Genomic DNA, 55155 nt, shown 5'->3' on the forward strand with positions numbered 1-55155 from the left:
CTGTAGGCCACCGCGAGGCCCACGCCGCTGTCGCTCTGGCTGCCCGGCGAGGCGTCCGGCGCGGCCTGGGTGGCGGCCGGACCGCCACCGAAGCGACTGCGGGCGGCGCTGCCGACACTGCCGGCAGTCAGGCTGACCGGGGTCACCCGCACGGCCAGGCGCACGTCGCCCAAGGGGAAGTCGATCTCCAGCGGCGCTTCCACGTCGGTGAGCTTGCCCAGGCCGCGCTCGTTGTCGTTGCTGCGCACGGTGAGTCCCTGGGTGATGCGCGCACTGCGGGTCTGCAGCAGGTCGACGAGGGCGCGCTCGGCGGCGCTGTCCGGCGGGGCGGCGGGTGCGTCCGCCAGGGGCGCGGCCTTGGCCGCCGCCAGCAACTGGTCGGCGGTCGGCGGAATGGCCTGGCTGGCCAGGGTGGCGCTGCCGCGGCGCGGGCCGAAGGGATTGGCCGGCGCGCTGGCCAGGGGGCGCACTGTCTCGGCGTCGCGGCGCTCCACGGCGACCACCTGGCGCAGCAGCTCGGTGGCCCGGCCGTCACGGCCCAGGGCGCGATAGAGGCGCGCAGCCTCGGTCAGTACCCCGACGTCGTCGGCGGCCAGGGTGACGGCGCGTGCGAGGGCGCGCTCGGCATAGGCATTGTCCCGGGCGCGCACGGCGGCATCGGCCGCACCCAGTTGCAAGCGGGGATTGTCGGGGGCGCGGCGCAGCAGGGGTTCATAGAGGCGCAGCGCCTTGTCGGCGTCGCCATTGGCCAGGTACAGCCGCGCCAGGGCGGCATTGGCCAGGTCATCGTCCGGGCGCTGGGCCAGGGCCGGCGCCAGGGTGTCGTAGGCGGTGACCAGATCGCCGCGCTCGCGCAGCTGGTCGGCCTGGCGCACCCGGTAGCGATAGAGCAGGTCCTCATAGCCCTGGCGCTGCGTGGCGCTCAGGCGCTGACCCTGGAGGTCGTGCAGCAGGGCGTTGACCTCGTCGTCGGCGCCACTGCGCAGCAGCACCTCGCCGTATTGCAGGCGCAGCGCGGGATCGGGCGTGCGTTCGCGGGCCAGGACATCGCGCAGCAGGCGCAGCCCGTGTTCCGGGTCACCGGCCTCGGCATAGGCCGCCGCCAGGCCACCCAGGGCGGCGGCGCGCTCGCCGGCTTGCGGCTCCAGGACCGCCAACTGGCGCCGTGCGGCCTGCTGCTGGCCGCGGCGGGCCAGGTCGCGGGCGGCGCCTACCCTGGCATCGAAGTCGAGATCGGCGGCCAGGCCGTTCATGGCCGGAGTGCGCTGGGCCGGCGGGATGCGCCCGAGCAACTCGCGCGCCGCCGCGGAATCCTGCTGCTCCAGGGCGAATAGGGCGCGGACATAGAGCGCCTCGGGGCGCTGGGGGTCCTTGGCCAGGCCGCTGTCCAGGGTCTGGCGGGCGGCCTGGGCCTGGCCCTGACGCAGCTGCAGGCGCGCCAGGGCGAGCAGCGTCCAGACATCGTCCGGATCGGCGCGCCGGGCGTCTTCCAGGGCGCGACGGGCGCCCTGGAGATCGCCACGGCCTTCGGCCAGCTTGGCTTCCTGCAGGGCCTGGGTGGCCTTGAGCCGATCCAGGTTGCCGAGCTTGGCGCGTTCGACAGGCGTCAGGGTGTCGAGCAGACGCAGGGCCTCGGCCGGACGCTCGCTCTCGGCCAGCAGGTCGATCAGGCCCCGGCGGGCTTCCAGATTGCGCGGATCCTGCTGCAGGATCCGCCGATAACCGGCCTCGGCGGCGTCCAGCTGCCCGGTCTGGGCCTGCAGTCCGGCCAGCGCCAGCGGTGCCTCCGGACGCTTGGCGTCCAGCCGCAGCGCCTGCTCCACCCGGGCGCGAGCGGTAGTGAAGTCGTTGCCCTGCTGGGCCTGGCGGGCCTGGGCGAGCAGCGCCCAGTAGCGCACCTCGGCCAGCGGCGCCTGCCAGCGCGTACCGCCCGGTTGGCGGCTGGCGCGGCTCAAGAGGTCTTCGGCGTCGTTGAAGCGCTCCTGGCGCTGGCGGACGATACCCAGTCCGCCCAGGGCGTTGGCATCGTTGGGGGCCGTCTTGAGGCGGGCCTGGAAGGCGCTTTCGGCCGCGCCCAGTTCATTGCGCCGCAAGGCCTCGATGCCGCGCGCCAGTTGCGGATCAAGGCCGCCGCTGCGACTCAGGGCACGGCCCTTTTCCAGCTGGGCGCGCAACTCGGCGTCATCCGGATGCTGGCGCAGGTAGGCCTCGAACAGCGGTGCCTCGGCCGGATCGGGCGGACCGCTCCAGACCAGCGCCTGGCGCCAGTATTCGGCGGCTTCGCCACCGATGTCCTTGCGTGTGCTCAGCTCCGCCAGAGCCTGGATGCCACGGCTGCGACTGGCCGGAAAGCGCGCCAGGTGCTTGGCCTGGATCAGCATCAGCGCCGGATCGCTGGGTTGCAGCTTGCGCAGGCGCTCGATGCCCGGACCGGCTTCCTGCCAGCCATTGGGGGTGTAGGCGAGGATGTCGTAGTACTCCCGCGCCATATCGCCCTGGGGCAGCCGACCGCCGAACAGCTGGCGATAGAGCGCCAGCGCCTGCACCGGCTTTTCTTCGCTGACCAACTGGCGGGCATCCACCAGGCGCTGTGGGTTGTCGCCACTGGCCAGGGCGATGTCCTGCTCCAGTTGCAGCGCCTGCTGGGGTAGGGGCTTGAGCGCCTGCAGACGGCGCAGATAGGCCTGGGCCGCGGGCAGCCGGTCGGCCTGCACCTCGATCAGCCCCAGGCCGTACAGCGCCTCGGGCTGCTGCGCATCCAGTTCGAGCAGCTTGTTCCAGGTCTCCTGGGCGCGGGGCGCATTCTTGCGCGCCTGCCAGAAGTGACCCTGCTCGATGAGCAGCGCTTCGGGGGTGCCGGCCGCCAGGGCCAGCGGTGGCAGCAGCAGACCGGTCAGCAGGGTAGCCAGCAGCGGTGCACGGGTCATGGTCTAGCGCTCCAGCCGCTGACGGGCACGGGCGCGCAGCGCCGCATGGAGCAGGCCGGCCAGCAGGGCCACGCCCAGGGCGCTCAGGCCCAGCATCAACAGGGGATGACGCGCCAGCTGCCAGCGGACATAGAGCAGCGGCCCCAGGCTGCCGACGTGATAGGTCTCGTCGGCCACCAGGCTTTCCACCTGCCGGCCACGCACCATGGCCAGGCTGCCCTGCAACCCCTGGGCATAGTCTTCCCGGGTGGTGAGGGCGCGGCTGATGTCGGCCAGGCCCTCCGGGCGGGCGGCGACCAGGGCCACCACGCTGCGACCGCTCTTCAGCGGTGACTCGAAGCCGGCCACGAAGGCGCCACCGGCACCACCACTGGCGCTCAGCGCCGCGCGGCTGCGCTCCAGACTGATCTCGTTGTCACTGCTGAACCACTGGCGCACCTTGAACGCCAGGTCGGAAACCTCGAAGCGCTGGCTGTTGCCGGCGAAGCCGGCCGGCAACTGGGCGGCCCAGCGTTGCAGCAGCGGCTGGTCGGCGCCACTGGCGATCAGCAGCAGGTCTTTGTCGGCCAGGCCCTCCACCTCGCCAGCGCGGGCCACCGTCACCGCGGCGGCGGGATAGCCGGTGGAACTGCCGAAGCGGCCGAGCACGTTCAGGTAGCTGTCGATTTCCGCCGCGCTGGGCGCATCGGGCAGGATCACCGCGGTTTCGCTCAGATCCGCCAGGCGGGTGAAGGGAAAGCCGCTGTCCTTGAACACGCCCAGGTTGGGCAGGGCGATGAAGTGCCGATAGCCGGACAGGTCCAGGGTCGAGTCCGGTTCCAGGGTGCCGCGCATGTTGTCGATGATGACGTCGCGGCATTCACCCTGCTTGAGGTAGTCGTACATGAAGCGGAATTGCAGGCGGGCCTGCAGCGCCTCGCCCTCCAGCGGCAACCGCACCTCGGCCTCGCGGGGCAATTCCTCGTCCTTGATCAGACCCAGCAGCCCCTGGTCCAGGTGCTCCTGGGACGGCAGGGGGATGGACTGCACGAAGCGGTCGTTGAAGCTCACCAGCAGCGAGGAATTGGTCGCCACCGGCTGCGGGGTATAGCGGTATCTGAGGTGCAGCGGCAGCCCCTGGTTGCGCCAGAGGAACAGGTCCGGAGGCAGTCGCAGCGGCACGGTCACCGTCCCCGGAGCGTAACCGGAGACGCCGAGTTCCTTGGGCGTCGCCAGCTCGCCCAGACGCACCGGCCGGTCGCTGGGCAGCCAGTTGGGCGCATCGTAGGGCTTGCGCGGTTGCAGCGCCTGCAGGGTGTCGATGGTCATGCCCCTGCCGGACAGGGTTTGGTGACCCAGCGCCACGGCGCTCGCGGCACGCTTGAGTTCGTTGGCATCACGCCCGGAGATCACCAGCAGCTGGCCCTGGGGATCGAAGGGGTTGACCAGGATGTCGACCCGGGCCGCCGCCGGTGCCGGCAGGCTCAGGCCCAGGGTCTTGGCGCGCTCCTCGCTGGTGACCAGCACCACCGCATTGCCCTTGGCCGGCAGGGCGCTCTGGCTGCTGGGGAAGCGGGCGCCGCGATAGCTCGCGAGGGCGCCGAACCAGGAGGTCAGGGTGCCGGCGGCCTCCAGGGTGCCGTTGTCCGCCGCACCGGCGATGACGAAGGGCAGCTCCAGCTGCCGGGCATCGCGGCGATCGAAGAAGGGCTGCGGCAGGCGCGCCAGGTCCGGTGCCAGGTCCAGGCGGCTGACCTGGATGTCCAGGCGGCTGCCATTGCTCACCTTGGCCCAGAGGCTGGAGTGCAGCGGGTCTTCGCACTGCATGGTGTAGTGGCCGATCAGCTGGATGCTCAGCCGGTTGAATTCGGTGATCAGTCGCGGCGGGATGTCCACCACCCGGGTCTGGGGCGTGCCGGCGCCTTCCTTGGGCAGCGGAATGCTGGCAGCGACCTCGTCGTTGACCAGCACATTGAGCTGGGACAGCTCCGGCAGCAGCGCCGGGGAATAGGTGTAGTTCAGCGTCACCTTGGCGGCGCTGACGATCTCGTCGGCGCGGATGTCGAAGCCGACCCCGTCACGGCTGTCGATGCCGCGGAGGTTGAAGGGATAGACCGCGCCGAGTTGCTTGAAGCTGTTGTCGTAGCCGCTGCCGGCCACGGCCACCGGGGGGGCGCTCTGGGCCAGGGCGATGGCGGGCGCGGTAGCCAGGGTGGCGAGCAGGAGCGGAGCGAGACGAAGCGACACGGTCATGGGCGGTCCAGGGAGGCGGAAGAGGAGGGCGCCGTGCGCCGGGAGGGTCGGCTCAGGCGCCAGACATTGCGATTGAGATCGGCGATGCCGCGCAGGCCGATCAGACTGACCTCGCGCAGCGAGCCCAGCAGGGAATCCGGACGGTGATTGCCCCAGGCCTCGGCCCAGAGATCGGCGCGGGAAAAGGTCATGCGCACCAGCTCGCGCTGTTCGGTGACGCTGAGTTCGGCGAAGCGGGTGCCCACCGCGCCGGCGCGGCTGAAGGCCACGGTGGCCGGGAAGCGGCGGCTGCGACCGTTGCGGCTGAGTTCCACCTCCACCGCGCTGCCCTCGGGCAGGTGCAGGCCCGCGGGCAGCTTCAGGCCGATGCCGCTCTGGGAGAAGTCCAGGGTGCTGCACTCCAGGCGACTGCCATCGGCGAGGACCAGTCCGGCCGGCAGCGTGGCGGCCACCCGGGGTTCGGCGCGCACCTGGCGCGTCTCGCTCGCCACGGCCACCGCGGCACTGGCGATCACCAGGTTGTAGAGGGTCCAGACCAGGTTGATGGCGACCGTGGTCACCGCCTCGGGATCGCCGAAGAACAGCCGGCCGATGCCCACGCCCAGGCCGAGCAGATTGAGCGCCAGCAGCACGATGTAGGGGCGCGCCAGCTCCCAGTCGAAGTAGTCGCTGGCGATGATGCCGCCCTTGTCGGTGACGTTGAACTTGCCCAGCCGCGGGTTGATCAGCGCCAGCAGCGTAGGCCTGAGGATGTACCAGGCCAGCACCGTCTCGTAGACCTCGTTCCAGAAGGAGTGGCGGAATTCGCCCTGGATACGCGAGTTGGTCAGGTTCGAGTGCAGCACATGGGGCAGCACGTAGCAGGTGATCAGCAGCGCCGAGGCGTGAAAGATCTGCGCGCTGAACAGCAGATAGGCCAGCGGTGCGGTAAGGAACACCAGTCGCGGCAGGCCATAGAAGAAGTGCAGCATGGCGTTGAGGTAGCAGAGCCGCTGGCCGAGGGCGAGACCCTTGCCCAGCAGCGGGTTGTCCATGCGAAAGATCTGCGCCATGCCGCGGGCCCAGCGGATGCGCTGGGCGATATGGCGCGACAGGCTTTCGGTGGCCAGACCGGCGGCCTGGGGAATGCCCAGGTAGGCGGTGTTGTAGCCGAGCCGGTTGAGCTTGAGCGCGGTGTGGGCGTCTTCGGTCACCGTCTCGGTGGCTACGCCGCCGACCTCTTCCAGCATGGTGCGGCGGATCACCGCGCAGGAGCCGCAGAAGAAGGTGGCGTTCCACAGGTCGTTGCCATCCTGCACCAGGCCGTAGAACAGCTCGCCCTCGTTGGGCACGGTGCGAAAGGTCTTGAGATTCTTCTCGAAGGGATCGGGGGAAAAGAAGAAGTGCGGCGTCTGCAGCATGGCCAGCTGCGGGTCCTTGAGGAACCAGCCCAGGCAGACCTGCAGGAAGGAACGCGTCGGCACGTGGTCGGCATCGAAGATGGCGATGTATTCGCCGTCGGTGACCTTCAGCGCCGCATTGAGATTGCCGGCCTTGGCATGCTCGTTGTTCTCGCGCACCAGGTAGGAGACGCCGGCGGTCGCGCAGAAGTGGCGGAAGTCCTCGCGCCGGCCATCGTCGAGTACGTGCACCCGCAGCTTGTCGCGCGGCCAGTCGATGGCCTGGGCCGCCAGGATCGACAGCTTCACGATGCTCAGGGCTTCGTTGTAGGTGGGGATGAAGACGTCCACCGTAGGCCAGGCGGCCGGGTCGGCGGGCAGCGGGACCGGCGTGCGGCGCAGCGGCCAGATGGTCTGCAGATAGCCGAACACCAGCACCGCCAGGGCATAGAGTTCGGCGGCCACCAGCCCGTAGCCGAGCACCATCTCCAGCGGCGTCTCGAAGCCCAGGGTGCTGGTCAGGCGCCAGTAGAGATAGCGCAGCGACGCCAGCAGCGACAGCAGGATCAGCGCGATCACCGGCAGCCGTCCGGGCAGCCGGCGCAGCAGCAGGGCCGCGCCGAAGCAGCCGATGGCGAACAGTGCCTGCTCTTCCAGTGCCAGGGGCACGCTCACCAGCAGGACGCCCAGCAGCGCGGCTGCTGTCCAGGCCAGCAGCTGCAGCCAGAGCGGCGCCACTGGCGGGGTGGGCGTTGCCGCGGCAGCGCGCGCTGCGCGGCGCTGGCGAACCTGTTCCAGGCGGTCGAGAACGCTCATGGCTAGGCGCGCGCGGCGTGCAGCGCCGGCGAGCGGCGATCGCCCAGCAATTCCTCGCCCAGCTCGGCCAGGCCGCGCGCCCAGGCGTCCTGGACGCTGGCCAGACCCTGGCCCAGCGCCAGGGCCTGTTCCAGGTCGGGGCTTTCCGGCAGAACACCCAGCAGGCGTTCGCCCCAGGAATGCGCGACGATGGCGGCGATGTCCTGGCTCAGGGGCCGGGCGGGATCGACCCGGTTGAGCAGGTGCAGCGGAGTGACCTGACCGCTGCAGCGCTGCCACTGGCGTTCGAGGCGCGGCAGACTGGCGTAGCCGGTCGCATCCGCGGTCGTTACCCCCAGGATCCGGGTGGCCAGAGCCATGGCCTGCCGACTCAGGGGCGTCGAGCCCGTGGGGCAATCGAGGATCACCAGGGTATCGGCCGGGACGTCCAGCGCCTGCAGGCGTCGGGTCAGCCACTGGGCGTCGGTGGCCAGGGCCTGCTCCAGGGCCTGCAGATCCAGCTCGTCGGCAGCGCCGAAGGGCACCAGGCGCAGGCGGTCGTCCACCGCCAGGCAGACGGAGAGCGGCGCCCTGATCGAGCCGGTGGTGGACGAAGCTTCCTGCAGCAACAGCGAAGACAGCACGTTCTGGCTATCCAGTTCCACCAGCAGCACTGGTTGACCGCTGCGGCTCAGCGTCTGGGCCAGCCCCGCAGCGATGACCGTCTTGCCCGTGCCGCCGCGCGCCGACATCAACGCCAGGACCGGATTGGCCAGCGGCGGCAGCGCGCGACTCAGCGCCTGATCCAGGGCGACGACCGCCTGGCTGGCCTGGCGGCTGCTATGCAGCTGCGCCAGCTCCCGCGACAGCGAAGGCAGAGCGCCCGGTTCCGCCTGACTGGCCACCTCGGCCACCGTGACGACCGCTTCGCCCTGGGCGCTCGGCACAATCTGTGGCTGTGGCTGTGGCTGTGGCTGTGGCTGTGGCTGTGGCTGCGACGCGGCCGGCGGGGGCGCTTCGTGCAGCGCCGGCTCGGCTGCTTCGAACTCATGGTAACGCTGGGGATCACCGCCGAAGGAGCGGAACAGATTGGCAATATCCAGCGAACGGACCATGGCGGATTCCGAAAAGGGGAAGGATCTGGGCAGGTGCTTGACGTCAAAATTATGGCTTAAAGCCATCAGGTGTCATTTTTTGCGGATACTGTCACGCGGGGTTCGTGACGCACCAATTGAAAGTGCATATGCGGGCATCGAAGCGGAGCGAACGGATAGTCTCGCTTTTAGGCACAGGCTCGCTGCGATGTTTAGGTCACCTCGGGTAACCGTCAACGTCATGCCTGGTGCAGTGCGGACGAAAGGCGCGGCCCGGGGACGGGGCGGTCACGGGGGCGACGAACGCGGGGATGAGCGGTCGTTCCGGCGGTGACGGGCAGGGTGACGGCGGCAAGAAAAAGGCCCGCGGGTGCGGGCCTTTTTCCTTATTCCTCGTTGCGCGAGCGGTAGGGCTGCGGCCGCGAGAGTTGCGGTCGGCCTTCCTGCTCTTCGAAGAAGTAGCGCAGATAGAGGTTGCCGTTGACGTCGCGCTCGTCCTGGGAATTGTCCATGCCCAGACGACCGCCCAGGGCGAACTGCCCGTTGAGGCGGTATTCGCCATTGGCGGAGAGGCTGTAGGCCACGCCGGTCTTGCTCTTGCTGCCGTATTGGCCTTCGCCGGCGGCTTCCGCGGCGGCCTGCAGGGCAGCGTCGTCCGGATAGCGATCCGCGGCGTCCTGGCGAATGGTCTGCACGCCCAGCATGCCCTGCACCTGGTAGGCCCAGAGATCGCCCCGCTGCGCCCACACCAGCGGTACGCCGATGGCGAAGTAGCGCTGCGGGCTGAAGTAGCCACCATGACCGTAGGTCAGGTGGTTCTGGTTGTTGTCGTAGCCGATCGCGGTGGCCGAGAGGCCCACGGTGAACAGGCTGTCCGGGCCATTGCGCAGGTAGTAGAAGACGCCGGTGCCGATCTCGAAGCGGTCGTTGTCCTTGACGTCGTGGCCGGTCAGGCGATGGGCCGCGCCGTAGATGTAGGAGCCGTAACGACCATCGTCGTATCTCAGCCGCGCCAGACCGCCGTTGGCGGTGACGCCGCCCCACTCCTGGCCGGTACGCGGATCGCGGATGCCGCCGTAGGACGCCAGGGAATCGGTCACCGAGCGCCGCGACATGCTCAGGGCATAGAGCAGGTTCTCGCTGAGGCTGCTCAGCGGGCGTTCCAGGGTCGCGCCGCCGACCACGGTGCTGTATCTCAGGCCCACCGGCGAGACGCCGATGTCGCCCTTGAGCCCGCGCCCGGCGTCTTCCACGGCGATGGACGCCGCCACGCCGTTTTCCTTCTGGCTGCCGTCGCTGCTGCTGTCGTTGATGCGGGTCGGGGTGACGCGCACGGCCAGGCGCTGGTCGCCGGCGGGGAAGGAGATTTCCAGCGGTGCGCTGACGGTGGTCTGGCGCGAACTGCCGCTGGGGTCGTAGCTGCGTACGCTCAGACCCTGGGTGATGCGGATGCTGCGCTCGCGCTGCAGCTGGCCGAGGATCTGCTCGGTGGCCAGGCTGCTCGACAGGCTGCTGGTAGGTACCACGGACAGGTCGTTGAAGGGATTGTTGGCAGCCTTCTGCGCCTGCAGCGGATCGCTCCAGGCGTAGTCGGCGCCGCCGGCGTTGCCACCCGCGGCGGCCGGAACGGCGGCCAGGGCGTCATCGCTGCGGGTCTGCCCGGGCAAGGTGGCGAAGGGATTGTCGCTGGCGCCGGCGGCGCGGGCCGCGGATTCGCGGTCCTTGCGTTCCACCTGCACCACCTGCTCCAGCAGGCCAGTCGCGGTGCCGGCCATGCCGATGTCGCGGTAGAGCAGGGCGGCGCGGCGCAGCACCAGGGGATCGCTCTGGCCGAGCTTGACCGCCTGGTCCAGGTACTGGCGGGCGGTGACGCTGTCCTGGGACTTGGCGGCGATTTCGGCGGCGCCCAGATAGAGCTCGGCGTCCTTCGGCTGGTCGCTGAGCACGTCGCGATAGAGCTGGCGGGCCTTCTGGGTGTCGCCGCTGGCTAGGTACATGCGCGCCAGGGCGGCCTGGGCGGACTTGTCGTCGGGACGGGCCTTGAGCGCCGGGGCCAGGGTGTCGTAGGCGGCAGCCAGCTTGCCCTGGTCGGTGAGGCGATCGGCCTGACGAATGCGGTAGCGGGCGAGGAGGTCGTCGTACTGCTGCTTCTCGCCGCTGTCGAGTACCACGCCCTGCAGGTCGCGCAGGACGTTGCCCACGGTCTGGTCCTGGTTCAGCTGCAGCTGGATGCTGGCGTAGTGCAGCTGCATGGCGGGTGCCGGGCGGGTATCGCCGGTGATCATCGGCTTGAGCAGGGCCAGGCCGTGCTCGGGATCGCCGGCGGTGGCGAAGGCTTCGGCCAGATCGCCGATCAGATCCGGATTGCGGCCGGCGCGGGTTTCCAGGCGCTGCATCAGGCTGCGCGCTTCCTCGCGGCGACCCTGCTTGGCCAGGGTCACGGTCTCGGCCAGTTGTTCGTTGAAGGTGATGCGCGCGGCCAGGGCGTTCATGTCCGGTGAACGCTGCGCCTGGGGAATGCGCATCAGGGTCTGCATGGCGCGCTGGTATTCACCCAGCTCGTTGGACAGCAGGGCACTGGCATAGAGCACCTCGGGGCGCTGGGCGCCATCCTTGACCAGGCTGTCCACCAGATCGCGGGCGGCGCGCGGCCGGCCCTGGCGGACCTCCAGGCGGGCCTGGGCCAGGCGCAGCCAGGGATCCTCCGGGGACTCCTTGCGCGCCTGTTCCAGCAGGCGCGAGGCGCCCTTCAGATCGCCCCGCGCCTCGGCGGCTTCGGCTTCCTGCATGGCCTGGCCGGCGCGCAGGCGGTCCAGGCCCTTGACCGGGTTCTTGGCGCTCGGCTGCAGATTCTTGGTGAGTTGCAGGGCTTCTTCGGTGCGGCCCAGCTCGTTGAGCGCGGCGATGCGCCCATAGTAGGCGTCGACGTTGGCCGGCTCGCGCATCAGCACCTGGCGGTAGGTGGCCTCGGCCAGTTCCCATTGGCGCTTCTGGCTCTGGATGCCGGCGAGGAAGAGTTGCGCCTCGACCGCTTCGGGCTTCAGCCGGATGGCTTCCACGCTGAGATCCCGCGCCTGGTCCAGCTCGCGCTTGTTCTCGGCGGCGTGGGCGCGTTCCAGCAGGTGGTGGTAGCGCGCCTCGTCCAGCGCCGGCTGCCAGGTCTTGCCGCCTTTCTGCACGGCCTGGGTCAGCAACTGCTCGGCATCGGTCCAGCGCTGCTGCGCCAGGCGGGCACTGCCCAGCTTGCCCAGGGCATCCGGATCCTGGGGCGTCTTCTTCAGCTGGGCTTCCAGCGCCTGGACGGCGGTCGCGGTCGGCGCGGCGTCGGCAGCGGCGGCCCAGGTCGCGTCGGCATGGATCAGCAGGGCGAGCAGACCAAGGGACAAGGTGAGGTGCTTGGGCATGGTTCTTTCCGTGAAGGCGGGTAGGCGTCGCTGCAGCACCTGGCGCAGAGCTGGAACGATTTCGGCTATTAGGGAATAGCTGAACGCAAGCTGAACGGCAAATACAGCCGGGGATGATTCCCGACAGGCCGTGGCGAGTCAACCAAATAGAGCAGGCGAATGCCACGGCCAGGCCCCCCGGCGCTGGCCGCGCAGGGCCCGGCGACGCTATACTCTGCGGCTTTCCCACCGTCTTTCGCAGGCCGCCGACCATGACCGAGTCCGTCTCCGCCTACATGACCCGTCTTGGCCAGGCTGCCCGTGCTGCGTCGCGGGTCCTCGCTCGTACGTCCACCGGCCAGAAGAACCTGGCGCTGAACGCCATTGCAGATGCCTTGGGTGCCGATCGCGAAGCGCTGGTCGCAGCGAATGCCGAGGATGTCTCGGCCGCTACGGCTGCTGGACTCGAGTCAGCGCTGCTTGATCGCCTGACGCTCACGCCGGCGCGGATCGACTCGATGATTACCGGCCTCAAGCAGGTTGCCGCCTTGCCGGATCCGGTAGGTGCCGTTCGTGACCTGAGCGCTCGGCCGTCCGGGATCCAGATCGGCAAGATGCGCGTACCGCTGGGTGTCATCGGCATCATCTATGAATCCCGGCCCAACGTGACGATCGATGCGGCCAGTCTCTGCCTGAAGTCGGGTAACGCAACCATCCTGCGCGGTGGTTCCGAAGCCATTCGCTCAAATCGCGCCATCGCCGCCTGCATTCAGAAAGGGCTGGCCGAGGTCGGCTTGCCCGCCGCTGCAGTCCAGGTAGTTGAGACCACCGACCGGGCTGCCGTCGGCGCCCTGATCACCATGCCCGAGTTCGTCGACGTCATCGTGCCGCGGGGCGGCAAGAATCTGATCGAGCGCATCAGCAACGATGCCCGCGTCCCGGTGATCAAGCACCTCGACGGCATCTGCCATGTCTATGTCGACGAGGCTGCTGACCTTGCCAAGGCCGAGTCCATCGCCTTCAACGCCAAGTGCTACCGCTATGGCATCTGCGGGGCCATGGAGACGCTGCTGGTCGATGCCAAGGTGGCCGAGGCCTTCTTGCCGGCCATGGCACGCCGCTTCGAAGAGCAGTGTGTGGAGCTGCGGGGATGCGAGCGTACGCGGGACCTGATCCAGGCCGTGGCCGCCACCGAGGCCGACTGGTCCACCGAATATCTGGCGCCCATCCTGTCGATTCGCATCGTCGATGGCCTGGACCAGGCGATCGAGCACATCAACCACTACGGCTCCCATCACACCGATGCGATCGTGACGGAAAGTCTCGGTCGTTCGCGGCGCTTCCTGGCCGAGGTCGATTCCAGTTCGATCATGGTCAACGCGCCGACCTGCTTCGCGGACGGCTTCGAATACGGCCTGGGCGCCGAGATCGGTATCTCCACCGACAAGCTGCACGCCCGCGGCCCGGTGGGCCTGGAAGGCCTGACCAGCGAGAAATACGTGGTCTTCGGCGACGGTCACGTCCGTAGCTGATGAGCAGCCTGCCCACCCGCATCGGCTTGTTCGGCGGTACCTTCGATCCCGTGCACATCGGTCACCTGCGCGCGGCGCTGGAGGTGGCCGAGGCGCTGACGCTGGACGAACTGCGGCTGATCCCCAGCGCCCGGCCGCCCCATCGCGAGGCGCCCAGCGTCTCCGCCGAGGATCGCCTGGCGATGGTGCGCCTGGCGGTGGCCGACGTCGCGACCCTGGTGGTCGATGACCGGGAACTGCGCCGGACGCGCCACTCCTATACCATAGAGACCCTGGAAAGCCTGCGCGCCGAACTCGGCGATGAGGTGCAGCTGTTGCTCATGCTCGGTTGGGACGCCTTTTGTGGCCTGCCGAGCTGGCACCGCTGGCGCGAATTGCTGGAGCTGTGCCACATCCTGGTCCTGCAACGACCCGACGCCGACAGCGAGCCCTGCCAGGAATTGCGCGATTTCCTGGCGGCGCGCAGTCAGCCCGATCCCCAGGCCCTGAAGGGGTCCGGCGGGCAGATCACCTTTATCTGGCAGAACCCGCTCGCGGTGTCCGCCACCCAGATCCGCGGCCTCCTGGCCACCGGGAAGTCGATCCGCTTCCTGGTGCCCGATGCCGTGCTTGACTACATCCGGACGCACGGCCTCTATCCGGCGTCCTCCGAACCGAGGTAAGAGTTACACCATGCAAAGCGAACAACTCGTCCAGGTCGCCATCGCCGCCCTGGAAGACATGAAGGCCCAGGACATCATCTCCCTGGACGTCCGTGAAAAGACCAGCGTGACCGACATCATGGTCATCGCCAGCGGCACCTCCAGCCGCCACGTCAAGTCGCTGGCCGACAACGTGCTGGAAAAGGTCAAGCAGCAGGGCGTGCGCCCGCTGGGCAGCGAAGGCCTGGAAGGCGGCGAATGGGCGTTGCTCGACCTGGGTGACGTGGTCGTCCACGTGATGCTGCCGACCACCCGCGAGTTCTATGACCTCGAGCGCCTCTGGCGCGGTGCCGAGCAGAGCCGCGCCGCCCACGGCGAATAACGCCGGTGCGCCTGCGTCTCATCGCCGTCGGCTCGCGCATGCCGCGCTGGGTCGAAGAGGGCTGGCACGAGTACGTCAAGCGTCTGCCGCCGGAACTGCCGCTGGAGCTCGTCGAGATCCCGCTGCAGACCCGTGGCAAGAACGCCGACGTCGCCCGGCTGATCCGCCAGGAGGGTGAGGCCATGCTGGCCAAGGTGCAACCGGGCGAACGCGTGGTGACCCTGGAGGTCACCGGCAAGCCCTGGAGCACCGAGCAACTGGCTGAAACACTCCAGCAGTGGCGCCTGGAAGCCCGCACCGTCAACCTCATGGTCGGCGGTCCCGAGGGTCTCGCTCCCGAGGTGCAGGCGCGCAGTGAACAGCGCTGGTCGCTCTCGCCGCTGACCCTGCCGCATCCGCTGGTGCGCATCCTCGTCGGTGAGCAGCTCTATCGCGCCTGGACCGTACTGGCCGGCCATCCGTATCACAAGTAGTCCGTACCTGCGATGTCGCAACCCATACGCCTCAAGGACCACGAGAAAGACGCCCAGCTCGTCCGCGCCCGCGTGACGGTCGGGGCGGTGCTCTTTCTCGTGCTCGCCTGCGTACTGGTGGCGCGCATGTACTACCTGCAGGTCATCCAGCACGACTACCACTCGACCCTGTCGGAAAACAATCGGGTCCATGTCCAGCCGATCCCGCCCACCCGCGGCCTGATCTATGACCGCAATGGCATCATCGTCGCTGACAACCGCCCCAGCTTCAGTCTGACCATCACCCGCGAGCGGGCCGACAACTGGCGGCAGACCCTCGATACCCTGGTGCAGGTGCTGGGCCTGACCGAGGAAGATCGCGAGCTGTTCGAAAAGCGCATGAAGCAGGGCCGGCGTCCCTTCGAGCCGGTGCCAGTGTTGTTCGAGCTGACCGAGGAGCAGATCGCCAAGATCGCCGTCAACCAGTTCCGCCTGCCCGGGGTCGAGGTGACGGCACAGCTGGTGCGTCACTATCCTATGGGCGAGCACTTCGCCCATTCGGTGGGCTATGTCGGGCGGATCAACGAACAGGAGCTCAAGCGCCTGGATCCGGTCAACTACAGCGGCACCCACCACATCGGCAAGACCGGCGTGGAGCGCTTCTACGAGCCCGAGCTGCATGGCGAGGTGGGCTACGAAGAGGTGGAGACCAACGCCCGCGGCCGGGTCCTGCGGGTGCTCAATCGCACCGACCCCAAGCCGGGCAAGGACATCGTCCTGACCATCGATTCGCGCCTGCAGGCCGCCGCCGAAGCCGCCCTGGGCGGGCGCCGTGGCGCCATCGTCGCCATCCAGCCCAAGACCGGCGAGGTGCTGGCCATGGTCAGCCAGCCGAGCTACGACCCCAATCCCTTCGTCACCGGGATCAGCTTCAAGGAATATTCCGAGCTGCGCGACTCCATCGATCGCCCGCTCTACAACCGGGTGCTGCGCGGCCTCTATCCGCCCGGTTCGACCATCAAGCCGGCGGTGGCCATCGCCGGTCTCGACAGCGGCGCCACCACGCCCCAGGCGCGGGTCTTCGATCCGGGCTACTACGAATTGCCCAACTACGATCACAAGTACCGCAACTGGAACCACGGCGGCGACGGCTACGTGGATCTGGACATGGCGTTGATGAGATCCAACGACACCTACTTCTACGATCTCGCCCACAAGATCGGCATCGATCGGCTCTCCGAGTACATGGGCAAGTTCGGTCTCGGCCAGAAGGTCTCCCTGGACATGTTCGAGGAGGCACCGGGCCTGATGCCCTCGCGCCAGTGGAAGCGTGCCACCCGCCGCCAGGCCTGGTTCCCCGGCGAGACGCTGATCCTCGGCATCGGCCAGGGCTACATGCAGACCACGCCACTGCAGCTGGCCCAGGTCACCACCCTGATCGCCAACCATGGCAAGTGGATCCGTCCGCACCTCGCCAGGACCCTCGATGGCCAGCCGCCGGTGGACAGCAATCCCATGCCCGACATCGAGCTCAGGGACCCGACCTACTGGGACAGGGCCGTCCACGGCATGGAAATGGTGGTGCAGAATCCGCGCGGCACCGCCCACAAGATCAATGTCGGCGCCCAGTACCGCATCGCCGGCAAGAGCGGTACGGCCCAGGTGGTCGCCATTCGCCAGAACGAGAAGTACAACTCGGCCGCGCTCAAGGAGCGGCACCGCGACCATGCCCTGTTCGTCGCCTTCGCTCCGGCCGACAATCCGCAGATCGCCGTGGCGGTGATGGTCGAGAACGGCGAGTCGGGCAGCGGCGTGGCCGCCCCGGTGGTGCGCCAGGTGCTGGATGCCTGGCTGCTCGATGAGCAGGGCCATCTCAAGGCCGAGTACGCCAAGCCCACTACCGCCGCGGCCACCGCCGCCGCGACCAAGGTGCAGCCATGAGTCTTGCTCCCAACTTCGATCGCACCATCCCCGAAGGGGACGTGATGAAGCGGCGCGCCACCCTGCTGCAGCGCCTGCACATCGATGGCCCGCTGCTGATCCTGCTGGTGATGCTGGGGGCGACCGGACTGTTCGTCCTCTATTCCGCGGGCGGGCGCAATCTCGACCTGCTGTTCAAGCAGGCCAGCTCCTTTGGCCTCGGGCTGGTGGCCATGGCCGTCGTCGCCCAGCTCGAACCACGCTTCATGGCGCGCTGGGTGCCCCTCGGCTACGTGATCGGCGTGGCCCTGCTGGTGGTGGTGGACGTCATGGGCCACAACGCCATGGGTGCCACCCGCTGGATCAACATTCCCGGGGTCATCCGCTTCCAGCCGTCGGAATTCATGAAGCTGCTGATGCCCATGATGATGGCCTGGTACCTGTCCAAGCGCAGCCTGCCGCCCAACTTCAAGCACAGCCTGATCAGCCTGTCGCTGGTGGTGGTGCCCTTCGTGCTGATCCTCGACCAGCCCGACCTCGGCACCGCCATGCTGGTGCTGGCCTCGGGCGGCTTCGTGCTGTTCGTCGGCGGCCTGCAGTGGCGTTGGCTGATCGGCGCGTTGAGCGCCGCGGTGCCCATGGCCGTGGCCATGTGGTTCTTTGTCCTGCACGATTACCAGAAGCGCCGGATCCTGACCTTCCTCGATCCGGAGATGGATCCGCTGGGTGCCGGCTGGAACATCATCCAGTCCAAGGCCGCCATCGGCTCGGGCGGGGTGTTCGGCAAGGGCTGGCTGCTGGGTACCCAGTCACATCTGGATTTTTTGCCGGAAAGTCACACGGACTTTATCATTGCCGTCCTCGGCGAAGAGTTCGGCATGGTCGGCGTCTGCCTGCTGCTGGTGCTCTATCTGCTGCTGATCGGTCGCGGCCTGACCATCACGGTGCAGGCCCAGACGTTGTTCGGCAAGTTGCTCGCCGGCGGCGTGACCATGACCTTCTTCGTCTATGTCTTCGTCAACATCGGCATGGTCAGCGGGCTCTTGCCCGTGGTGGGCGTACCGCTGCCATTCATCAGCTATGGCGGCACCTCGGTGGTCACCTTGTTCACCGGGTTTGGAGTTTTGATGTCGATCCACACGCACCGCAAGTGGATCGCCCAGGTTTAACACGCAACAAAGAAGGGTTAGATGCCGACAATGGGATGGATGCGTCGCTGCCTGCTGAGCCTCGGGCTCGCGGGGGCGATGGGCGTGACGACCGGCGTCGTCGCGGGTGACTACGACGCGGCACCGCTGACGCGCGACTTCATCGCCGAGATGAGTCAGAGCTATGGCTTCGCCCCGGAACAGCTGCAGGCGCTGTTCGGCGAGGTCGAGCGCAAGCAGGCCATCCTCGACGCCATCTCGCGACCGGCCGAGCGGGTCAAGCCCTGGAGCGAATACCGCCCCATCTTCATCACCGATCGGCGCATCGCCCAGGGCGTCGATTTCTGGAAGGCCCACGAAGAGGCGCTGGCGCGCGCCGAGCGCGAATACGACGTGCCGGCTCAGTTCATCGTCGCCATCATTGGCGTGGAAACCTTCTACGGTCGCAACACCGGCAACTACCGGGTGCTGGACGCGCTGTCGACCCTGGCCTTCGACTATCCGCCCCGCGCGCCCTTCTTCCGCAGCCAGCTGCGCGAATTCCTGCTCTTGGCCCGCGAACAGCAGGTCGATCCGCTCAGCCTCACCGGTTCCTACGCCGGCGCCATGGGTCTGCCGCAATTCATGCCGGGCAGCTTCCGCGCCTATGCGGTGGACTTCGACGGCGACGGCCACATCAATATCTGGTCCGATCCCACCGACGCCATCGGCAGCGTGGCCAACTACTTCAAGCGCCACGGCTGGTCCGGTCGCGGACCGACCGCCATCCGCGCCCAGGTCAGTGGCGAGCGGGTGGAGGAGGGCGTGGTGGCCGGGATCGAGCCGGTCAAGAGCGTCGCCGAGCTGCGCGCCCTGGGCTGGAACGCCCAAGACCCTGCCCTGCGTGACGATTTGCGTGTAACCTCGTTCCGCCTCGACGGAGACAAGGGACCGGAGTACTGGATGGGCCTGCCCAATTTCTACGCCATTACCCGATACAACCGCAGCGTCATGTACGCCATGGCGGTAACCGATCTGGCGAACGCCATCGCCGAGCGCCATGCCGCGGAGGGTGCCAAGCCGTGATGCGCCTGACTGCCCTGGCGCGCCTGGCCGGTTGCCTGGGCGTCGGCCTGCTGCTGGTGAGCTGCTCCAGCCAGGCGCCCAAGCCGACCAGCAAGGGCGTGGCCGGGCCGGGCGGCTACCTGCGTCCGCACCGTGACGGCGCGCCCTGGTGGGACGTGGACGTCAGCCGGATCCCCGACGCCGTGCCCATGCCCTACAACGGGCCGCTGAAGAACAATCCCTACACCGTGCTGGGCAAGACCTATTTCCCGCTGACCGATTCGCGCAACTACCGCGCGACCGGCACCGCCTCCTGGTACGGCACCAAGTTCCACGGTCAGGCCACCGCCAACGGCGAGACCTACGACCTCTACGGCATGACCGCGGCGCACAAGACCCTGCCGCTGCCCAGCTATGTGCGGGTCACCAACCTGGACAACGGCCGCAGCGTGATCCTGCGCGTCAACGACCGCGGTCCCTTCTATTCCGACCGGGTCATCGACCTGTCCTTCGCTGCCGCCAAGAAGCTCGGCTACGCCGAGATCGGCACCGCCCGGGTCAGCGTCGAAGGCATAGATCCGCAGCAGTACTGGGCCCAGCGTGGCCAGGCGGTGCCGATGGTGCTGGCCCAGCCGCGCCAGGCGCCGGTGCCGCAGAAAACCACCGAGACCCAGACCTTCGGCGCCATCGAGACCTATACGCCACCGGTCAACCAGCACGCCGAGCCGGTGACGCCCGCGGCCGTCGACGCAAAAAAAAACGTTTCTGTCCCAGCCGCTGGGCTCTATCTGCAGGTGGCGGCCTTCGCCAATCCGGACGCTGCGGAATTGCTCAAGGACAAGCTCAGCGACCTGACCGGTGCCCCGGTGTTCATCAGTTCGACGGTGCGCAACCAGCAGACCTTGCATCGGGTCCGCCTCGGACCGGTCCAGCCGGCTGAGGTGTCCCAGCTCCAGAACAGCGTACGCGTGGCCCGCCTGGGTCAGGCGTCTCTCGTGCAACCGGATTGAAGCAGGGATGCTTCATGACGCCCAGTCGCCGGTCCCAGCCGTCGTGATGCGCTTCGCGCGGATCGCCGTGGACCGAGCGGTCTGGGTCCGCTGCTCCTGCCATACCCCAACCTTTCAGAGATTCGGATGACAATCGCAAAACTCGCTCGACGCCTGCTCCTCCTAGTAACGATCGCCTGTGTCCCGGCCGTCTGGGCGGCCGAGACAATGGTTCCGGCAGCGCCCCAGCTGGCCGCCAAGGCCTGGATTCTCATGGATGCCAACAGCGGCGCCGTGCTCACCGAATCCAACTCCGACCAGCGCCTGCCGCCGGCCAGCCTGACCAAGCTGATGACCGCCTACATCGCCACCCTGGAAATCAACCGGGGTCGCATCAAGGAATCGGACATGGTCACCGTCAGCGAGCACGCCTGGCGTACTGGCGGTTCGCGGATGTTCATCAAGGTCGGCACGCAGGTGTCGGTCGGTGACCTGCTGCACGGCATCATCATCCAGTCCGGCAACGACGCCAGCGTCGCCCTGGCCGAGCATATCGCCGGCAGCGAAGACGCCTTCGCCGACATGATGAACACCACCGCGCAGAAGCTGGGCATGCAGAACACCCACTTCATGGACGCCACCGGCCTGCCGGACCCGAACCACTATTCCTCGGCCCACGACATGGCGATCCTGGCGCGCGCCATCATCAATGCCGATGCCCAGCACTACGCCATCTACTCCCAGAAGGAATTCTTCTGGAACAACATCAAGCAGCCCAACCGCAACCTGCTGCTGTGGCGCGACAAGACCGTCGACGGCCTGAAGACCGGCCACACCGACGAAGCCGGCTACTGCCTGGTGGCCTCGGCCGTGCGCGATGGCATGCGCCTGGTCGCCGTGGTGTTCGGCACCAACAGCGAGCAGGCCCGCGCCGCCGAGACCCAGAAGCTGCTGACCTACGGCTTCCGCTTCTTCGAAACCCAGTCCTTCTACAAGAAGGGCACCGAGCTGGCCAAGGCGCCGGTATGGAAGGGTGACACCCGCGAAGTCCAGGCCGGTCTGGCCAACGACCTGACCATGACCCTGCCGCGCGGCCAGGCCAAGAAGCTGCACGCCGAGATGGTGCTCAATCCGCAGCTGATCGCACCCATCGCCCAGGGCCAGGTGATCGGCAAGGTCGAGGTGAAGCTGGATGACAAGGTGGTGCACACCGCCGACCTGGTTGCCCTGCAGCCGGTCGAGGAGGGTGGCCTCTTCCGTCGCCTGTGGGATAGCATTCGACTGTTCTTCTACGGCTTGTTCAACTGATCCGTCACCCTGCAAAGGCCCGCATCTGCGGGCCTTTCACCCCCTGCCGACCGCGATCGGCCTGGAAGTCCGCATGACCGAAGACGTTCAACCCCCAAAGATCGAATTTCCCTGCCCGCGCTATCCGATCAAGGTGATCGGCGATGCCGGTGCCGACTTCGCCGAGCTGGTGCTCGACATCGTCCAGCGCCATGCGCCGGATCTGGAGCGCGACACCCTGGTGACCCGCGACAGTCGCAACGGCCGTTTCCTCTCCGTGCAGGTGCTCATCACCGCCACCGGCGTGGAGCAGCTGCAGGCCATACACCAGGATCTGCGCGCCACCGGCCGCGTGCACATGGTGATCTGATGAGCACTCCCGCCCCGGCCAGCCTGGGCGTGCGCCGCTGGGGCCTGCGGCCCTACGAGGCGACCCTGGAGGCCATGCGCCGCTTCACCGACGAGCGCGGCCCTGCGACTCCCGACGAACTCTGGCTGCTGCAGCATCCTGCGGTCTTCACCCAGGGGCAGGCCGGCAAGCCCGAGCACCTGCTCGCCGTGGGCGACATTCCGGTGGTGCAGGTCGATCGCGGCGGCCAGGTCACGTACCATGGTCCCGGTCAGCTCATCGCCTATGTGCTGCTGGATGTTCGCCGCAAGGGCCTGGGCGTGCGAGAATTGGTCAGCGCCATGGAAGACAGCCTGATCGCGCTGCTCGCCGACTGGGGCGTGCAGGCCGCGGCCCGGGCCGATGCGCCGGGTGTCTATGTGGATGGCGCCAAGATCGCCTCCCTGGGCCTGCGCATCCGCAATGGCCGGTCCTTCCACGGCCTGGCGCTCAACGTTGACATGGATCTGGCACCCTTCCGCCGGATCAACCCCTGCGGTTATGCCGGCCTGGCCATGACCCAGCTCCGCGATCTGGTGACCGGGCCACTAGCTTTCGACGAGGTCCGCGAGTCTCTGGTCCGTCACCTGAGTCTGCGCCTGGGCTACCCCGAACCGATCACCCTGGAATCGGATTGACATGACCACTACAGTACAAGACAGCGTCCAGACCCTTACCCCGCCCGCTCGCCCCAGCAAGGTGGAAGCCGGCGTCAAGCTGCGCGGCGCCGAAAAGGTCGCGCGCATCCCGGTAAAGATCATTCCCACCGAGGAGCTGCCGCGCAAGCCGGACTGGATCCGCGTGCGCATCCCGGTCACCCCCGAGGTCGAGCGCATCAAGCAGCTGCTGCGCAAGCACAAGCTGCACAGTGTCTGCGAAGAGGCCTCCTGCCCCAACCTGGGCGAGTGCTTCTCCGGTGGCACCGCCACCTTCATGATCATGGGTGATATCTGCACCCGTCGCTGCCCCTTCTGCGACGTCGGCCATGGCCGACCGAAGCCGCTGGACGTGGACGAGCCGAAGAATCTGGCGGTGGCCATCGCCGACCTAGGGCTGAAGTACGTGGTCATCACCTCGGTGGACCGCGACGACCTGCGCGACGGCGGTGCCCAGCACTTCGTCGACTGCCTGCGCGAGATCCGCAAGCTGACCCCCGGCATCCAGCTGGAGACCCTGGTGCCGGACTATCGCGGTCGCATGGACGTCGCCCTGGCCATCACCGAGCAGGAGCCGCCGGATGTCTTCAACCATAACCTGGAGACCGTGCCGCGCCTGTACAAGGCGGCGCGCCCGGGTTCGGACTTCGAGTGGTCGCTGGACCTGCTGCAGAACTTCAAGAAGCGCGTGCCCCACGTGCCGACCAAGTCCGGCCTGATGCTGGGCCTGGGCGAGACCGACGAGGAAGTCATCGAGGTCATGCAGCGCATGCGCGAGCACGAGATCGACATGCTGACCCTCGGCCAGTACCTGCAGCCTTCGCGCAACCACCTGCCGGTGCAGCGTTTCGTCCATCCGGATACCTTCGCCTGGTTTGCCGAGGAAGGCGCCAGGATGGGCTTCAAGAACGTGGCCTCGGGTCCGCTGGTGCGTTCCTCGTACCATGCCGACCAGCAGGCGCACGGCGCCAAGAAGATCAGCTGATCCTCGCGTCGCAATGGAAAAGGGCAGCCACGGGCTGCCCTTTTTTGTGGATAGACACCTTCACCCCCGCCGATCCGCTTTCAGCGCCCTCTCCCTGGGGAGAGGGTTGGGGTGAGGGCGCGCGCCGTCAGCCGCGCAGCACGCCATCCACCAGCGCCTTGGCTTCTTCCTGGATGCGACCCAGGTGGGCTTCGCCCTCGAAGCTCTCGGCGTAGATCTTGTAGACGTCCTCGGTACCGGAGGGACGGGCGGCGAACCAGCCGTTCTCGGTGACCACCTTGAGGCCACCGATGGCGGCGCCGTTGCCGGGCGCCTCGGTGAGGATGGCGGTGATCGGCTGGCCGGCCAGCTCCTTGGCGGTGACCTGGGCGGCGGAGAGCTTGCCGAGGCGGGCCTTCTGCTCGCGGTCGGCGGCGGCGTCGATGCGCTGGTAGACCGGGGCGCCGAAGCGTTCGGTCAGCGCCTGGTAGCGCTCGCCCGGATCCTTGCCGGTCACGGCGGTGATTTCCGCGGCCAGCAGGCCGAGGATGAGGCCGTCCTTGTCGGTGGACCAGGCGCCGCCGGCCTTGCGCAGGAAGGACGCGCCGGCGGATTCCTCGCCACCGAAGCCCAGGCTGCCATCCAGCAGGCCGTCGACGAACCACTTGAAGCCTACCGGCACTTCCACCACCTGGCGGCCGATGCCCTGAGCCACCCGGTCGATCATCGAGGAGGACACCAGGGTCTTGCCGATGCCGGCCTGCGGGCTCCACTGCGGTCTATGGGTGAAGAGGTATTCGATGGCCACCGCCAGGTAGTGGTTGGGGTTGAGCAGGCCCACCGAGCGGGCGACGATGCCGTGGCGGTCATGGTCGGTGTCGCAGGCGAAGGAGACGTCGAATCTGTCCTTGTTCTCGATCAGGCCGGCCATGGCGTGGGGCGAGCTGCAGTCCATGCGGATCTTGCCGTCCCAATCCAGGCGCATGAAGCGGAAGGTCTGGTCGACGCGGGTCGACAGCACCTCCAGCGGCAGGCCATAGCGCTCGGCGATGCGCGGCCAGTAGTGCACCCCGGCGCCGCCGAGGGGATCGACGCCAAAGGTCAGGCCGGAGCCGCGGATGGCGTCCAGGTCGATGACCTGGCCCAGGCCGCCGACATAGCTGTCGAGGAAATCGAACTTATGGGTGGTGGACGCCTTGAGCGCCTGGCGGTAATCCATCCGCTTGACGCCGTCGAGACCGGCCACCAGCAGGGCATTGGCGCGGTCCTGAATACTCTTGGTGACGTTGGTGTCGGCCGGGCCGCCATTGGTGGGGTTGTACTTGAAGCCGCCATCGGCCGGCGGATTGTGCGACGGGGTGATGACGATGCCATCGGCCAGGCCCGAGCTGCGGCCGGCGTTGTATTCGAGGATGGCGTTGGACAGCGCCGGGGTGGGCGTATAGCCCGGCTCGCCGTTGGTCTCGGCGCAACCGGCGTCGATGCGCACTTCCACGCCGTTGGCGGCGAGCACTTCCAGGGCGGAGATGAAGGCCGGCTCGGACAGCGCATGGGTGTCCATGCCCATGAACAGCGGGCCGTCGACGCCCTGGGCCTTGCGGTATTCGCAGATGGCCTGGGTGATGGCGAGGATGTGCCATTCGTTGAAGCTGCCCTTGAGCGAGGAACCGCGGTGCCCGGAGGTGCCAAAGGCGACCTGCTGACCCGGATCGCTGGGGTCGGGGCGATCGCTGTAGTAGCGTGCCACCAGGCGCGGCAGGTGGGTCAGGGTATTCTCGTCGGGGAGGCGTCCTGCGTTGGGAGCGAGCGTCATGAAAGCGTCCTGTATACGTCGGAAAAAGGCAGCGGTCGGGCACAGGCCCGGGTCTGAAGGGGCGCCGTGGCACGGCGACCCTTCAATTACGCCCATAGACCCTGCTGCCCGTCGAAGGTGCAGCCTACACCGGCTGGACCTGACAGCACTGTGACGGATTCAGCCAAGATAGCCCAGGCGCAGCAGATAATGCAGGACGGCGTAGGCTCCCAGCAGCAGCAATCCAGCAAAAAACAGGCGGCGGAACAGGCGCTCATCGAGATGCCGGCGCACGCGCTGGCCCAGTCCCATGCCCAGGAGGGCCGGGAGCAGCAACAGACTGGAAGCACCCAGGCGCTCGACCGCCAGTCCGTTCTGCCACCAGAGACCCACCAGCAGGGCCAGGGTGGCGACGGTGAAGCTCAGCCCCAGGGCCTCGATCAGCTGTTCCTTGTCCAGCGCCAGGCTTTGCAGATAGGGCACCGCCGGCAGCACGAAGACGCCGGTCATGCCGGTGATCAGACCCGTGACGAAACCCACCAGCGGAGCGACCTTCCCTGCATGACGACCGGGTGCGGGCAGGCGCCAGCCCGTCCAGCCGATCAGGCCGTAGGCGACCAGCACCGCACCGAGCGCGGCGGCGAGTCCGGCGCCATCACCGCCGGTCAGCAGCGGGATGCTGAGCAGGGTGCCCGGCACCAGGGCCAGTTGCAGCGGTAACAGGCGTTTGAACGTCTGCCAGGGCGAGGGACCGGCGCAGAATTGCCAGACATTGGTGAGCAGGGAGGGGATCAGCAACAGGGCGGCGGCTTCGGCGGGTGTCATCAGCAGTGCCAGCAGACTCATGGCGACGGTGGGCAGGCCCAGGCCCAGTACGCCTTTGGTCAGACCCGCGAGCACGAAAATCAGGGTACAGAGCAGCAGGGTCATGGTCGCCTCCTCGGGTGGAGGCGTTACCATGGATTTCAGGACCGCAGGTGAGAAGCCGGGATTGACGAAGGCTGCCTACGGTCGGCACAGAGGCTCTCCGGCGATGCGCTACGACCTGCTCGACCTGCGTCTGTTTCTCCACGTCGTGGCAGCGCGCAGCATCACCCTGGGCGCCGAACGGAGCCACCTGGCGCTGCCTTCCGCCAGTGCCCGCATCAAGGCTCTGGAAGACAGCCTGGGAACGCCGCTGCTGATCCGCCACGCGCGTGGTGTACGCCCCACGCCGGCTGGCGTGACCCTGGAGCGCCATGCCCGGGCGATCCTGTCGCGGCTGGAGGAAATGGACCAGGACCTGGCTGGCGCGGTGGCGGACAGTCGTACACGGGTGCGGCTGTTGGGCAACGGTGCTGCGGTGATGGAGCATCTGGATGAGCCCCTGGCCGCTTTCCTCCAGGCGCAGCCCAGGGTGGACCTGGAAGTCGAGGAGCTGCCCAGCTCACGCATAGTGCTGGCGCTCCGCGAAGGTCGTGCTGACCTGGGAATCTTCGTGGCGGCGCCAGGTTTGGAAGGGCTGCAGGTCCGGTCGTTCCGGGCGGATCCCCTGGTGCTGGTCACGGCGCCGGGTCGCCTGACGTGCAGGGATGGCGAGGCGGTCGACTTCGCCGGACTGCTTGAGCAGCCTTTCGTTGGCCTGTCCCATGGCAATGCCCTGCAGCTGCATGTGGAGGCCCAGGCGGCGCAGTGGGGCCGGGAGCTGGCGATCCGCATTCGGGTACCGAGTCCGATCCAGGCCTGTGCCCTGGTCGCCCGCGGCCTGGGCGTGGCGATCCTGCCGGCCGCGAGTCTGCTCCGGGCAGGACCGGGCGTGGCGCTGGTCAGCCACCCGCTGCGCGATGCCTGGGCGCGTCGCGAACTGGTGGTGGGCTACCGGGACGGCAACGAGCTGTCGCCGGCGGCGGTAGCCTTGCTGGAGGTGCTGGTGGAGACCGGAAGGGAGGGTGTCGAAGCGCGCTGATCGGCGACCCGATCTCGGTTGAGACACGGATCGCCAGCGGGCGTCAGCCGCGCAGTTTGTCCAGCAGCTGATGATTGGGATAGCCGTCGGCCGGCCAGCCCTGGGACTGCTGATAGGCGCGGATGGCCTTGCGGGTATTGGCGCCGATGATGCCGTCGGCGCTGCCCGGATCCAGGCCCAGCGCGGCCAGGCGCTGCTGCAGTTCGACGCGCTCGCTGCGGCTCAGCGGCAGATCGTCGGTGGGCCAGTTGCCGGCGATCTGGCCGGCGTCGCGATAGCGCTCCGAGAGCAGCGCCACACCCAGGGCATAGGAGCTGGAGTTGTTGTACTTGAGGATGGTGCGGAAATTGTTGAACACCAGGAAGGCCGGGCCGCGATGGCCGGCGGGCAGCAGCAGCGAAGCGCTGTCGCTCGGCTGGGCGGCCGGTTGCGGCAGGCCGAGGCCCTGGATGCCCAGGGTGTTCCACTCGGCCAGGCTCTTGCGCACGCCCATGTCGGCCAGGCTGTAGTCGAAGTTGGCCGGTACCCGGACCTCGTAGCCCCAGGGCTTGCCGTCCTGCCAGCCGGAGGCCTTGAGGTAGTTGGCGGTGGAGGCCAGGGCATCGGCGGTGGAACCCCAGATGTCGCGGCGACCGTCGCCGTCGAAGTCCACCGCGTACTGGTCGTAGGTGGTAGGGATGAACTGGGTCTGGCCCATGGCGCCGGCCCAGGAGCCGATCATGCGGTCGGCGGTGACGTCACCGTGCTGCAGGATGCCGAGGGCGGCGATGAGCTGGTCCTGGGCGAAGTCCGGGCGGCGACCTTCGTAGGCGAGGGTGGCCAGGGAGCGGATGACGCCCTTGTTGCCCATGTTGTTGCCGTAGTTGCTCTCCATGCCCCAGAAGGCGACCAGGCGCGCCGGCTCGATGCCGTAGCGGGCTTCTAGCGAGGCCAGCAGCCCGGCCTGCTGGATCAGCAGACTCTTGCCATTGCGCACCCGCAGGGGCGAGACGGCGGATTCCAGGTATTCCCAGACCGGCTTGGTGAATTCCGGCTGGCTGCGATCGGCGGCGATCACCGCCGGATCGGGTTGCACGCCAGCGAAGGCCTGGTCGAAGGTGGCGACGGATATGCCCCGACCCAGGGCCAGGGCCCGGAACCTGGTGCGCCACTGCTCGAAACTTTCCTCCGGCTGCGGCATGGCCTCGGCCGCCGCAGCGGGGGCGTTCGCCGCGGGTGCGGGTTTGGACGAGGAGGGCGAAGAGGGCGCCGCGGTGGGCGTCGTCGGAGTCTGGGCGCAGGCGGCCAGGGCGGCGGTCAGCAGGGTGACCAGGGTTCCGGCGAGGAGGCCGCCGGTCTTGAATCCGCGGGTTTTCCCGAATTGCATCTGTCTCCACCGGACGTCTAGGCAGGAAGGCTCACCTTAGCACGGCCCGGGTCCTGACGTCTGTCAGGCGTCTGCGCGCGGCTTTCAGGCGGCCAGAAAGACCGAAGCCTTCTCGTCTTGCAACGAGAAGGCTTCGCGGCGGTAGCTGCCTTTGCCCTTGGCGGGTTTTTCCTGGCGCGGGCGATAACGGGGATCGCTGACGAGGACCTTGGCCTTGTTGGGGCCGCGACTGTATTTCTTGGCCATGGTGCGGGCTCCGAGTGATGGGGGTTCCCCCTTGATGGGGGCGCGCCAGTCTATTGCAAGGGCCGTGGATTGCAAGACACGCCCAGCATCAGGAGCGGGGCAGGGCCAGCCGCTTGCCGGCGAGCGTCAGCGCCAGGCTGGCCAGGGTCAGCCAGACCTCGCCGGGCGCCTGGCCCTTGATCTGTTCGTCGGCGACCTGGGCGTCGCGCAACAGGGCTTCCAGTCGGCGGGCACCCTGGCGCTGCAGAGCGCGGCCGACCAGCGGGCGCCGCTTGTCCCATACCGGCGGCTTGACCTGGGTGAAGGCACGATCCAGCGGCGTACCGCTTTCCTGCAGATGGGCCAGGTTGGCCAGCAGGCGCAGTTCCCGGGCCAGCGCCCAGAGCACCACGGCGGCTTCCACGCCTTCGCCGCGCAGGCCTTCGAGGATGCGCAGGGCGTGCTCCGCATCGCCGGCCAGGGCGGCATCCAGCAGGCCGAAGACGTCGTAGCGGGCGCTGTCGGCCACCGAGGCACGCACGGTCTCGGCGTCCACCTGGGAGCCTTCGATGAGCAGGCGGAGCTTTTCGATCTCCTGGGCGGCGGCCAGCAGGTTGCCTTCCACCCGCTCGGCGATCAGCTCGACGGCTTCAGGGGTGGCGGCCAGCCCCAGGCGCGACAGGCGCTGGTTGATCCACTGTGGCAGCTGCGCCAGTTCCACCGGCCAGATCTGCACGAATTGCACCTGCGGGTGCTCCAGCAGGGCCTTGGCCCATTTGGTCTTCTGCGCGGCGGCATCGAGGCGCGGCAGGCTGATCAGCAGCAGGGTGTCCTCTGCCGGGCGGGCGAGGTAGTCGAGCAGGGCGGCGGAGCCCTTGTCGCCCGGCTTACCGGTGGGCAGGCGCAATTCGAGGATGCGTTTCTGCGCGAACAGCGAGAGGCTAGCGCCGGCCTCGTAGAGACGACCCCAGTCGAAACCGGCATCGACGTCGAAGACCTCACGCTCGTCGAAGCCCTGGGCGCGGGCCGCACCACGAATGGCATCGCTGGCTTCCTGGCAGAGCAGGGGCTCATCGCCGCTGACCGCATAGACGGCGGACAGCGAGCCCTGGAGCTGCTTGCCCAGCTGATTGGCGTTGAGTTTCATGCTGAACCGGAATGGCAAACCGGAGCCTTGCGGCTCCGGGTGCGGCGCTTAGCGCGCGGGGGTGGGGATGTCGATCGGCGACTGCTGCGGCGGGGCGGACTCGCGGGCACGGCGGTCGGCGTCGGCCTTGGCGGCGGCACGGGCATCGGCGTCGCGCTGCAGCTTCTCCAGGCGCTCCGGTGTCAGGGCCTGCAGGCGGGCGGCCAGCTGCTGCACCAGTTCGCGGCGCATCTCGCGACGCAGCTGGTCCTTCTGCTGCTCGGAACCGACGATGTTGTTCTGGTCGGTCACGTAGTAGCGCTGGGTTTCCAAGTAGTCGCTGACCAGCACCGCCTGGTTCTTACCGACGATGGTATAGGGCTGACGGGTGGTCAGCTCGACCTCGGCACTGCGGGCACCGCTGGTGTAGCTGGCGGTACGCTCGCTCTGGGCTTCGCCACCCAGATCCAGGGTGTAGGGCGCGCCCGAGCTGATCCGCACATGGGCGTCCTCGAGCATATCGCGCACGTCCTTGACGGTCTGGCCATAGGCGTCGCGCGCCGTCAGGTTCAGCTCGTTGACGGTCAGGCGGGTTTCGCCGGTGCCACGCAGCTGGAAGCCGCAGGCGGTCAGCAGGGTCGCCAGGCCGACTACCGCAAGGCCGGGGAGAATCCGTTTCTTCATCTGTTGTCTGCTCCGTTCGCGTGTCTTAGTTGGCGACGATGTTGACCAGTTTACCCGGGACCACGACGACCTTGCGGATGGTCAGGCCCTCGGTGAAGCGTGCCACGTTCTCGTTGGCGCGGGCGGCGGCCTCGATGGCCTCGCGGCTGGCATCGGCCGGTACTTCGATCTGGCCGCGCAGCTTGCCGTTCACCTGGATGACGATCTGCAGACTGTCCTGCACCAGGGCGCTTTCGTCCACCTGCGGCCAGCGGGCGTCGATGACCGCATCGCTGTGGCCGAGCTGCTGCCAGAGACCATGGGCGATGTGCGGGGTGATGGGCGCCAGCAGCAGGGTGACGGCCTCCAGGCCCTCCTGCAGCAGACGGCGATCGGTGTCGCTGTCCTGGGCGGCCTTTTCCAGCACGTTCATCAAGGTCATGACCGCGGCGATGGCAGTGTTGAACTTGTGATGCTGACCGATATCCTGGCTGGCCTGACGGATGGCCAGATGGATGGCGCGACGCACCTCCTTCTGGGCCGGCGACAGCTCGCCGAGGGCACCGGCGCTCGGCAGGCCCTGGGTGACGTGGGCCTGGGCCAGACGCCAGACGCGGCGCAGGAAGCGGCTCGCGCCCTCGACGCCGGAATCGGACCATTCCAGACTCATGTCCGGCGGCGAGGCGAACATCATGAACAGCCGGCAGGTGTCGGCGCCGTACTGGTCGATCATCGCCTGGGGATCGACGCCGTTGTTCTTCGACTTGGACATCTTCTCGACGCCGCCGATTTCCACCGGCTGGCCGTCGCTCTTCAGGCGCGCGCCGATCACCTTGGCCTTGGCATCGCGCTCCACCTCGACATCGGCCGGGTTGAACCAGTCCTTGCTGCCGTTGGGCAGGGTGCGGTAGTAGGTCTCGGCCACCACCATGCCCTGGGTCAGCAGATTCTCGAAGGGCTCGTCGGAATCGATCAGGCCCTGGTCGCGCATCAGCTTGTGGAAGAAGCGCGAATAGAGCAGGTGCAGGATGGCGTGCTCGATGCCGCCGATGTACTGGTCGACGGGCAGCCAGTAGTTGGCTTCTTCCTTGTCCAGCATGCCGCCGGTGAAGTTCGGCGAGGCATAACGGGCGAAGTACCAGGAGCTTTCGACGAAGGTGTCCATGGTGTCGGTTTCGCGCCGCGCCGGCTGGCCGTTGCGCGGATCGACGGTCTCGTAGAATTCCGGCATGCGCGCCAGGGGCGAGCCGGCGCCGTCCGGCACCACGTCCTCGGGCAGCACCACCGGCAGCAGGTCGGCCGGGACCGGGATGTCGATGCCGTCGTCACCATGGATGATCGGGATCGGGCAGCCCCAGTAGCGCTGGCGGCTGATGCCCCAGTCGCGCAGGCGGAACTGGGTACGCGGCTGACCCAGGCCCTTGGCCTGCAGATCGGCGCCGATGGCGTCGAAGGCGGCGTCGTAGGCGAGGTTGTCATAGGCGCCGGAATTGATCAGGAAGCCTTCCTTGCTGCCGTACCAGTCCTTCCACTGCACCGGGTCGAACTGATAGCGCTCGTATTCCGCGGGGCTGAAGTCGTCCGGATTGGCCAGCACGCGGGTGGCCTCTGCGGTATCCACCACCTGGACGATGGGCAGCTGGTACTTGTTGGCGAATTCGAAGTCACGCTCGTCGTGACCGGGCACGGCCATGACCGCGCCGTCGCCGTAGTGCATCAGCACATAGTTGGCGACCCACACCGGCAGGCGCGCGTCGGTCAGCGGATGGCGGACGAACAGGCCGGTATCCAGGCCCTTCTTCTCCTGGGTAGCGATGTCGGCTTCGGCGACGCCGCCGCGCTTGCACTCGTCGATGAACGCCTGCAGCTCGGCGTTGCCCTGGGCGGCCTGGGTTGCCAGCGGGTGTTCGGCGGCCACGGCGACATAGGTGGCGCCGAGCAGGGTGTCGGGGCGGGTGGTGAAGACCTTCAGGGTACCTTCGGCGCCGATGCTGTCCTGGTCATAGGGGAATTGCACCTCCATGCCGCGGGACTTGCCGATCCAGTTGCGCTGCATGGTCTTGACCTGCTCGGGCCAGCCGGGCAGGCCGTCGAGGGAGGTCAGCAACTCTTCCGCATAGTCGGTGATGCGGAAGTAGTACATGGGGATCTCGCGCTTCTCGATCAGCGCACCGCTGCGCCAGCCGCGGCCGTCGATGACCTGCTCGTTGGCCAGTACGGTCTGGTCCACCGGGTCCCAGTTCACCGTGCCGTTCTTGCGGTAGATGATGCCCTTCTCGAACAGCTGGGTGAACAGCCACTGCTCCCAGCGATAGTAGTCGGGCTTGCAGGTGGTGACCTCGCGGGACCAGTCGATCGCCAGACCCAGGCTCTGCAGCTGGGACTTCATGTAGGCAATGTTCTCGTAGGTCCACTTGGCCGGGGCCACGCCGTTCTTCATGGCGGCGTTTTCCGCGGGCATGCCGAAGGCGTCCCAGCCCATGGGCTGCAGGACGTTCTTGCCCAGCATCCGCTGGTAGCGGGCGATGACGTCGCCGATGGTGTAGTTGCGCACGTGCCCCATGTGCAGCTTGCCGCTGGGGTAGGGGAACATCGACAGGCAGTAGAACTTCTCCTGGCCCGGGCGCATGGTGGCCTTGAAGGACAGATTCTGGTCCCAGAAGGACTGGGCGGCGGCTTCTATTTCGCGAGGCTGATAGTGTTCGTGCATGGGCGTGTCGAGGGCTGCAGAGGCGTTTGATCGAGCCGCCAAGCATACATGACCCCCCGAGCGCGGGGAAATGTCCCGGTCCGCCGCTTGTTTCGCACTCTGGGGGAGGCAGGGTTGGAAGGGCCGTACTAGGCTGTTCAAACGTCCGTTCAATTACCCGGGAGGATGATCGCCATCATGGGAAAGTTTCGACGCGAGTCCGAAAAGCTGCCCGTCGACGTGCGCCTGCAACGGCGCCTGGCGCTGGCGCTGGATGAGGCGGTGACCCAGGAACGCCTCTATGACAGTGCCAACGGGGAAGTCGAGGTGCAGGGCCTGAGTCCGGCCGAATATGCCCTGGTCAAGCGCTGGCTGGCGCGCCATCAGGCAGCCGATGCCGCCCTGGCCTGTTGCCTGGGCTGTGGCCGGGTCCAGCCGGCGGGGGCCTTCTGTACCCAGTGTCAGGGTCGACAACTGCTGGTCGAGAGTCCTTCTGCCCTGGTTGGCGCTCCCCTACACTAGGCGCCGCCGCGACCCGGAGGTCGCCCCCGACCGGAGGGACCATGGGTCTGCGCTATTTCTTCAAGCAGCTGCTGCTGCCACCGGGCGGCCTGCTGCTGCTCCTGTTGCTGGGCTGGTGGTTGCGCCGGCGTTATCCGCGCCTGGGCCTGGCCTGTTTCCTGGGTGGTCTGCTGGGCCTCTGGGCCAGCACCCTGCCGGTCGTGGTGGAGACGGGTGGGCGCCTGCTGGAGCGCGATGCCGCGCTGCCCGAGGCGCGCTGGGCGACGCTTGCCCAGCAGGCCGACGCCATCGTGGTGCTGGGTGCCGGTCGCGAAGTGGACGATCCGGGCTGGGCGGGCGATGCCGCCAGCCATCTGGCCGTGGAACGACTGCGCTATGCGGCGCGGCTGGCCAAGGCCAGTGGCCTGCCGGTGCTGATCACCGGTGGCTCGCCCCATGACCGCCCGCTGAGCGAGGCGGCGCTGATGACCGAGGTGATGGAGCGCGACCTGGGAGTGCCGGTGCGTTGGCAGGAAGGTGCCAGTCGCACCACCTGGGAAAACGCCACCCTGAGTGCGCCGCTGCTGCGCGAGGCGGGAGTGAAGCGGGTGGTGCTGGTGACCCAGGCCTATCACATGGCCCGTTCGCGCTGGTGTTTCGAACGGCAGGGCCTGCAGGTGGTGGCCGCGCCCATGGGCTTCATCGGTGTCGCTAATGCCCGGCCCTTCGGTGGCTGGCTGCCGGAAGCCAAGGCGGTCGAGCAGACCGCCCAGTTGCTCAACGAGGCCGCTGGGCTTTTGCTCTATCCGCTCGCCTATCGCTGAGTCACCACCAGCGGTGCCTCTTCCGGACGATCCTGCCGACGCAGCAGCAGGCCCCACAGCAGCACCAGGGCGGAAAAGATCGCCAGCGGCCAGAGGCGGTAGTGCAGGTAGGGCGTGAGGCCATCCATGGGCACCACGCTGCCCTGCAGCACGCCGACCTGGAAGGCCGGGATCTGCCGGCTGATGCGACCGAAGGGGTCGACCAAGGCGGTGATGCCGTCGTTGGTGACCCGCACCAGCCAGCGACCGCTTTCCAGGGCGCGCATCTGCGCCATCTGCAGGTGCTGTTGCGGACCGATGGACTTGCCGAACCAGGTGTCGTTGCTGATGGTGAGCAGCAGCTGACTGCGGGCCGCCATGCTGGCGACGAATTCCGGATAGACCACCTCGTAGCAGATGTAGGGCGCCACGCGGTAGCCCTTCACCAGCAGCGGCTCCTGCTGCTCGGGACCGCGGACGAAGTCGGACATGGGCAGATCGAAGAAGCCGATCAGCCCGCGCAGGTATTCCTGCAGCGGTACGTATTCGCCGAAGGGCACCAGCTTCTGCTTGTAGTAGGTGCCCGAGCCATTGCCGACCGCGGTGATGCTGTTGAAGTAACGCGAATCGCCGTCGGCGTCGCGTTCCCGCGCGGGCAGGCCCGTCACCAGGGCGCCGCCATGGGCGGCTACCTGGGCACCTTCGGCGGCGAGGAAGTCACTGACGTATTCGCGCAGCACGGGAATGGCGTTTTCCGGCCAGACCACCAGATCGGCATCGGTCTGCTCGGCGGTGCGGTCGCGATAGAGCGCCAGGGTGGCGCGGGCGTGGTCGGGATTCCACTTGAGTTCCTGGGCGATGTTGCCCTGGACCCCGGCGACCTTGAGCGGTGCACCCGCGGGTTGCGTCCAGACCTGGCCCTTGAAGACATCGCCGGCCACCCAGGGCAGGGCCACCAGCACCAGGCTCGCGACCAAGGCGAGCGGCCGCATGATCAGGCGCGGGGCGTTGACCAGCAGCGCCGCGGTAAAGGCCAGCGCGGCCGAGATCAGCCAGACGCCGCCCAGCGGTGCCAGGCCCTGCAGGGGGCCGCTGAGCTGGCTGTAACCCAGCAGCAACCAGGGAAAGCCGGTCAGCGCCCAGCTGCGGAACAGCTCCAGGGCGAACCAGAGGCCGGCAAAGGTCAGGGCGTCGCCCAGGGGCGCCTGGTTGCGTCTCAGGCACAGTGCCCAGAGCCCGGCGGGCAGGGCGAAGAACAGGGCGATGCCGGCGCAGAAGCCAACGGTGAGAAACAGCGCCAGGGGTACCGGCGCGGCGCCGTAGGTGTGGATGCTGACGTAGATCCAGCTGGTGCCGGCGAGAAAGGCGCCGAAGCCGTAGCACCAGCCGCGCAACAGGGCGCGCCAGGCACCGAGGCCCTTGAGGCCCAGGTAGAAGAGAGCGACGGACAGCAGTGCCAGTGGCCAGATGGTGAAAGGGGCCAGCGCCAGGGGCGTGAGGGCACCAGCGAAGAGCGCCAGAAGGTTGCCCTTCCAGCCGGGTTGAGAGATCCAGCGCATCGAAAATCCTTGGTCCGATCGAGGCTGCGCAAGCTTACTCGTCGCCGCGAGGGAGTGCCAAAGGCATGTGCGGGGGAGCGAGCTGGATCGCAGTTGGAGAGGGGGATGGAGCTTGTCGCGGCGCGGGCGTCCCGTAGGTTGGGTTGAGACGGCTCCCTTGTCGAAGCCCAACGGTATCGACCTCGAAGCAAGGCCTGTTGGGCTTCGCTGCGCGCAACCCAACCTAGGGTGGTCCGTAGGTTGCGACCGACCCTCACCCCAGCCCTCTCCGGGAGGGAGAGGGGGCAAGAGCGGCTAGCGGTTGACCGGGGTGACGCGCAGCAGGTGGATGCGGCGGCCGTCGGCGTTGAGCACGCGGAAGCGGAAATCGTCGATCACCGTTTCCTCGTTGCGCTTGGGCAGATGGCCCAGGCGATTCATCACCAGGCCACCGGCGGTATCGGCCTCGGCATCGGCGAAACGGGTCTCCAGGGTCTCGTTGAGCGTCTCTATGGGGGTGAGCGCCTTGACCACGAAGTCGCCATTGGGCAACGACTTGATGAAGCTCTCTTCCTCCACGTCGTGCTCGTCCTCGATCTCGCCGACGATCTGTTCCAGCACGTCCTCGATGGTCACCAGGCCGGCGACGCCGCCGTATTCGTCCACCACGATGGCCATGTGGCTGTGGGTCGAGCGAAATTCACGCAGCAGCACGTTGAGGCGCTTGGACTCGGGCACGAAGGTGGCCGGGCGCAAGGCCGTCTTGAAGTCGAAGACCCGCGCCTGGTCCAGCAGCAGCGGCAGCAGGTCCTTGGCCAGCAGCAGGCCGAGCACGTCGTCGGGGCCGTCGCCGATCACCGGATAGCGGGAGTGCGCCGCCTCGATCACCGCCGGCAGGAATTCCGCCGGGGTCTGCTGGGCGCGGATGCTGATGATCTGCGAGCGCGGCACCATGATGTCGCGCACCTGCAGGTCGGCCACCGAGATGGCGCCCTCGACGATGGACAGCACCTCGCTGTCGAGCACCTTGTTCTCGTGCGCCTCGCGCAGCAGCTCCAGCAGTTCCTGGCGACTCTTGGGTTCATGGGCAAAGGCCTGGACGATGCGTTCCAGCCAGGAACGATGCCCAGTGCCTGATCGATCTTCGTTCATGTGTCTGTCATTCACCGTAGGGATCGGGGTAGCCCAGTTCAGCGAGCAATTGGCGTTCCAGTTCTTCCATCTCCTCGGCTTCGTCATCGTCCAGATGATCGTAGCCGAGCAGGTGCAGGCAGCCGTGGATGACCAGGTGCGCCCAGTGCGCCGCGGCGGGCTTGCCTTGCTCGGCGGCCTCGCGGGCCACCACGGGGGCGCAGATCACCAGATCGCCGAGCAGCGGGATATCGAGGAATTCGTCCGGCACGTCGGCCGGAAAGGACAGCACGTTGGTGGCGTAGTCCTTGTGCCGCCAGGTGCGGTTCAGCTCGCGGCCTTCGTCTTCGTCCACCAGGCGGATGGTGAGTTCCGAGTCGCCCTGGCGGGCGCGCAGGGCCAGTTCACACCAGCGGCGTAAGTCCGGCTCCTCGGGGAGGTCGGCCGCCTCGCTGGCGACCTGGACGTCCAGTTCAGTCGCCATGGCGATCCTCTCCCTGAGTGCGCGGCTTGTCCTGCAGCGCCTCGAAGCGGTCGTAGGCCTCGACAATGCGCTGCACCAGCGGGTGGCGCACCACGTCCTTGGATTCGAAGTGGGTGAAACCGATGCCGGGCACGTCGCGGAGGACCTCGATGACGTGCTTGAGGCCCGACTTGGTGCCGCGCGGCAGGTCGACCTGGGTGACGTCGCCGGTGATCACCGCGGTGGAGCCGAAGCCGATCCGGGTCAGGAACATCTTCATCTGCTCGAGGGTGGTGTTCTGACTTTCGTCGAGAATGATGAAGCTATTGTTGAGGGTGCGGCCGCGCATGTAGGCCAGCGGCGCGACCTCGATGACCTGGCGCTCGATGAGCTTGGCCACCTGCTCGAAGCCGAGCATCTCGTAGAGGGCGTCGTACAGCGGGCGCAGGTAGGGGTCGATCTTCTGCGCCAGGTCGCCGGGCAGGAAACCGAGCTTCTCGCCGGCTTCCACGGCCGGGCGCACCAGCAGGATGCGACGGATCTGCTCGCGCTCCAGGGCGTCCACCGCGCAGGCCACGGCCAGATAGGTCTTGCCGGTCCCGGCCGGGCCTATGCCGAAATTGATGTCGTGATCGAGGATCGACTTGACGTAGCGCTGCTGGTTGGCGCCACGCGGGCGGATCATGCCCTTCTTGGTGCGCAGGGCCACGCTGGTGTCGCCACTGCTGCGATGCTCTTCCTGAAGGGCTTCCAGACCGGATTCCTGCAGATAGAGGTGGACCAGTTCCGGGGCCACCGCGGTGCCGCTGGCGGTCTCGCGATAGAGGCGTTGCAGGAGGTTCTGGGCCGCGCGGGTGCGCTCGGGATCGCCGACCAGTTCGAACTGGTTGCCGCGATTGCGGATCTCGATGCCGAGGCGGCGTTCGAGCTGGCGCAGATTTTCATCGAGCTGGCCGCACAGGTTGGCGAAACGGTCGGCATCGAAGGGTTCGAGGGTGAAATGCTGGAGCGTCTGGGGGGTATTCAAGGTGTGCTGGGAAACCCTTTGGATTGGCTTTACGAAAACTTGACGTAGCTTGAGAGTAACCTGCGTCGCGCCCTTGGCAAAGGGCGCGTGCGACCATCCATCAGGCCAGCGCGACGGCGACGGGCGGGCGCGCACCGTTGGCGACGGGGGCCAGCAGGGTGCCGCGCAGGGAGTGCGGCAGGGCCTCGTCGATGTGCACCTGGACGAATTGGCCGATCAGGCTGGCATCGCTGCAGCGGAAGTTGACGATGCGGTTGTTCTCAGTGCGGCCCTGCAGCATGCCGGGATCGCGCTTGGAGAAATCGCTGACCAGGATGGTCTGGACGCTGCCGGCCATGCGCCGGCTGATCTCGAAGCCCTGCTGGTGGATGCGCGTCTGCAGGATCTGCAGGCGCTGCTTCTTGAGCTCGTCGGGGGTGTCGTCGACCAGGTCCGCTGCCGGGGTGCCGGGGCGGGCGCTGTAGATGAAGGAGAAGGAGAAGTCGAAACCGACGTCCTCGATCAGCTTCATGGTCTGTTCGAAGTCCTTCTCGGTCTCGCCGGGGAAGCCGACGATGAAGTCCGAGCTGATGCAGATGTCCGGCACCGCCGCCTTGAGCCTGCGGATGCGCGACTTGTATTCCAGCGCCGTGTGGTTGCGCTTCATGGCCGCCAGGATGCGATCCGAACCGGCCTGCACCGGCAGGTGGACGAACTTCACCAGCTCCGGGATCTCGGCGTGGGCCTGGATCAGGGCGTCGGAGAATTCCAGCGGGTGCGAGGTGGTGTAGCGGATGCGGTCGATGCCATCCACCGCCGCCACCACATAGAGCAGCTCGGCGAAGTCGGCGATGCGTCCGTCGCCGGTGGCGCCACGATAGCCGTTGACGTTCTGGCCCAGCAGGGTCACCTCGCGCACGCCGTGCTCGGCGAGGTGGATGATCTCGGCGAGGACGTCGTCCAGCGGGCGGCTGACCTCTTCGCCACGGGTATAGGGCACCACGCAGAAGGTGCAGTACTTGCTGCAGCCTTCCATGATGGAGACGAAGGCGCTGGGGCCGTCGATGCGCGGCTCGGGCAGGCGGTCGAACTTCTCGATCTCGGGGAAGGAGATGTCCACCTGGGGCGCCCGGGTGGTGCGCGCGGCGTCGATCATCTCCGGCAGGCGATGCAGGGTCTGGGGCCCGAAGACCACGTCGACATAGGGCGCACGGTCACGGATGGCGGCACCTTCCTGGCTGGCCACGCAGCCGCCGACGCCGATCACCAGGTCGGGATTCTCCAGCTTGAGTTCGCGCCAGCGACCGAGCTGGGAAAACACCTTTTCCTGCGCCTTCTCGCGGATCGAGCAGGTGTTGAGCAGGATGACGTCGGCCTCGGCCGGATTCTGGGTGACTTCCAGCGGCTCCCGTTCGCCGAGCAGGTCGACCATGCGCGACGAATCGTATTCGTTCATCTGGCAGCCATGGGTTTCGATATAGAGCTTCTTGGACATGCGCGGCAGGGAGTCGGTGGCGAGTGGACCGCGCATTATAGTGATGGCCTTCCGCACGGGGAAGAGCCGCCCGGAAGGCGGTCGGCCTAGGCCTGGGCAGCGTGCTCCGGCAGCCGGGCGATGACCTTGATCTCGAAGCGAAAGCCGGCCAGCCAGGTGGCGCCGACCGCGGTCACCGTGGGGTAGGGCGCCGTGCCCCAGTGCTCCAGCAGCACCGGCCAGATCCGTGCGAAGCTGGCCTCGGCATCGACCATGAACAGGGTGACGTCCACCACGTCGGCAAAGGCGGCGCCGGCCGCGGCAAGGACGGCGTCGAGGTTGGCGAAGGCCCGGCGGACCTGGTCTTCCAGCTCCGGCTCGGGCGAACCGTCGGCGCGGCTGCCGACCTGCCCCGAGACAAAGAGAAAGCCATTGGAACGGATGGCCGGCGAATAGCGGTGCTGTTCGTAGAGGGCGTGGCGCTGGGCGGGAAAGACGACGTCGCGGGTCATGGCGGGGCTCCGGTGGGGATCGCTGGAGCCACCTTAGGCGCCGCCCGCCAGGGGATAAACCCGGCCAGGCTGTCAGCATTGTTTGTACAATCCAAACAATCCCCTGTTCAGGAATCGGCATGGATCTGTTCGCCGCGATGCAGACCTTCGTGCGGGTGGTGGAAGCCGGCAGCTTCACCCGCGCGGCCGAGACCCTCGGCCATAGCCGCACTCGCGTCACCCAGCAGGTGCAGCAGCTGGAAGCGCACCTGCAGGTGCGCCTGCTCAATCGCACCACCCGGCAGGTGCAGGTCACCGCCGACGGCGCGGCCTATTACGACCGCTGCCTGGGCGTGCTGGCGGCGGTGGACGATGCCGAGACGGGGCTTTCGGTGGCTACCCGCACGCCCCGCGGGCGCTTGCGGGTGGACGTGCCCAGTCCGCTGGCGCGGCTGATCCTGATCCCGGCCCTGCCGGACTTCTTCCAGCGCTATCCGGACATCCAGCTGGAGCTGGGCGTCAGCGATCGCCAGGTGGATCTGATCGGCGACAACGTCGATTGCGTGATCCGCGGCGGGCGCATCCGCGAGCAGTATCTGGTGGCCCGGCCGCTCGGCGCGCTGCGGCTGGGTTGCTATGCCGCGCCGGCCTATCTCGCCGCCCAGGGCACGCCGGTTCATCCCGCCGAGCTGGCCGAGATACCGCACCGGGTGGTGCGGTTTCTCTGGGGGGCGGGCAAGGGCTTTCCCTATGCCCTGCAACGAGGTGCCGAGCGCTTGGAATTGCAGGGCCGGCACAGCCTGGAGGTGGACGACGGCAACGCCTGCCTGGCGGCGGGGCAGGCCAGCCTCGGGGTGGTCTGCCTACCGCACTACCTGGCGGCGGCGGCCATCGCCCGTGGCGAACTGGTCAGGCTGTTCGCGGACTGGCAGGTGGCGCCCATGCCGCTGTATCTGGCCTTCGCGCCCAATCGTCATGTCAGCGCCAAGTTGCGGGTCTTCATCGACTGGGTGACAGCCGTGGTGGCCGAACGGGCCTGGCTGGAAACCCCTGGCGAACGCTGACGGCTGCCGGGGCCGGCGTGCTATGCTCGCTGCCCCCTTTTTCCTCGGCGAAACCCGCGTCCACCATGAGCTCATCCCCCAGCAAGCCGGCCATCTACAAGGTCATCTTCGTCAACCAGGGCCAGGTCTTCGAGATCTACGCCAAGCAGATCTTCCAGAGCGACCTCTGGGGCTTCCTGGAGATCGAGGAACTGGTGTTCGGCGAGCGCACCCAGGTGGTGGTGGATCCGAGCGAGGAAAAACTCAAGGCGCAATTCGAAGGCGTGGTGCGCAGCTTCGTGCCCATGCACTCGATCATCCGCATCGACGAGGTGGAGCGCCTGGGCCAGCCCAAGATCAGCGAAGCCAAGGGCGGCACCAACGTCATGCCGTTTCCCATGCCCATGCCCGACAAGCCCTGACCAGGCTCGCCGTCAGTTCTGCGGCGGCTGGAAGGGATTGAGGTTGCCCGCGGTCTGCATGTCCTGCAGATAGTCGCGGAAGATCTGGCCCAGCACCTGGGTGGCCATCTCCAGCTCGTCACGGCGCATCTGGGCGCTGACCAGGTCGGCGGTATCCATGGCTTCGTCGTTGCCATTGATGGCGGCCATCTTCAGCACGATGTAGGCCTGGATGTTGTTGGGCGGTACGCCTTCGCCGCGAAAGAACATGGTGCCAAGGCGATTCTGCGCATCGGCATTGCCCTTGAGCGAGGCCTGCTCGAACCACTGACGCGCCTGGTTGAGATCCTTCGGTGTCTGCTTGCCTTCGTAGTAGAAGTCGCCGAGTTCGTACTGCGCCTGGGAATCGCCGTCGTGGGCGATCTGCTGGCAGCGGGCGATCGCCTGCGCCAGGGCTTCGTTGGCCAGATTCAGGTTGCAACGGCTGGTGCTGGGGACGAGCAGCGAATTGCCGCCGGCCAGGGCAGCCAGGGGCATCAGAATCAGGGCTGCGCACAGGGTACGACCAGCGCGGTGCATGAAGCGCCTCCACAAGCGAGGCAGGTTCGGAGAACCCGGTCGGCGAAACGCGCCGACATCTCATTATGGGTCAAGCCGACGCACGCTTTCAAAACCTTTACGCGCAACGGCGGAACTTTTTTACCTGTGACGCCGGCCACTCAACTAGGTGTGAGGCCGGCAGGGCAGAGAGGTTCCACCAACGAGACGAACGACACCTGTCAGACGAGTCCTAGTCCTTGAAGGTGGCGAAGGCGCGCTCGGCGGCGTCCAGGGTGATGCGCAATTCCTCGTCGCCGTGGGCGATGGAAGTGAAGCCGGCTTCGAAGGCACTGGGCGCCAGGTAGACGCCACCGTCCAGCATCAGGTGGAAAAAGCGCTTGAATCTCTCGCTGTCGCTGGCCATGACATCGCTGAAGGTGACGATGTCCTCGGCGCTGCTGAAGTAGAGGCCGAACATCCCGCCCGCCTGGGTGGTGACGAAGGGCACACCGGCGGCATCGGCGCGGTCCTGCAGGCCTTGCAGCATCCGCGTGGTGTAGTCGGTCAGCTCGGCATGGAAGCCGGGACGGCGGATCAGTTGCAGGGTGGTGAGGCCCGCGGCCATGGCCAGTGGATTGCCCGAGAGGGTGCCGGCCTGGTAGACCGGGCCGAGCGGGGCGATCTTTTCCATGATCTCGCGCTTGCCGCCAAAGCAGCCCACCGGCATGCCGCCGCCGACGATCTTGCCGAAGGTGGTCAGGTCCGGACGGATGCCATAGTGCGCCTGGGCACCGCCCAGGGCGACGCGGAAACCGGTCATGACCTCGTCGAAGACCAGCACCACGCCATACTGGTCGCAGAGGCTGCGCAGCCCTTCCAGGAAGCCTGGCGCGGGCGGTACGCAGTTCATGTTGCCGGCCACCGGCTCGACGATGATGCAGGCGATCTGGTCGCCGACGTTCGCCAGCGTTGCTTCCACCTCGGCCAGGTCGTTGTAGGCCAGGGTCAGGGTGTGCTGGGCGAAGGCCGCAGGCACGCCGGGGGAGCTGGGCACACCCAGGGTCAGGGCGCCGGAGCCGGCCTTGACCAGCAGGCTGTCGGAGTGGCCGTGGTAGCAGCCCTCGAACTTGATGATGGTGTCGCGCCCGGTGTAGCCACGCGCCAGGCGGATGGCGCTCATGGTGGCCTCGGTGCCGGAGCTGACCATGCGCACCATTTCCATGGACGGCACGATCTCGCAGATGAGGTCGGCCATGGTGGTTTCCAGGGCGGTCGGCGCGCCATAGGAGAGACCGTGTTCCAGCTGGCGGCGCACGGCGTCCAGCACGTCCGGATGGCTGTGGCCGAGGATCATCGGACCCCAGGAACCGACGTAGTCGACATAGCGCTTGTCATCTTCGTCGACGATGTAGGCGCCCTGGGCGTGCTTGAAGAACAGCGGCGTGCCGCCGACGCTCTTGAAGGCACGGACCGGCGAGTTGACGCCACCGGGGATGTGGCGCTGGGCTTGGTCGAAGAGTTGCGCGGAGCGGGACATAGAGGTCTCCTTGAACGGGATCAGGCCGCGAACAGCCGGGCGAAGGCGCGCGCGCGGCGCTCCACCTCGCCCGCGTTGGCGGCGGCAAACAGACTGTGGACGACGGCGAGCAGATCGACGCCGTGGGCGAGCAGGTGCGGGGCGTTGTCCAGGGTGACACCGCCGATGGCGCAGACGGGCAGGGCGAAGTGGCGGCGGGCCTGGTCGAGCAATTCCAGGGGCGCCGGCGGGGCATCCGGCTTGGTGCTGGAGGCGAAGAACCGGCCGAAGGCCAGATAGCTGACGCCGGCCTGGGCCGCGGCCTCGGCCAGTTCCAGGCTGGCGTGACAGGTGCCGCCGATGATGGCCTCCGCACCCAGTGCGGCGCGGGCCGCGACCAGGGAGCCGTCTTGCTGGCCCAGGTGCAGGCCGACGCCCAGCTGGCGGGCCAGGGCGAGGTCGTCATTGATGATCAGGTTGGCGCCATGCTGCTGGCAGAGCTCGGCCAGGGCGGCGGCTTCGTCCTGGCGGCGGCTGGCGTCGCCTGACTTGTCGCGGTACTGCACCAGCCGGGCTCCGCCCTGCAGCGCGGCTTCGACATAGGGCAGCAGGCGACCCTCGGCGAGCAGGGCGCTGTCGGTGATGGCATAGAGGCCGCGCAGCGGGCTCATGAGCAGAAATCCAGCGGCAGGCGGCGGGGCACGTACTGGCCGCGCCCGGGGCGTTCGGCGTCTCTCAGGGTGCGCCAGGTGTAGTCCAGGGCGCTGCGCACCGCACTGGGCAGGGCTTCGCCCAGCGCCAGGCGCCCGGCCAGGGTGCTGGCCAGGGTGCAGCCGGAGCCGTGGTAGCTGCCGGGCAGGCGCTGGCAGACGTGGGTCTCGCAGCCACCGGCACGGTCATAGAGGCGGTTGTGCACCTCGTGTTCCTCGCCATGGCCGCCGGTGATCAGCAGGTGGGCGCAGAAGGGCAGAAGGCGCTCGGCGCACTGCTCCGAGGTGCCTTCGGGCAACTCGGCGAGGATGCGCGCCTCGGGCAAATTGGGGGTGGCGATGGTGGCGTGCGGCAGCAGCCGCTCGCGGATGGCGTAGCCGACCTCGTCCTTGCCCAGGGCGCCGCCACCACCGGCGCGCAGCACCGGATCGCAGACCAGGGGGACGCCGGGCAGGGACTCCATGATCTCCAGCACCGTCTCGACCATCTCCACCGAACCGAGCATGCCCAGCTTGACCGCCGCCACCGGCAGGTCGGCGATGATCGCCCGGGCCTGGGCCAGCACCCACTCGCGATCCAGCACCCGGAAGTCATGCACGTCTACGGTGTCCTGCACGGTCAGGGCAGTGACCGCCGGGGCGGCATGGCAGCCCTGGGCGAGCAGGGCTTCGATGTCGGCCTGCAGCCCGGCGCCGCCACTCGGATCGTGGCCGGACAGGCAGAGGACGACAGGACGTTGGGGTTCGAGGGTCATGGGCGTCAGCCTAGCAAAGGGAAAAAGGGGCGCAGCGGCCGGGTGCCGCAGGGAGTGGCACCCTACAACGACCTCGCGCCCTGCGCCACCCGTTGACATGGGACCCGGATCGGGGCGAAGGAACTCCGCGGCCGGTTGGGTAGCCGATATACTGCACCTTTGCTCGGGTAAGGCGGTTCTATGGCGTTGTGGCGGTTGTTGCGTGATTTCTTCCTGCGCCAACGGCGTGCCTACGGGACGGCCATCCTCTGCCTGCTGGGCGTCGGTCTGCTCAACCTGACCCTGCCCTGGTGGATCGGCAAGGCCATCGACGCCCTGCGCGCCGGCGAGCTGGATCAGACCGGCCTGCTCTGGCGCGTCGCCCTGATCGTGGCGGTCGGCTGCGGCCTCTATGTGCTCCGCTATCAATGGCGGGTGCGCCTGTTCGGCACCTCCTACCAGGTCGGCGTGGAATTGCGCGACGCCTTCTTCGCCAAGCTGGCGCGGCTGGACCCCGGTTTCTTCCAGTCCAGTCGCACCGGTGACCTGCTGGCCCGCGCCACCCAGGATATCGACGCCGTGGAGACCGCCGCCGGCGAAGGGGTGCTGGCCAGTTTCGACGGCATGCTGACCCTGCTGCTGGTGCTGCTGGCCATGTTCATCGGCATCGACGCGCCCCTGGCCGCCCTGGCGCTGTTGCCCTTTCCCTTCATGGCCTGGGGTTTCTATCGGGTGGCGCGGCGGGTGCAGCAGCGCTTCGGTCTGGCGCTGGCCGGCTTTTCCGCCCTCAACGACCGTACCCAGGAAGCCTTGAGCGGCCTGCGCATGCTGCGCCAGCACGCCCTGATCGAAGCCGAGCTGGACGACTTCGACGCCCGCGCCCGCAGCGTCGCCAAGGCCGACTACCAGGTGCAGCGCACCGAGGCGCGCTACGAGCCGATCATCTTCGTCGCCCTGAGTCTTGCCACCCTGCTGACCCTGGTCATGGGCAGCTGGCGCTATCTCGATGGCCACATCACCCTCGGCCAGCTGACCAGCTTCAGCCTCTATCTGGTGCAGCTGATCTGGCCGATGTTCGCCATCGGCTGGTGCTTCAACCTGCTGCAGCGCGGCGAGGCCGGGGCCCGCCGGCTGGAAGAGGTGTTCGCCGTCACCGAGCGCATCCGTGACGAGGGCACCCGGACGCCGCCGGACCAGGCCGATCTGTCGGTCTATATTCCGGCCTTCACCTATCCCCAGGCGCGTCAGCCGGCCTTGCAGGACGTGGTCATCGACCTGCCCGCCGGCGATACCCTGGGCATCGTCGGCGCCACCGGCAGCGGCAAGAGCACCCTGCTGCGCCTGCTGCTGCGCCAGTTTCCGCTGGAGCAGGGCAGCATCCGCCTGGGCGGGGTGCCGCTGGAGGAGTATCGATTGGGCGATCTGCGCGCCCAGTTCGCCTATGTGCCCCAGGATCCCTTCCTGTTCGCCCGCACCCTGGGCGAGAACGTCGCCCTCAGTCGGCCCGATGCCACCGCCGGAGAGATCCGCGAAGCCCTGGACGCCGCCGCCTTCGCCACCGATCTGGCGGCGCTGCCGCACGGGCTGGATACGCCGGTGGGCGAGCGCGGCCTGACCCTCTCCGGCGGCCAGCGCCAGCGGGTGGCCCTGGCCCGGGCGCTGCTCTCGCCCGCACCCATCCTGCTGCTGGACGACACCCTCTCGGCGGTGGATACCGCCACCGAAGCCCGCCTGCTCAAGACGCTGGCCGGGCTGCAGGGGCGTACCACCCTGATCGTCAGCCACCGGCTCTCCGCCGTGCAGCATGCCGACGAGATCATCGTGCTCGACCAGGGCAGCCTGGTGGAGCGGGGTCGCCATGGCGAGCTGCTCGCCGCCGGGGGGCTCTATGCCCGACTGTGGAATCTGCAGCAGGCGGAGGAGGTCAGCCAATGACCAGGACGCGCGTGCTCTCGCTGCTGCTCAAGCCGGTGCTGGCCAATCCGCGCAAGCTGGCCGGCACCCTGGCGATCCTGGTCGTGGCCACGCTGTTCGACGTGCTGGGGCCCTGGCTGACCAAGCACTACCTAGACAACTACCTGGTGCCCCATGACCTGCGCCTCTGGCCGCTGGTGGGCCTGGTGGCGGCCTATGTGGTCTCCCAGGGCCTGGCCGCCTATGGTCGCTACCTGCAATCGCTGAGATTCGCCGAGATCGCCATGGACGTGGTGCTCCTGCAGCGGCGCCGGCTGTTCCGCCATGTGCTGAGCCTGCCGCAGAGCTTCCATGACCGCACCGCCACCGGCGAACTGGTGGCGCGGGTCACCAACGACACCGATGCCCTGCGCGAACTCTATGTGGCCTTCCTCGGCAACATGGTCGGCAACATCGTGCTGCTGATCGGCATCCTGGTGGCCATGGCGCTGCTCGACGTACGGCTGATGGCCATCGCCGTACTGCTGATCCCGGCCGCGATGCTGATCGTCTGGGCCTACCAGCGATACAGCGGGGCGGCGGCCATGGAGGTGCGGATGCTGCGTGCCGAGCAGAGCGCCCGCCTGGGCGAGGCTATCGGTGGCATGGGGCTCCTGCAGGCCTTCAACCAGACCGAGCGCTTCCGCCAGGATTTCCAGCGCCTCAACCAGGCCCAGTACGGCGCGCGCATGCGCACCATCCGTGTTTCCGGGCTGTTGCTGCGTTCGGCACTGGACCTGGTCAGCGTGGCGGTGCTGGCGGTGCTGCTGCTGGTCTACGGCATGGGCCATCTGCAGGGCGGTGCCGAGATCGGTGTGCTCTATGCCTTCGTCACCTACCTGGGGCGGGTGACCGAGCCGCTGATGGACATCACCCAGAGATTCAACCTGTTCCAGCAGGCCACGGTGGCCGGCACCCGGCTGCTGCACCTGCTGGAAGAGAAGCCGGCATTGAGCGGCGAAGACGACCGGCCCATCGCGACCGCGCATTTCCACCTCGACGCGGTACGTTTTCGCCATGCCGGCGCGGGTCACGACACCCTGCACGGCATCGACCTGGACATCGCTCCGGGCACCTTTCTCGGTATCGTCGGCCCCACCGGCAGCGGCAAGTCGACGCTGCTCGACCTGCTCGCCGGACTGCAACCGGTCACCGGCGGCCACCTCTGCCTGGACGGTCGCGAACTGGGCACGCTGACCCCGGAAGTGCTGGGCGCCGCCCTGGCCAGCGTGCCCCAGGAGCCCTTCATCCGCTCCACCAGCCTCAGGGACAACCTGCTGCTGGGCAGCCAGGTGTCGGATGCGCGGCTGCGCGAGGCCCTCGCCACCGCCCATATGGACGATCTGGTGGCGCGGTTGCCGGAAGGCCTGGATACCCTGCTGGGCGAGCGTGGCTTCACCCTGTCCACCGGCGAGCGGCAACTGCTGGCGCTGGCCCGGGCGCTGTTGCGCGAACCCAAGGTCCTGCTGCTCGACGAGGCCACCGCCAGCATCGACAGCGCCACCGAGGCGCGGCTGCAGGGGGCGCTGGACGAGTTGCGTGGCCAGGTCACCCTGATCGTGGTGGCGCACCGGTTGTCCACCATCCGCCATGCCGATCGCATCCTGGTGCTGCGTGATGGCCGCAAGGTGGAGGAGGGCAGTCACGAGGCCTTGCTGCAGCGGCCCGACGGCCACTATCGCCGGCTGTGGGAACAGCATGCCCAGGGTGACAAACCCCTATGAGCCGTCACAGCCGTTGTCACCCAGGGGTGTTAGGGTGTCAGCTATAGCCAGCGCCCCCACAAGGAAACCTGCATGACCTCCGTATCCGAGGATTTCACCGCCGTTGCCACCGCCAGCGAGGCGGTCGACCGTCTTGCGGCTCTGCACGACGAGGCCACCCAGGCCCTGGGTGCCGCCCTCAAGCGCTATCTCAAGGATCGCGTCGAACCCAGCGCCGCCGAGCGCGAGCTGTTCCGCTACCCCGAGATCCGCATCCGCTATCGTGCTCCCGGCGTGCCGCCGGCCACCACCCGCGCCTATGCCAAGATCCAGCTGCCCGGCACCTATGTGGCCACCGTGACCCATCCGGCGGCCTTTCGCGGCTATCTGCTGGAGCAGCTCGAGCCGCTGATGCGCGACTACGACCTCCAGGTCGAGATCGGTCGCAGTCGCCAGGACATCCCCTATCCCTATGTGGTGGAGCAGGGCGACGAACTGGCCGGCAGCGGCGTGACCGCCGCCGAGCTGGCGCGGGTCTTTCCCAGCACCGATCTCTCCGCCGCCCACGACGACATCGCCGACGGCCACTACGACTGGGAGCGCATCGATCCGCTGCCGCTGGCGCTGTTCGATGCCGCTCGCACCGACTTCTCGCTGAGACGTATCGTCCACTACACCGGCAGCGACTGGCGCCATGTGCAGCCCTGGATCCTGCTGACCAACTACCATCGCTACGTCGACCAGTTCATCCAGCACGGCCTGGAACAGCTGCGCAGCGATCCGCGCTTCGAGCGCCTGGTGCTGCCGGGCAACGTCATCATCGAACGCGACATGGACCCTACCGAGGCCCAGGCGGTCATCGCCGCCATCGCCTGGCACCGCTTCCAGATGCCGGCCTACCACCTGATCGCCGGTGACGGCCATGGCGTCACCCTGGTCAACATCGGCGTCGGCCCGTCCAACGCCAAGAACATCACCGATCACCTGGCGGTGCTGCGTCCGCACTGCTGGCTGATGATCGGCCACTGTGGCGGCCTGCGGCAGTCGCAGACCATCGGCGACTACGTGCTGGCCCACGCCTACATGAGACGCGACGGCATCCTCGACCGCGTGGTGCCGCCGCACATCCCCATCCCTGCGCTGGCCGAGGTGCAGGTGGCGCTGCAGGAAGCCGCCGCCAGTGTCACCGGCGAACGTGGGGAAGCGCTCAAGCGTCGCCTGCGCACCGGCACCGTGCTGACCTACGACGACCGCAACTGGGAGCTGCGCTGGGCCCAGGAACGCCCGCTGATCAACCTGGCGCGCGCGGTGGCGGTGGACATGGAGAGCGGCACCATCGCCGCCCAGGGCTATCGCCTGCGGGTGCCCTACGGGACCCTGCTGTGCGTGTCCGACAAGCCCCTGCACAGCGAGATCAAGCTGCCGGGCTCGGCAAACGCCTTCTATGCCCGCGCGGTGAGCCAGCACCTGGCCATCGGCATCGCCGCCCTGGACCAGCTGCGCACCCAGCTCGACTCCCTGCACTCGCGCAAGCTGCGCAGCTTCGACGAGCCGCCGTTCCGCTAAGGCGCTGGGGTTGGGCGTGTTGGGCTTCGCTGCGCTCAACCCAACCTACGGCGAGGCGCCTGAGTCGAAGGTGGCCTAGCATCGCCCGGATGACTCCCTCTCCCCCTGGGAGAGGGTTGGGGTGAGGGCGCACTCAGGCATCGAACGCCTCAGTGGAAAAGGCTGCGCCGTTTTCCACGCTACGGTGCCATGCCCGCGATGGCGCAACTCCATCGCCAAGGCCCGACGATGACGTCATGCGGCCTCTTGATTCCCCCTGTCATCACTCCCCAGGAACATCTCGGCGCCCGCTCCGGTCGGTTGCAGTAGCGGGTGAGTCCGTGTGCGTCACCGTTCGGTAAAGATCATGGATTTAACATTGATCTCTGAGGCGTCTGGCCCTAAAGTTCGCGCCCGAACGTCCATGCTGGAAACGATCCATCCGGCTCAAGTACCGACGACGAGACAGCGAGGTCAACGCCAGTACGCGTTGACCTTTTTGCTTTCGGCGATGTGCCTTGGGAAGTAGGCGAACCAAAGTGGGGAAACGGATTAGGCGTTCAGAACACCCCCTCCTTCAATTTGTTCTGCCCATCGGGAGTCCGACGCATGTCCATCAAGGTCGAAGATTACTATTCTCGCGAAACCTTCCAGAAGATGAAGGCCTTCGCCGACCAGCAGGAAACCCCCTTCGTCGTCATCGACACCGCCACCATCGGCCGGGCCTATGACGATCTCGTTGGCAACTTCCCGTTCGCCAAGATCTACTACGCGGTCAAGGCCAACCCGGCCATCGAGATCACCGAGTTGCTGCGCGACAAGGGCTCGAACTTCGACATCGCCTCCATCTACGAGCTGGACAAGGTGCTGTCCACCGGGGTCGAGCCGGAGCGCATCAGCTACGGCAACACCATCAAGAAATCCAAGGACATCCGCTACTTCTACGAGAAGGGCGTGCGCATGTTCGCCACCGACTCCGAGGCCGACCTGCGCAACATCGCCAAGGCCGCCCCGGGCTCGCGCATCTATGTGCGGATCCTCACCGAAGGCTCCAACTCGGCCGACTGGCCGCTGTCGCGCAAGTTCGGCTGCCAGCCCGACATGGCCCTGGATCTGCTGATCCTGGCCCGTCAGCTGGGCCTGGAGCCCTATGGCATCTCCTTCCACGTCGGCAGCCAGCAGCGCGACATCGACGTCTGGGACGCCGCCATCGCCAAGGTCAAGGTGATCTTCGAGCGCCTCAAGGAAGAAGACGGCATCACCCTGAAGATGATCAACATGGGCGGTGGCTTCCCGGCCAACTACATCCATCGCACCAACAGCCTGGAGACCTATGCCGAGGAGATCATCCGCTTCCTCAAGGAAGACTTCGGCGACGAGCTGCCGGAAATCATCCTGGAGCCGGGCCGCTCGCTGATCTCCAACGCCGGCATCCTGGTCAGCGAAGTGGTGCTGGTGGCGCGCAAGTCGCGTACCGCCGTCGAGCGCTGGGTCTATACCGACGTGGGCAAGTTCTCCGGCCTGATCGAAACCATGGACGAATCCATCAAGTTTCCGATCTGGACCGAGAAGAAGGGTGAGATGGAAGAAGTCGTCATCGCCGGTCCCACCTGCGACAGCGCCGACATCATGTACGAGCACTACAAGTACGGCCTGCCGCTGAACCTGGCCAGCGGTGACCGCCTGTACTGGCTGTCCACCGGTGCCTACACCACCAGCTACAGCGCAGTGGAATTCAACGGCTTCCCGCCGCTGAAGGCCTTCTACCTCTAAGGGCTTTCCGCGTCGATCGAGCCCGCGTCCCGCCAGGGACGCGGGCTTTTTCATGGCTGCGGAAAAGCGCCGGGTCAGGTGGTTTTCCGAATTGTTAAGAATAATTTACATTCGCTATGGATTTGATAATCGTTTGCAAATAGAATCGCGCCGCATTCACATAAGGAGGCGGCTCGCCATCATGTCCAAGGAAATGTCCTCGCTGTCCCAGCGTCGTCTGCTGGTTTCTACCTTCAGTGTCGCCGTCGCTTCGCTGTCCCTCGGGGCGCAGGCCCAGGACGCCAAGGAGCCGGTGACCCGACTGGAAAGTCTGACCATCGAAGGTCAGGCGCAGCAGGAAGGCTTCAAGGCCGAGCAGTCCGCCTCGCGCAAGTACACCGCGCCCCTGCTGGACACCCCGCAGACCGTGACGGTGGTGCCGGCGCAGGTCATCCAGGATCAGCAGGCCCTGAGTCTGAGATCGGTGCTGTCCAACGTGTCCGGCATCACCTTCAACGCCGGCGAGGGCGGTGGCGGCTCCGGCGACAGCATCAATATCCGCGGCTTCAGCGCCAACTCGAACATCCAGATCGATGGCCTGCGCGACAGCACCCAGACCAACCGCACCGACACCTTCAACCTGGAATCGGTCGAGGTCATCAAGGGCCCCAATTCGGTGTTCGGCGGCGCCGGCACCACCGGTGGCTCCATCAACCTGATCAGCAAGAAGCCCCAGGAGCGCCAGTTCACCCGCATCGGCGCGGGCCTCGGCACCGACAGCTATCGCCGCCTGACCCTGGACACCAACCAGCCGCTGCAGGGCGTGGGCACCGACAGCGCCTTCCGGCTGAATCTGATGGCCCACGAGAACGATGTGCCCGGCCGCGACCAGATCGATCGCGAGCGCTGGGGCATCGCGCCGTCGCTGGCCCTGGGCCTGTCGGACGATACCCGCCTGACCCTGAGCTACTTCCACCAGACCGACAACAACCAACCTGACTACGGGGTGCCGGCGCTCAACGGCAAGCGCCTGGGCGGGGTGGATCGCGATGCCTATTTCGGCTTCAAGAACATCGACAAGGAAGACATCAACAACAATGTCTTCACCGTGGAGCTGGAGCATCGCTTCGACGACAACCTGAGTCTGCAGAACCTGACCCGCTACAGCCGCATCGAGCGCGACGTGGTGATCTCGGCGTCCCACGTCAACCTGGGTGGCGTCGCCGCGGGCCGCTATCGCCCGGCCGGTCCCCAGGGCTATGGCCGCGACGTGACCTCGGAGATGTGGATCAACCAGACCAACCTGACCGGCAACGTCGACACCTTCGGCCTGGGGCATTCCTTCGTGCTGGGCGCCGAGTTCTCCCGCGAGGACTACGACCGCGACACCTACAGCTATGGCCTGACCTTCCCCGCCGCCGGCTACTCCCTGGCCGCCCCGCCGGAGCGCTATGACGGCGCCACCGACAAGCAGACCTCGGCCATCGCCAACAACGTGCTGACCGACAAGGCGCTCTATGCCTTCGACACCATCGCCCTCAACGACTACTGGGACGTGAACCTGGGTCTGCGCTACGACTGGTTCGACGGCGACAGCGATACCACCCCGGTCGCCAACGGCGTGCGCGGCAGCAAGACCCGCCTGAGTGCCGATGACGCCAAGCTGAGCGGGCGCGCCGGCCTGGTGTTCAAGCCGGCGCCGAACGGCCGGGTCTACGTGGCCTATGGCACCTCCTTCAATCCCTCGGCGGAAAGCCTGACCTCCACCGGCGCCGGCCTGAGCGCGGCCAACCAGGATCTGGGTCCGGAAAAGAACAAGACCTGGGAACTGGGCACCAAGTGGGAATTCCTCGACAAGCGCCTGGAGCTGGACGGCGCCCTGTTCCGCGTCGAGAAGAGCAATGCCCGGGAGACCCTGGCCGATGGCAGCACCGCCCTGGCCGGCAAGCAGCGCGTGCAGGGCATCGAACTGGGCGCCACCGGGCGGATCACCCCGCAGTGGAATGTCTACGCCAACTTCACCTTCCTCGACAGCGAGACGCTCAAGGCCGCCGACACCCTGGACGGGCGCAATCGCGAAGGCCAGGCCCTGGCCAACACCCCGCCGCGCTCGCTCAATCTCTGGACCACCTATGAGCTGCCGGCCGGTTGGCGGGTGGGCTATGGCGCCCGCTATGTCAGCGAGCGCAACGTCACCTCCAGCAACGACGGCGCCAAGCTCGACGACTACTGGCTGCACAACGCCATGGTCGGCTATCGCGTCAATCGCAACGTCGACCTGCAACTCAACGTCAACAACGTCTTCGACAAGGACTATGTGGAGCGGGTGCGCTCGCAACTGGGCGTGAGCACGAGGTCGTCGGCCATCGAATACGGCGATGCCCGTTCCGCCATCCTGACCGCGACCTACAGCTTCTGAGGTCGCCTGCAGCAACCAAAGCCCTGCCTGCGCAGGGCTTTCGGCGTTAGAGGGAATCACCATGATGATCAGCGTTCCGGGCGTGCTGACGCCCGAGCAGGTAGGGGAGTGCCGCCAGCGGCTGGAGGCGGCGGCCTGGGCCGATGGCCGGCACACGGCCGGTTTCCAGTCGGCCATGGCCAAGGACAATCTGCAGCTGCCGGCGGACGAGCCGGCGGCGCGCGCAGTGGGCGAGCTGATCCAGCAGGCGCTGGCGCGGCATCCGCTGTTCGTCGCCGCGGCGCTGCCGGCGCGGGTGTTTCCGCCGCTGTTCAATCGCTACCAGGGAGGCCAGTCCTTTGGCCTGCACGTGGACAATGCCCTGCGGGCGCGGGCGGGTGGGGGCGGGGGGCCGGGCCCCCCACAGTGGGGCC

44 protein-coding genes and 1 pseudogene are annotated in these 55155 nt (G+C 67.5%); 23 read left to right on the top strand and 22 right to left on the bottom strand.

The window, feature by feature from the left end:
• From QMX82_RS12865 to QMX82_RS12885, 5 genes are all read right to left on the bottom strand, one after another.
• The coding region (locus QMX82_RS12865) for a tetratricopeptide repeat protein (RefSeq protein ID WP_282284091.1) at positions 1-2927 on the bottom strand (2927 nt) is incomplete at its 3' end.
• 3 nt (positions 2928-2930) lie between these two features.
• Positions 2931-5159 (bottom strand): cellulose biosynthesis cyclic di-GMP-binding regulatory protein BcsB, encoded by a 2229-nt coding sequence (gene bcsB, locus QMX82_RS12870; RefSeq protein WP_282284093.1) that lies wholly within the window; start codon positions 5157-5159, stop codon positions 2931-2933.
• Complete coding sequence (gene bcsA / locus QMX82_RS12875) at positions 5156-7354, bottom strand: UDP-forming cellulose synthase catalytic subunit (RefSeq protein WP_282284095.1); 2199 nt, start codon at positions 7352-7354, stop codon at positions 5156-5158. The genes bcsB and bcsA overlap by 4 nt, the downstream gene beginning before the upstream one ends.
• 2 nt (positions 7355-7356) lie before the next feature.
• A complete protein-coding gene (locus QMX82_RS12880) occupies positions 7357-8448 on the bottom strand; it encodes a cellulose synthase operon protein YhjQ/BcsQ (protein WP_282284097.1) in 1092 nt (363 codons plus the stop codon).
• A gap of 365 nt (positions 8449-8813) precedes the next feature.
• The gene (locus QMX82_RS12885; protein WP_282284099.1) at positions 8814-11831 is read right to left on the bottom strand and encodes a cellulose biosynthesis protein BcsC; all 3018 of its coding nucleotides are present in this window, start codon (positions 11829-11831) and stop codon (positions 8814-8816) included.
• Positions 11832-12082: 251 nt separating this feature from the next.
• Between QMX82_RS12885 and QMX82_RS12890 the strand changes: the two genes are divergently transcribed.
• The 12 genes from QMX82_RS12890 to lipA all read left to right on the top strand — a co-directional run bounded on the left by QMX82_RS12890 (position 12083) and on the right by lipA (position 23234).
• Positions 12083-13342 (top strand): glutamate-5-semialdehyde dehydrogenase, encoded by a 1260-nt coding sequence (locus QMX82_RS12890; protein ID WP_282284101.1) that lies wholly within the window; start codon positions 12083-12085, stop codon positions 13340-13342.
• Positions 13342-14004, top strand: coding sequence for a nicotinate-nucleotide adenylyltransferase (gene nadD, locus QMX82_RS12895; RefSeq protein ID WP_282284103.1), 663 nt, complete (start codon positions 13342-13344; stop codon positions 14002-14004). Before QMX82_RS12890 ends, nadD begins: the two co-directional genes overlap by 1 nt.
• A 10-nt stretch (positions 14005-14014) precedes the next feature.
• Positions 14015-14365, top strand: a complete 351-nt coding sequence (gene rsfS, locus QMX82_RS12900; protein WP_007159669.1) for a ribosome silencing factor — start codon at positions 14015-14017, stop codon at positions 14363-14365.
• 5 nt (positions 14366-14370) lie between these two features.
• Positions 14371-14838, top strand: a complete 468-nt coding sequence (rlmH, locus tag QMX82_RS12905; RefSeq protein ID WP_007159668.1) for a 23S rRNA (pseudouridine(1915)-N(3))-methyltransferase RlmH — start codon at positions 14371-14373, stop codon at positions 14836-14838.
• A 12-nt stretch (positions 14839-14850) separates the two neighbouring features.
• Positions 14851-16758 carry a penicillin-binding protein 2 gene (gene mrdA / locus QMX82_RS12910; RefSeq protein ID WP_282284128.1) on the top strand — a complete coding sequence of 636 codons (1908 nt, stop codon included), beginning with the start codon at positions 14851-14853 and terminating at the stop codon, positions 16756-16758.
• Between the two features lie 44 nt (positions 16759-16802).
• Positions 16803-17906: a rod shape-determining protein RodA gene (gene rodA, locus QMX82_RS12915; RefSeq protein WP_282284183.1), complete on the top strand. Its 1104-nt coding sequence runs from the start codon at positions 16803-16805 to the stop codon at positions 17904-17906.
• A 39-nt stretch (positions 17907-17945) separates the two neighbouring features.
• Positions 17946-18950, top strand: a complete 1005-nt coding sequence (gene mltB / locus QMX82_RS12920; RefSeq protein ID WP_371099744.1) for a lytic murein transglycosylase B — start codon at positions 17946-17948, stop codon at positions 18948-18950.
• Positions 18950-19939, top strand: a complete 990-nt coding sequence (locus QMX82_RS12925; protein WP_208694927.1) for a septal ring lytic transglycosylase RlpA family protein — start codon at positions 18950-18952, stop codon at positions 19937-19939. Before mltB ends, QMX82_RS12925 begins: the two co-directional genes overlap by 1 nt.
• 126 nt (positions 19940-20065) lie before the next feature.
• Positions 20066-21226 (top strand): D-alanyl-D-alanine carboxypeptidase family protein, encoded by a 1161-nt coding sequence (locus QMX82_RS12930; protein ID WP_133863156.1) that lies wholly within the window; start codon positions 20066-20068, stop codon positions 21224-21226.
• 73 nt (positions 21227-21299) lie between these two features.
• Positions 21300-21575 (top strand): DUF493 domain-containing protein, encoded by a 276-nt coding sequence (locus QMX82_RS12935; protein ID WP_158894460.1) that lies wholly within the window; start codon positions 21300-21302, stop codon positions 21573-21575.
• Entirely contained in the window at positions 21575-22231 is a 657-nt protein-coding gene (gene lipB / locus QMX82_RS12940) for a lipoyl(octanoyl) transferase LipB (protein ID WP_183631280.1), read from the top strand. Before QMX82_RS12935 ends, lipB begins: the two co-directional genes overlap by 1 nt.
• A gap of 1 nt (position 22232) precedes the next feature.
• The gene (gene lipA, locus QMX82_RS12945) at positions 22233-23234 is read left to right on the top strand and encodes a lipoyl synthase (RefSeq protein ID WP_187978593.1); all 1002 of its coding nucleotides are present in this window, start codon (positions 22233-22235) and stop codon (positions 23232-23234) included.
• Between the two features lie 127 nt (positions 23235-23361).
• On the opposite strand, the gene pgm is transcribed toward lipA, so the two are convergent.
• Both pgm and QMX82_RS12955 read right to left on the bottom strand, forming a co-directional pair.
• The gene (pgm, locus tag QMX82_RS12950; protein ID WP_282284137.1) at positions 23362-25026 is read right to left on the bottom strand and encodes a phosphoglucomutase (alpha-D-glucose-1,6-bisphosphate-dependent); all 1665 of its coding nucleotides are present in this window, start codon (positions 25024-25026) and stop codon (positions 23362-23364) included.
• 159 nt (positions 25027-25185) lie between these two features.
• Positions 25186-25935, bottom strand: a complete 750-nt coding sequence (locus tag QMX82_RS12955) for a sulfite exporter TauE/SafE family protein (RefSeq protein WP_282284138.1) — start codon at positions 25933-25935, stop codon at positions 25186-25188.
• A 103-nt stretch (positions 25936-26038) separates the two neighbouring features.
• Here QMX82_RS12955 and QMX82_RS12960 point away from each other — a divergent pair, with 103 nt between their 5' ends.
• Positions 26039-26950, top strand: coding sequence for a LysR family transcriptional regulator (locus QMX82_RS12960; RefSeq protein ID WP_282284140.1), 912 nt, complete (start codon positions 26039-26041; stop codon positions 26948-26950).
• Positions 26951-26993: 43 nt separating this feature from the next.
• On the opposite strand, the gene QMX82_RS12965 is transcribed toward QMX82_RS12960, so the two are convergent.
• The 5 genes from QMX82_RS12965 to leuS all read right to left on the bottom strand — a co-directional run bounded on the left by QMX82_RS12965 (position 26994) and on the right by leuS (position 33040).
• Positions 26994-28316 carry a lytic murein transglycosylase gene (locus QMX82_RS12965; protein WP_282284142.1) on the bottom strand — a complete coding sequence of 441 codons (1323 nt, stop codon included), beginning with the start codon at positions 28314-28316 and terminating at the stop codon, positions 26994-26996.
• A gap of 84 nt (positions 28317-28400) precedes the next feature.
• Positions 28401-28562, bottom strand: coding sequence for an alternative ribosome rescue factor ArfA (gene arfA / locus QMX82_RS12970; RefSeq protein ID WP_158896189.1), 162 nt, complete (start codon positions 28560-28562; stop codon positions 28401-28403).
• Between the two features lie 88 nt (positions 28563-28650).
• The gene (holA, locus tag QMX82_RS12975; RefSeq protein WP_282284145.1) at positions 28651-29688 is read right to left on the bottom strand and encodes a DNA polymerase III subunit delta; all 1038 of its coding nucleotides are present in this window, start codon (positions 29686-29688) and stop codon (positions 28651-28653) included.
• Between the two features lie 48 nt (positions 29689-29736).
• Positions 29737-30351 carry an LPS-assembly lipoprotein LptE gene (locus QMX82_RS12980; RefSeq protein WP_133859965.1) on the bottom strand — a complete coding sequence of 205 codons (615 nt, stop codon included), beginning with the start codon at positions 30349-30351 and terminating at the stop codon, positions 29737-29739.
• 25 nt (positions 30352-30376) lie between these two features.
• Positions 30377-33040, bottom strand: a complete 2664-nt coding sequence (gene leuS, locus QMX82_RS12985) for a leucine--tRNA ligase (RefSeq protein ID WP_187978600.1) — start codon at positions 33038-33040, stop codon at positions 30377-30379.
• Positions 33041-33217: 177 nt separating this feature from the next.
• Between leuS and QMX82_RS12990 the strand changes: the two genes are divergently transcribed.
• Both QMX82_RS12990 and QMX82_RS12995 read left to right on the top strand, forming a co-directional pair.
• Positions 33218-33541 (top strand): hypothetical protein, encoded by a 324-nt coding sequence (locus QMX82_RS12990; protein ID WP_282284152.1) that lies wholly within the window; start codon positions 33218-33220, stop codon positions 33539-33541.
• 41 nt (positions 33542-33582) lie between these two features.
• Positions 33583-34344, top strand: coding sequence for a YdcF family protein (locus tag QMX82_RS12995; RefSeq protein ID WP_158896199.1), 762 nt, complete (start codon positions 33583-33585; stop codon positions 34342-34344).
• Here QMX82_RS12995 and lnt read toward each other — a convergent pair.
• The 6 genes from lnt to QMX82_RS13025 all read right to left on the bottom strand — a co-directional run bounded on the left by lnt (position 34335) and on the right by QMX82_RS13025 (position 40447).
• The gene (gene lnt, locus QMX82_RS13000) at positions 34335-35882 is read right to left on the bottom strand and encodes an apolipoprotein N-acyltransferase (RefSeq protein ID WP_282284156.1); all 1548 of its coding nucleotides are present in this window, start codon (positions 35880-35882) and stop codon (positions 34335-34337) included. The genes QMX82_RS12995 and lnt overlap by 10 nt on opposite strands.
• Positions 35883-36176: 294 nt before the next feature.
• The gene (locus QMX82_RS13005; RefSeq protein ID WP_133859960.1) at positions 36177-37013 is read right to left on the bottom strand and encodes an HlyC/CorC family transporter; all 837 of its coding nucleotides are present in this window, start codon (positions 37011-37013) and stop codon (positions 36177-36179) included.
• A 7-nt stretch (positions 37014-37020) separates the two neighbouring features.
• Entirely contained in the window at positions 37021-37476 is a 456-nt protein-coding gene (gene ybeY, locus QMX82_RS13010; RefSeq protein ID WP_282284162.1) for an rRNA maturation RNase YbeY, read from the bottom strand.
• Positions 37466-38482, bottom strand: coding sequence for a PhoH family protein (locus QMX82_RS13015; protein WP_208694319.1), 1017 nt, complete (start codon positions 38480-38482; stop codon positions 37466-37468). Before QMX82_RS13015 ends, ybeY begins: the two co-directional genes overlap by 11 nt.
• 100 nt (positions 38483-38582) lie before the next feature.
• Complete coding sequence (miaB, locus tag QMX82_RS13020; protein WP_208694928.1) at positions 38583-39956, bottom strand: tRNA (N6-isopentenyl adenosine(37)-C2)-methylthiotransferase MiaB; 1374 nt, start codon at positions 39954-39956, stop codon at positions 38583-38585.
• A gap of 86 nt (positions 39957-40042) precedes the next feature.
• Entirely contained in the window at positions 40043-40447 is a 405-nt protein-coding gene (locus tag QMX82_RS13025) for a Rid family hydrolase (RefSeq protein WP_208694320.1), read from the bottom strand.
• A gap of 119 nt (positions 40448-40566) precedes the next feature.
• Between QMX82_RS13025 and QMX82_RS13030 the strand changes: the two genes are divergently transcribed.
• Together QMX82_RS13030 and QMX82_RS13035 are read left to right on the top strand one after the other, a co-directional pair.
• Positions 40567-41490, top strand: coding sequence for a LysR family transcriptional regulator (locus tag QMX82_RS13030; RefSeq protein ID WP_282284165.1), 924 nt, complete (start codon positions 40567-40569; stop codon positions 41488-41490).
• A gap of 65 nt (positions 41491-41555) precedes the next feature.
• Positions 41556-41891 carry a DUF1820 family protein gene (locus QMX82_RS13035; protein ID WP_007159644.1) on the top strand — a complete coding sequence of 112 codons (336 nt, stop codon included), beginning with the start codon at positions 41556-41558 and terminating at the stop codon, positions 41889-41891.
• Positions 41892-41903: 12 nt separating this feature from the next.
• Here the strand turns inward: QMX82_RS13035 and QMX82_RS13040 are convergent, their stop codons facing one another.
• The 4 genes from QMX82_RS13040 to QMX82_RS13055 form a co-directional block, all read right to left on the bottom strand.
• Positions 41904-42449 carry a tetratricopeptide repeat protein gene (locus tag QMX82_RS13040; protein ID WP_187978604.1) on the bottom strand — a complete coding sequence of 182 codons (546 nt, stop codon included), beginning with the start codon at positions 42447-42449 and terminating at the stop codon, positions 41904-41906.
• A 211-nt stretch (positions 42450-42660) separates the two neighbouring features.
• Complete coding sequence (gene hemL, locus QMX82_RS13045) at positions 42661-43947, bottom strand: glutamate-1-semialdehyde 2,1-aminomutase (protein ID WP_282284175.1); 1287 nt, start codon at positions 43945-43947, stop codon at positions 42661-42663.
• 20 nt (positions 43948-43967) lie between these two features.
• Positions 43968-44597 (bottom strand): thiamine phosphate synthase, encoded by a 630-nt coding sequence (gene thiE, locus QMX82_RS13050; protein WP_208694323.1) that lies wholly within the window; start codon positions 44595-44597, stop codon positions 43968-43970.
• Positions 44594-45391, bottom strand: coding sequence for a hydroxymethylpyrimidine/phosphomethylpyrimidine kinase (locus tag QMX82_RS13055; RefSeq protein WP_282284179.1), 798 nt, complete (start codon positions 45389-45391; stop codon positions 44594-44596). Before QMX82_RS13055 ends, thiE begins: the two co-directional genes overlap by 4 nt.
• A gap of 180 nt (positions 45392-45571) precedes the next feature.
• Between QMX82_RS13055 and QMX82_RS13060 the strand changes: the two genes are divergently transcribed.
• From QMX82_RS13060 to QMX82_RS13085, 6 genes and pseudogenes are all read left to right on the top strand, one after another.
• Positions 45572-47305, top strand: coding sequence for an ABC transporter ATP-binding protein (locus QMX82_RS13060; protein WP_282284180.1), 1734 nt, complete (start codon positions 45572-45574; stop codon positions 47303-47305).
• Positions 47302-49047 carry an ABC transporter ATP-binding protein gene (locus QMX82_RS13065; protein WP_282284181.1) on the top strand — a complete coding sequence of 582 codons (1746 nt, stop codon included), beginning with the start codon at positions 47302-47304 and terminating at the stop codon, positions 49045-49047. The genes QMX82_RS13060 and QMX82_RS13065 overlap by 4 nt, the downstream gene beginning before the upstream one ends.
• 72 nt (positions 49048-49119) lie before the next feature.
• Positions 49120-50592 carry an AMP nucleosidase gene (amn, locus tag QMX82_RS13070; protein WP_158896223.1) on the top strand — a complete coding sequence of 491 codons (1473 nt, stop codon included), beginning with the start codon at positions 49120-49122 and terminating at the stop codon, positions 50590-50592.
• 588 nt (positions 50593-51180) lie between these two features.
• The gene (locus tag QMX82_RS13075) at positions 51181-52344 is read left to right on the top strand and encodes a type III PLP-dependent enzyme (protein WP_158896225.1); all 1164 of its coding nucleotides are present in this window, start codon (positions 51181-51183) and stop codon (positions 52342-52344) included.
• Between the two features lie 181 nt (positions 52345-52525).
• On the top strand, positions 52526-54742 hold the full coding sequence (locus tag QMX82_RS13080; RefSeq protein WP_282284182.1) for a TonB-dependent receptor: 2217 nt from the start codon (positions 52526-52528) through the stop codon (positions 54740-54742).
• A 61-nt stretch (positions 54743-54803) separates the two neighbouring features.
• A pseudogene (locus QMX82_RS13085) lies at positions 54804-55155 on the top strand (PKHD-type hydroxylase); the annotation flags it as partial.

Source organism: Pseudomonas sp. PS02302 (assembly GCF_029959585.1).
Classification (GTDB): domain Bacteria; phylum Pseudomonadota; class Gammaproteobacteria; order Pseudomonadales; family Pseudomonadaceae; genus Chryseomonas; species Chryseomonas aestiva.

What these genes read in the sequence shown, in the direction of transcription:
- arfA (WP_158896189.1), bottom strand. Translation starts at nt 28,562, where the DNA reads ATGGCCAAGAAATACAGTCGCGGCCCCAACAAGGCCAAGGTCCTCGTC.
- lipB (WP_183631280.1), top strand. Translation starts at nt 21,575, where the DNA reads ATGAGCACTCCCGCCCCGGCCAGCCTGGGCGTGCGCCGCTGGGGCCTG.
- QMX82_RS12930 (WP_133863156.1), top strand. Translation starts at nt 20,066, where the DNA reads ATGACAATCGCAAAACTCGCTCGACGCCTGCTCCTCCTAGTAACGATC.
- rsfS (WP_007159669.1), top strand. Translation starts at nt 14,015, where the DNA reads ATGCAAAGCGAACAACTCGTCCAGGTCGCCATCGCCGCCCTGGAAGAC.
- QMX82_RS12885 (WP_282284099.1), bottom strand. Translation starts at nt 11,831, where the DNA reads ATGCCCAAGCACCTCACCTTGTCCCTTGGTCTGCTCGCCCTGCTGATC.
- holA (WP_282284145.1), bottom strand. Translation starts at nt 29,688, where the DNA reads ATGAAACTCAACGCCAATCAGCTGGGCAAGCAGCTCCAGGGCTCGCTG.
- ybeY (WP_282284162.1), bottom strand. Translation starts at nt 37,476, where the DNA reads ATGGCGACTGAACTGGACGTCCAGGTCGCCAGCGAGGCGGCCGACCTC.
- pgm (WP_282284137.1), bottom strand. Translation starts at nt 25,026, where the DNA reads ATGACGCTCGCTCCCAACGCAGGACGCCTCCCCGACGAGAATACCCTG.
- QMX82_RS13030 (WP_282284165.1), top strand. Translation starts at nt 40,567, where the DNA reads ATGGATCTGTTCGCCGCGATGCAGACCTTCGTGCGGGTGGTGGAAGCC.
- QMX82_RS13005 (WP_133859960.1), bottom strand. Translation starts at nt 37,013, where the DNA reads ATGAACGAAGATCGATCAGGCACTGGGCATCGTTCCTGGCTGGAACGC.
- lnt (WP_282284156.1), bottom strand. Translation starts at nt 35,882, where the DNA reads ATGCGCTGGATCTCTCAACCCGGCTGGAAGGGCAACCTTCTGGCGCTC.
- QMX82_RS12890 (WP_282284101.1), top strand. Translation starts at nt 12,083, where the DNA reads ATGACCGAGTCCGTCTCCGCCTACATGACCCGTCTTGGCCAGGCTGCC.
- bcsB (WP_282284093.1), bottom strand. Translation starts at nt 5,159, where the DNA reads ATGACCGTGTCGCTTCGTCTCGCTCCGCTCCTGCTCGCCACCCTGGCT.
- QMX82_RS13060 (WP_282284180.1), top strand. Translation starts at nt 45,572, where the DNA reads ATGGCGTTGTGGCGGTTGTTGCGTGATTTCTTCCTGCGCCAACGGCGT.
- QMX82_RS12955 (WP_282284138.1), bottom strand. Translation starts at nt 25,935, where the DNA reads ATGACCCTGCTGCTCTGTACCCTGATTTTCGTGCTCGCGGGTCTGACC.
- QMX82_RS12990 (WP_282284152.1), top strand. Translation starts at nt 33,218, where the DNA reads ATGGGAAAGTTTCGACGCGAGTCCGAAAAGCTGCCCGTCGACGTGCGC.
- QMX82_RS13040 (WP_187978604.1), bottom strand. Translation starts at nt 42,449, where the DNA reads ATGCACCGCGCTGGTCGTACCCTGTGCGCAGCCCTGATTCTGATGCCC.
- miaB (WP_208694928.1), bottom strand. Translation starts at nt 39,956, where the DNA reads ATGTCCAAGAAGCTCTATATCGAAACCCATGGCTGCCAGATGAACGAA.
- leuS (WP_187978600.1), bottom strand. Translation starts at nt 33,040, where the DNA reads ATGCACGAACACTATCAGCCTCGCGAAATAGAAGCCGCCGCCCAGTCC.
- thiE (WP_208694323.1), bottom strand. Translation starts at nt 44,597, where the DNA reads ATGAGCCCGCTGCGCGGCCTCTATGCCATCACCGACAGCGCCCTGCTC.
- QMX82_RS12925 (WP_208694927.1), top strand. Translation starts at nt 18,950, where the DNA reads ATGCGCCTGACTGCCCTGGCGCGCCTGGCCGGTTGCCTGGGCGTCGGC.
- bcsA (WP_282284095.1), bottom strand. Translation starts at nt 7,354, where the DNA reads ATGAGCGTTCTCGACCGCCTGGAACAGGTTCGCCAGCGCCGCGCAGCG.
- QMX82_RS12880 (WP_282284097.1), bottom strand. Translation starts at nt 8,448, where the DNA reads ATGGTCCGTTCGCTGGATATTGCCAATCTGTTCCGCTCCTTCGGCGGT.
- QMX82_RS13035 (WP_007159644.1), top strand. Translation starts at nt 41,556, where the DNA reads ATGAGCTCATCCCCCAGCAAGCCGGCCATCTACAAGGTCATCTTCGTC.
- QMX82_RS13025 (WP_208694320.1), bottom strand. Translation starts at nt 40,447, where the DNA reads ATGACCCGCGACGTCGTCTTTCCCGCCCAGCGCCACGCCCTCTACGAA.
- QMX82_RS12965 (WP_282284142.1), bottom strand. Translation starts at nt 28,316, where the DNA reads ATGCAATTCGGGAAAACCCGCGGATTCAAGACCGGCGGCCTCCTCGCC.
- QMX82_RS13055 (WP_282284179.1), bottom strand. Translation starts at nt 45,391, where the DNA reads ATGACCCTCGAACCCCAACGTCCTGTCGTCCTCTGCCTGTCCGGCCAC.
- hemL (WP_282284175.1), bottom strand. Translation starts at nt 43,947, where the DNA reads ATGTCCCGCTCCGCGCAACTCTTCGACCAAGCCCAGCGCCACATCCCC.
- amn (WP_158896223.1), top strand. Translation starts at nt 49,120, where the DNA reads ATGACCTCCGTATCCGAGGATTTCACCGCCGTTGCCACCGCCAGCGAG.
- QMX82_RS13080 (WP_282284182.1), top strand. Translation starts at nt 52,526, where the DNA reads ATGTCCAAGGAAATGTCCTCGCTGTCCCAGCGTCGTCTGCTGGTTTCT.
- lipA (WP_187978593.1), top strand. Translation starts at nt 22,233, where the DNA reads ATGACCACTACAGTACAAGACAGCGTCCAGACCCTTACCCCGCCCGCT.
- rodA (WP_282284183.1), top strand. Translation starts at nt 16,803, where the DNA reads ATGAAGCGGCGCGCCACCCTGCTGCAGCGCCTGCACATCGATGGCCCG.
- QMX82_RS13075 (WP_158896225.1), top strand. Translation starts at nt 51,181, where the DNA reads ATGTCCATCAAGGTCGAAGATTACTATTCTCGCGAAACCTTCCAGAAG.
- QMX82_RS12995 (WP_158896199.1), top strand. Translation starts at nt 33,583, where the DNA reads ATGGGTCTGCGCTATTTCTTCAAGCAGCTGCTGCTGCCACCGGGCGGC.
- QMX82_RS12980 (WP_133859965.1), bottom strand. Translation starts at nt 30,351, where the DNA reads ATGAAGAAACGGATTCTCCCCGGCCTTGCGGTAGTCGGCCTGGCGACC.
- QMX82_RS13065 (WP_282284181.1), top strand. Translation starts at nt 47,302, where the DNA reads ATGACCAGGACGCGCGTGCTCTCGCTGCTGCTCAAGCCGGTGCTGGCC.
- mltB (WP_371099744.1), top strand. Translation starts at nt 17,946, where the DNA reads ATGCGTCGCTGCCTGCTGAGCCTCGGGCTCGCGGGGGCGATGGGCGTG.
- QMX82_RS12935 (WP_158894460.1), top strand. Translation starts at nt 21,300, where the DNA reads ATGACCGAAGACGTTCAACCCCCAAAGATCGAATTTCCCTGCCCGCGC.
- QMX82_RS12960 (WP_282284140.1), top strand. Translation starts at nt 26,039, where the DNA reads ATGCGCTACGACCTGCTCGACCTGCGTCTGTTTCTCCACGTCGTGGCA.
- nadD (WP_282284103.1), top strand. Translation starts at nt 13,342, where the DNA reads ATGAGCAGCCTGCCCACCCGCATCGGCTTGTTCGGCGGTACCTTCGAT.
- mrdA (WP_282284128.1), top strand. Translation starts at nt 14,851, where the DNA reads ATGTCGCAACCCATACGCCTCAAGGACCACGAGAAAGACGCCCAGCTC.